Origin of the sequence: Pseudomonas sp. V88_4 (genome assembly GCF_029967985.1) — a bacterium.
GTDB classification, from domain to species: Bacteria; Pseudomonadota; Gammaproteobacteria; order Pseudomonadales; family Pseudomonadaceae; genus Aquipseudomonas; species Aquipseudomonas glycinae.
Genome location: NZ_JASCAF010000033.1, coordinates 52,095 through 103,320, shown reverse-complemented (window position 1 = coordinate 103,320; position 51,226 = coordinate 52,095). Strand labels below are relative to the sequence as shown.

The following is a 51,226-nucleotide window of genomic DNA, read 5'->3' as shown; positions in this document are numbered from 1 at the left end:
ACGACCCGGACATTGGGCGGTACCTGACGCCGGATCCGGTGAAGCTGGCGGGTGGACTGAATCAGTACCGGTATGTGCCGAATCCGACGGGGTGGGTGGATCCGTTGGGGTTGACGTCCAATTGTCCGCCGCCGAACAAGCCGGGATGTCCGGTTCCGGATGGGGTGAGCGGTTCGGTTGTTGATGAGGGCGAGCCAGCGCTACCGAAGATGACGGCGCAAGAGCGGAGGGCGAGAATTGATGAGTTGGCAGAAAATATTGCATTAAAAGAGTTGAGATATATGGAAAGCGCTAACAAAAAATCTCATTTTTTACAAAAACATGGCGCTCAAACTACTCTTGCTTCGCAGCAAGAACGTCTGCTATATGCTAAAAATCCTACTACGGGTAAAGTTGAGATGAAGCTAAATAAAAAAACTAAACTTTTGGAACCAAGCATTCCGCGAGCTGCAACTAAATTTATGAGTCATAGGGATCAATTGAATGCAATTAATCGTGCTAAATTAATTTTCCGACGGACTGGGAGTCTATCGCTTTCATCGCTCCCAGTAGAAATGGGAAGAAAGGTTGGAGAGGGGTATAGAGGGAAGCAAGTGGAATATATAGAGCCAACAAGAACTGTCGTTATACTCGATAGTCATGGTGAGGCTATAACGGCTTATGTGGATTGATATAAAATGAAACGTAATCCAAATCTTTCAATTTTGCCTGGCTTTCTATTTATCTTCGATATTGATTATCCTCACGAAGGGGCCGTTGAAGAACTAATATGTCTGGTTGATGTAAATGACTCTTCTGATTTGATTAGAGTTTTTGATGCTGTTCTGAAACCGGAATTTGTTGGGTACTCTGAATCGGATAGGTGTTGGATAATTGATACGATTTCCTATTATTTGGAAAGAGGAGAAACATTTGTTGAGGTTTTGGAAAAGAGGAGTTTTTTATTTTCTGACGAGATAGTCGATGGGCGTGGCTTTATGCGCGTGTTGCTAGAATGTCTTTCCTTATATCAGGCTGAGATAGGTAAAGATTAAAAATCTATAGAAATACATTCTACCTTTGAGGTTTTTGTATTTAGGGTTTTTGGTAGGTTGGTTGTTTATTTGGTCATTTATAATGATGGTGAAAATTGTGGGAGCTAATGTATTTAACCAAAGCCAGTTTGTCACGTTTTCGATCGCGGTGAAGTGATGTTAAAAGATCCATATTTAAATGAATAGTTTGAACCGGATTTGATGTGGTTTATAGGCGTTTTCGACGTTTATGATCGGGAGGAAACTCGAGGTGCGGAACTCGAGGTTTACAATCCTAATGATTCCGCTGATAGAGAGCTTCTTATCAGGAAGTATTGTCTTAATCTGCCATACCTTTTCTATAGGCATAAGCTAGTGCTAGTTGAAAGTTTGGAGTTGCTGCTCTTGGAGCAAAATTATGACTTTCAAGAGTAATTCGAGGTCGATGAATACGAAGCAGCAAGTTGGCCGCGGGGAGAATGGTACTCTCTAGAAGATCCACGCGGCTTCTTCCAGGATATCTATAAGTTTGCGAAGGAAGCTTGGAGGGAGGATCTTGCGAAAGCCGCTGGAGAGGATCGGTCAACATGGTAGTTATCGAGCCTTTAAATCAGCGATGACCTGAAACGAGCGCCTCGTTAAAAGGTAGCGCACGTATGCTATCGATAACATGCACGCTATACCCCGGAACATTCTTCGCATGATGCTTCGCCTGCGAAGCCATCTCCGCCAACTGGCTCGCATCCAGTTGCGCACACGCTTCAGGATGCAAATGCACCACGCCAATGGACAATGACAGCAACGGAAACTCCTGACGAATGCCTTGGCGATTCGGCGCAACAAAACACCCAGCCTCCAGATGTTCCGGGCGGTAGAAACGCCGGCATTGGCTCTGGAAATCATCAAGCAATTGGTTCAGCCGTTTGCGCCAATCCTCCGGGCCGAGCACCAACAGGAAATCGTCACCACCGATGTGCCCGACGAAATCGCGGGACGGGTCGACGCGTTCGTTGAGGCATTGCGCCAGACACAGCAATACCTCATCCCCACGCCCATACCCATAGATATCGTTAAAGGGTTTGAAGCTGTCGATGTCGACATAACAAATGACCGACTCCCGTCCCTGTTGCAGCAACCGCGTCAGGCATTGCTGAATCGGCACATTCCCCGGCAGCAAGGTCAGCGGATTGGCATAGCGGGCCTGCTGGATTTTCAGTTCAGTAATCAGTTTGAGCACATCAATCACCCGCCCCAGGCCCAGGTAGCTGCCGTTGAGGGTGATGATGAAATCCTCTTCGATGCGTTGCCGGGCGCGGCTGGTGATCAGGCGGCTGACCTGTTGCAGCGACTGGCTCATTTCCACGGCGAGGAAGTCGTCGTTCATCAGGCGGCTGATCGGTTTGCGGGCGAACAGGTCGGTGGCGAACGGTTTGAGCAGCGCATCGGATAACGAGTGACGATGAACGATGCCGCACGGCTGACCCTGTTCGTCGAGCACCGCCAGCGAGTTCAGGTTGGCCTGGCGGCGGAAGGCTTCCAGTACGGTGGCAGTCGGTGTGTCGCGATTCACGGCCGGTTGATCGTTGAGCAGAGCGCTGAGATCGCTGCCCTCATCGTTCAGTGCAACGGCGCTGCTATCGTGTTTGGGCATCGAGGCGCGGGCATCGTGCGGCGGGTGTTCCTGAGGGCGACCCAGCAGGTATCCCTGCACCAGATCGACACCCATCTCGGTCAGCACCGCCAACTCTTCCGGCAACTCGATGCCTTCGGCAATCACTTGAGCTCGCGAGGCCTTGGCGATTTGCAGGATCGATCCGACGAACTCGCGCTTCAATGCGTCCTGATGAATGCCATCGATAAAGTGCCGGTCGATCTTCACGTAGTCCGGCCGCAGCTCCGACCACAGGCGTAGGCTCGAATAACCGGCCCCAAGATCATCGAGGGCGATCGAAAACCCCATCGCCCGATAGTGATGCAGTGCGGTTTGCAGCAACTGGAAATCATCGATTGGCGTCTGTTCGGTGAGTTCGATCACCACCTGACTCGGTGGAATGCCGAAATCCTGAAGCAGCTGCAGCGTGCGCCCCGGCTGGTGCGCGGCTTCAAGCAAGGATTCGGGAGAGACGTTGAGAAACAGCTTGCCGGGCAATTGCTGTTCGTTGAAACGACGACACGCGCTTTGGCGGCAGGCGATTTCCAGTTCGCTCAAGCGCCCGGCCTGGCGGGCTACGGCGAACAGGGCAATGGGGGAGTGCAGTGGGCTGTTGGACGGGCCGCGCGTCAGGGCTTCGTAGCCGAGAATGCGCCGTTCGGAGAGGCAAATGATCGGCTGGAACAGGCTGTGTAATCCGCTTTGAGTCAGGATCGAGCTCAAAGCACTCAGCTGTTCGGTCGTGGTCATGGCAATCTCTGGCGATAAAAAAGGACCGGGAGCGTTCTCGATGAAGAGAACCGCTCCCAGTCCTTTATTGCACGACAGAATGATGACTGTTTGATGACGATCCGGGGATCATCAGAATTAAATTGCCATCACCTTACTTCTTTGCGACCTGGTTGCTCAGCTTCAGGTAATCCAGCAGCACGCGCCCGGTTTCGCTCAGGTAGGCGTCGTCTTCCGGTTTGACCTTGTCCGGCTCGGCGGCTGCCAGGGCGTCGTCGTCTTCTTTTTTCAGCTCTTTGAGCGGTTCTTCGCCTTTGGCCTTGCGACGGATGTTTTCCATCGCCAGTTGCTTGGCGTCGATGTCGGCGTGCTGGGCACGGCGTTCGGCTTCATTGAGGCTGACGGTTTTTTCTTCCAGCAGCTTCTGCGCCAAGGCCAGCTTGTCGCGGATGAACACGAACTCCGCGTCCTTGGCGGAACGGGTGTCATGCTCGGATTTCAGCTGGGCCAGGTACGGCTTGAACGGATCGCTCGCCGGTTTGATCGCCGCACGGATGGTGTCCCACGGCATGGCTTCCGGCAGGGCGCTTTCGCCGATTTCCTTGGTGTCGATGATCGACGGGTAATCGATGTCCGGCAGTACGCCCTGATGCTGGGTGCTCTGACCGGAAACCCGGTAGAACTTGGCCAGGGTCAGTTTCAGTTCGCCATGGTTCAGCGGCTGAATGGTCTGCACGGTGCCTTTGCCGAAGGTCTGGCCACCGATGATCAGCGCACGATGGTAGTCCTGCATGGCGCCGGCGAAGATCTCCGAAGCCGAGGCGGACAGGCGGTTGACCAGCAGCGCCATCGGGCCCTTGTAGAACGCGCCCGGGTTTTCATCCTCAAGTACATCGACCCGGCCATCCGCGTTACGCACGAGCACGGTCGGGCCCTTGTCGATGAACAGGCTGGTCAGCTCGGTCGCTTCCTGCAGGGAACCGCCGCCGTTGTTGCGCAGGTCGATGACCACGCCGTCGACTTTCTCTTTCTGCAGTTCGGTCAGCAGTTTCTTGACGTCGCGAGTGGTGCTCTTGTAGTCCGGATCGCCAGCACGGAAGGCCTTGAAGTCGAGGTAAAACGCCGGAATCTCGATCACGCCGAGCTTGTAGTCCTTGCCGTCCTGTTTCAGGTTCAGCACGGATTTCTTCACGGCCTGGTCTTCGAGCTTCACCGCTTCGCGGGTGATCTGCACGATCTTGCTGGTCTGGTCGTTCGGCGCATTGCTGGCCGGGATGACTTCCAGACGCACCACGGTGCCTTTCGGCCCGCGGATCAGCTTGACCACTTCGTCCAGGCGCCAGCCGACCACGTCGACCATCTCTTTGTTGCCTTGGGCAACGCCGATGATCTTGTCGGCCGGTGCAACCTGCTTGGTCTTGTCGGCCGGACCTGCCGGCACCAGACGCACGACTTTCACCTGATCGTTGTCGCTCTGCAACACGGCGCCGATGCCCTCGAGGGACAGGCTCATGTTGATGTCGAAGTTCTCCGCGTTATCCGGCGACAGATAGTTGGTGTGCGGATCGTAAGACATGGCGAAGGTGTTGATGTACGCCTGGAAGATGTCTTCGGCGCGGGTCTGGTCCAGACGCGCCAGTTGATTCTTGTAGCGCTTGGTCAGGGTTTCCTGGATCTGCTTCGGCTCTTTGCCGGCGATCTTCTGCCGCAGCACTTCGTCCTTGACGCGTTTGCGCCACAGGTCATCGAGTTCGGCGGTGGACTTGAGCCACGGAGCGTCCTTGCGATCGATCAGCAAGGTTTCCTTGGTGGTGAAGTCCATCTTGTCGACGCCTTTGTTCAGCTCGGCAAGGGCGAAGTCCAGACGCGCCTTCACGCGATCCAGATAGCGCTTGTAGATGGTGAACCCGGCGTTGAGGTCGCCGCTCTTGAGGAAGTCGTCGAACTGGGTCTTCCACTTGTCGAATTCGGCGATGTCGCTGGCCATGAAATAGCTGCGCGACGGATCGAGCAGCTTGATGTAGCTGTCGTAGATGATCACCGAGCGCGCATCGTCGAGCGGCGGCTTGCTGTAGTGGTGACGCTTGAGCAACTCGACGACGTTCAGACTGGCGATCACTTCGTCGCGATCAGGCTGTAACTTGTCCCAGCTGTTGGCTGCGAATGTGGTGCCCGACACCGGCAACAGACCGATACCGATGAAAAGAGCGAGGGCGGTGCTGGGGAGCAGATGCTTCATGCTGATTCGACGCGGGGACAATTGATAACGCATATTAGGCCGTCTTTGAAGTCGCCGGTACCTCTACGCTCTGTACGATAACTGCTGTTCAGCGTTCGTTCAGACCCCAGGGCCGGTCGCATAATGCAAAAAGCCCGGCGCTACAGCTTCGGGCTCAGTCCAGACTCACTATGGAGGCACTGTGAAGGCATTGCAAGGCGTTGAAGGTCAAGTGGCATGGGTTGATGAACCAAGTCCTACATGTGATGTAGGACAAGTTCGCATCCGGGTGGCGGCAGCGGGCCTCAATCGCGCGGATTTATTACAGAAAGCCGGACTTTATCCACCCCCTCCAGGTGCCAGCCAAGTGCTGGGTCTTGAATGCTCCGGGGTGATCAGCGAGGTCGGTGCGGGCTCGTCCTGGCAGGTCGGTGACCGGGTCTGCGCCTTGCTGGCCGGGGGCGGGATGGCGCAAGAGGTGGTCGTCGACGGACGGCATGTGCTGCCAGTTCCGGAAGGCGTGTCGCTGATTGAAGCGGCGGCGTTGCCCGAGGTGTACGCGACCGTCTGGCTGAATGTGTTTCAACTCGCTGCGCTCAAACCGGGTGAGAAAGTTCTTCTGCACGCCGGGGCCAGTGGCATCGGCTCGGCCGCCATTCAACTGTGCAAGGCTTTCGGCAACCCGTGCTGGGTCAGCGTCGGCTCGGCTGAGCGGCTAGCGTACTGCGAATCGCTGGGTGCCCAGGGCGGGGTGGTGCGCACCGACGATCTGGAAAGCCTGCGGGATTTCGGGCCGTTCGATGTGATTCTGGATCCGGTGGGCGGCAATTACTCGGCGTTGAATCTGAAGTTGCTGGCCCAGGACGGACGCTGGGTGCTGATCGGCCTGATGGGCGGCCGCGAGGCAAAACTGGATCTGGCCCAGGTGCTGGCCAAGCGCGTGCAACTGCTGGGCTCGACCCTGCGCAGCCGTGACGACCAGTTCAAGGCCGATCTGTTCAGCGATCTGAGCCAGCACGTGTGGCCGCTGTTTTCCGAAGGGCGCCTGAAACCGCAACTGGCCAAGGCGTTCCCGATCAAGGATGCCGAGGCTGCGTTTGCAGAGCTTGCGAGCAACACGGTGGCAGGGAAGCTGGTGCTGGTGATCGACGAAAGCCTGAGCTGATCATCAATGCTTGTGGGAGCAAGTCTGCTCCCACAAGACCATCGCTTACTTCCAGAGGTGGATCGGCCAGCCGGACTTCTCGGCCTCTGCCAGCAACACCGGATCCGGATTGACCACATGCGGGTAATCCACCTTCAGCAGCAGCGGCAGATCATTGCGTGAGTCGGAATAGAAACTCGCGCCCTCAAGATTTTCCTCTTCGGCATCCAGCCATTCCAGCAAGCGGGTGATCTTGCCTTCGCGGTAGGTCAGCGTGCCCACGGTGTGGCCGCTGTACACGCCATGCGCCACTTCCAGTTCGATTCCCAGCACCTCGTCGATGCCCAGTCGATCGGCAATCGGTTTGACCAGGTGCGTGCCCGAGGCCGATATCACCAGAATCCGGTCACCGGCCTTGCGGTGGGCGGCGATGGTCTTGGTGGCGTCGCTGAAGATGATCGGCTCGATAAAATCTTCAACCCATGGGCCAACCAAGTGCTCGACTTCTTCCGGGGTGCGACCGATCAGCGGTTCGAGGCTGAAGTCCATGTAGTCTTCCATGCGCAACTTGCCATGGCTGTAGGCGTCCATCAGCTCGTTGTTCCGGCGCATGAACGGCTCGGGATCGACCCAACCCAGGCGCCCCATCTGCTCGCTCCAGAGAGTGGCGCAGTCGCCGTGGATGAGGGTTTCGTCCAGATCAAAAATTGCCAGGGCCATCGGTTCTCTCCGAGAACAGCTGCAAGCTACAAGCTTCGAGCAGCAAGAATTGGAATCAGGTATGCCGCAGTCTACCGCTTGAAGCTTGTAGCTCGCAGCTTGCAGCTGTTTTCAAGCTACCTCGCACAGGGCGGTGGGATCGATGGAAAGCGACAGGCGCTGACCATCGGGATGCAGATCCGCCGCCGAACGGTTGAGCACATCCACCACCAGTTCCACGCCCCGGGCTTCGACGCGGTAGCGAATCACGTTGCCCAGCAGGCTGTGGCTGCGAATCTGCGCATCGGGCTCGCCGCTGAGGCTCAATTCGATGGCCTCAGGGCGAATCGCGATGCGGTGGTTGATCGGCCGCTGCAACAGCTTTGACGCACTCTCGGCATCCAGCAGGTTGTAGTTGCCGATGAAGCCGGCGGCGAATACGTCGACCGGGGCGGTGTAGAGGGTTTCGGCGTCGCCGCTTTGTACGATCTTTCCCTGATTCATCAGGAAAATCCGGTCAGACATGGTCAGGGCTTCTTCCTGATCGTGTGTGACGAAAATCGTGGTCAGGCCCAGTTCGCGCTGGATCTGACGGATCTGTTCGCGCAAGTGTTTGCGAATCCGTGCATCGAGGGCCGACAGCGGTTCATCCAGCAGCAACAGGCGCGGACGGGTCACCAGCGAACGGGCGAGGGCGACACGCTGACACTGTCCACCGGACAGCTGATGCGGATAGCGACTGGCGAAATCGTTGAGTTCAACCAGTTTCAACACTTCGGCAACCCGCTTGTGGCTGTCGTCGGCGTTGACCTTTTGCATGCGCAAACCGAAGGCGACGTTCTGTTCGACGGTCATGTTGGGGAACAGCGCATAGCTTTGGAACACCATGCCGATCCCGCGCTTCTGCGGGGTGAGCGGCACGATGTCGATGCCATCGAGCAGAATTTTGCCGCCATCCACCGGCGTCAGCCCGGCTATGCAGCGCAGCAGGGTGGACTTGCCGCAACCGGACGGGCCGAGCAGGGTGACGAATTCACCTTTCTGGATTTCGCAGTTGATGTCGCTGAACACGGTGGTGCCGGCGTAGTTTTTCTGAAGGTGTTGGACGCTGACATAGCTCATTCGCTTTTGTCCTTGTTCAAGATGTTGGCGACCCAGGTCAGGACCAGCACGAAAAAGAAGTAGGAGATCACCAGCGCACTGGTGAAGTGGCCGCTGCTGTTGCGCATGTTGTTGAGGTAGACCTGCAGGGTTTCGTAGCGGGTGCCGACCAGAATGTTGGCGAACACGAACTCACCGAACAGGAACGAGAACGACAACAGCAATGCGATCATCAGGCCCTTGCGCAGGTTCGGCAGCACCACCAGGAAAGCTGCCTGAAAGGTGCTGGCGCCGAGCAGTTGGGCAGCGTCCATCAGGTCACGCAGGTTGATCGCTTGCAGGTTGTTGGTGATGGCCCGGTACATGAACGGCAGCGCCACGGTGAAGTAGCACCCGATCAGGATCCACGGCGTGCCGACCATCGCAAATGGCCCGGAACCGTAGAGCTGCAACAGCCCCACCGACGACACCACCGGTGGCACTGCGAAGGGCAGCAGGATCAGGATGTTCATCAGCGCATCGAGTTTCGGGAAGTGGTAATGCACCACGAACAGCAGCGGCAGGATCAGCACCACCGACAGGATCAGCGCCCCGACGCACACCAGCAGCGACTGGCCGAAGGCGTGCAGAAAGCGCGGATCGCTCCACAACTGGATGTACCACTTGAGGGTGAAACCGCTGGGCAGGATGGTGGCCGACCAACTGCTGGCAATCGAGTAGATCAGCGTGCCCACCAGCGGCAGCAGCAGGATGGCGAACAACAGATAGACCACGACGCGGTGGTAGACGCCGGCCGGGCCGGATTCAGCGCGAGACATGGTAGCTCCTCTTCAACAGCAGTTGATGCACGACGGTCACCAGGGTCATCAGCGCCACCAGCACCACGGCCAGGGCGCTGGCCAGGTTCGGGTCGAGGGAAATGTCGCCGGATACCATCGCCGCAATCCGGATCGGCAATACGTTGAAGTTGCCGGTGGTCAGAGCGTAGACCGTGGCGTAGGCGCCGAGGGCGTTGGCCAGCAGGATCACGAAGGTGCCAAGCAGGGCCGGGGTCAGTACCGGCAGGCCGATGTGGCGCCAGAACTGCCAGCTGTCGGCGCCGAGCAGTGCGGCGGATTCGCGCCAGTCTTCACGCAGGGCGTCGAATGCCGGATAAAGCAGCAACACGCCGAGGGGAATCTGGAAGTAGGTGTAGAGGATGATCAACCCGGTTTTCGAATACAGGTTGAAGTCCTCGATGATCCCGGCCTGCTTCAGCATGATGGTGATGCTGCCGTTGAAGCCGAGCAGGATGATGAACGCAAACGCCAGGGGCACGCCGGCGAAGTTGCTGGTCATGTTGGCGAAGGCGTTGACGAAGTTGCGCAGTTTCGAATCGACCCGGCGCAGGGAGTAGGCGCCCAGCACCGCGATGATGATCCCGAATACACTCGACCAGAAACTGATTTCGAGGCTGTACTGGATCGCCTGCAGATAGAACTTCGAATTGAAGATCTTGCTGAAGTTGGCAAAGCCCCAACCGAATTCTTCCGATTGCAGGCTGTTGATCATCACCCAGATCAGCGGGGCGATTTCGAATACGATAAAGAACAGTGCGAAAGGCACCAGGCACAGGGCGGCCAGCCATTTGCCGCGAGTCATTGAGTTCACTTGAGCAACTCCCGGCACACAGGTTTGTCGTGGGGCACGCCGAGCAGCTCGCAGACGGTGCCGCAGATGTCGGTCTGCTTCGGTGCGGCATCGGCTTTCAGGCTGAAGGCGTCGCCGAGTACGAACAGCGGAACCTGGCGTTCTTCCGGCAGCAGGCCGTTGTGCGAGCGGTCGTTGTTCATGCCATGGTCGGCGGTCACCAGCACCTGGCAGCCGGCATCGAGCCAGCCTTGCAGGTAGTCGGCGAGGATGATGTCGGCGCTGCGCGCACTGTTGCGGTATTGCGGAGTGTCGACGCCGTGTTTGTGGCCGGCGTCGTCGATGTTCATCGGGTGGATCAGCAGAAAGTCCGGGGCATGGCGCAGGCGCAGGTTTTCGGCGTCGGCGAGCAGGTGCGAGTCCGGATAGTGATCGTTCCAGTAGAAGTGGCCATGCTGGATCGGTAGCGTCGGGTCATCTGTATGACGATCTCTGGCGGCTACGAACGGCGAGCGGTTGTACAGCTCGCTGACCCAGTGGTACGCCGCGGCGGCGGTTTTCAGACCGGCATCGCGGGCGTAGTGATAGATGCTGCGCTGATTGGACAGGCGCGAGACGTTGTTGTGGACGATGCCGCTGTCGATCGGCGGTACGCCCGTGAGGATGCATTCGTAAAGCGGTCGGGACAGGGCCGGCAGCTCGCACTCCAGTTGGTAGAGCGCGGCGCGTCCTGCGCCAACGTAAGCCTGCAGATGCCCCATGGCGTGACGCGCGACCTCGTAATTGAGGCCGTCGAGCACGACAAGGATGACGGTGTGCTTCATAGGGGCAAAAACTCCGCGAAACAATAAATCGGAAAACTCGAAATCAACACGGATCCTGTGGGAGCGGGCTTGCCCGCAAAGGCGTCATGCAATTCAACACATTTGTTGAATGTGAAATTGCCATCGCGGGCAAGCCCGCTCCCACAGAGTTTTGCGTCAAACCCTGTTGGGTTTACGGGCTTACTTCATTTCTACGATGACTTCTTCGTTCCACTTCTGCGGCAGGGCCTTGGAGGTTTTCTCCCAAGCATCGGCGTCCTTGATCGGTGTGACCTTCTTGTACTGCTCGTTCGGCAGCAGCTTGGCTTTCACGTCTTCCGGCAGTTGCAGGTGCTCGGCGCGGATCGGGCGAGCGTTGCCGCGGGCGAGGTTGGTCTGGCCGGCGTCGCTGAAGATGTATTCGCGGGTCAGCTTGGCGGCGTTCGGGTTCTTCGCGTATTTGTTGATGATGGTGGTGTAGCCGGAAATCACCGAACCGTCGGACGGGATCAGCACCACGTAGTCATCCGGGTTGGCCATCTTGGCCTTGTAGCTCAGGCCGTTGAAGTCCCAGACCACGCCGACTTCGATCTCGCCTTTTTCCATGGTGGCGATGGTCGGGTTGGCCATCGACAGGCGACCCTGCTTGGCGATGTCTGCGAACAGCAGCAGGGCAGGCTGAAGGTTTTTCTCGTCACCGCCGTTGGCCAGTGCTGCGGCGAGCACGCCATTGGCAGCTTGTGCGGCAGTGCTCACGTCACCGATGGAAACCTTGTATTTGCCGCCCTTGAGGTCAGCCCATTTGGTCGGTACTTCGGAACCGTGCAGCAGCTTCTTGTTGACGATGAAGGCGATGGTGCCGGTGTAGGCCAGCGCCCAGTTGCCGTCCTTGTCCTTGGCCCAGTCCGGCACTTGATCCCAGGTGCTCGGCTTGTACGGTTGCACCACGCCTTGCTTGACCGCGATCGGGCCGAAGGCCGCGCCGACATCGCCGATGTCGGCGGTGGCGTTGTCTTTTTCGGCGGCGAACTTGGCGATTTCCTGGGCCGAACTCATGTCGGTGTCGATGTGCTTGAGGCCATATTTGTTGGCCAGGTCTTCCCAGGTACCTTTCCAGTTGGCCCAGTCATCGGGCATGCCGACGCTGTTGACGGCACCTTCCGCTTTCGCAGCGGCTTCGAGGGTTTTCAGATCATCAGCCGCCATGGCGGCGGTGCACATGGCAATGGTCGAGCCTAACAGTGTTGCCAGGAAAAGCTGTTTCATTCCGAAGCTCCTTGGTCGTGTTCAACGCTGCGATTGCGGTTTGTGTTGGTCTAGGTCAGCAATACCTGAGCCAATTTAAGGTGGCCGGATGACACTTTGATGTCGGCGATGGGTCGCACAGCCTTTTCTTTCTCCGGTATCGACGAGTGCCCGGTAAGCGTAGACCACCCGCAAAGTCCCGGTGGACAAGGGACTTGGCCGATGTATTGCAAGTTGTCAGGGCGACCGTTCGGTAGTTTTGTCATCTCTCGGTCATCTGCACTGCCTAGGCTTGCAACACGACCAAGCGGCGCTATCGCTGTGCGGTTTTTGCCCCGAAACAGTGCTGGTCTAGTCCAGATAGGTAACGTTGATGCGCGATGAGGCAACAAAAGCGGTGACAGCCATTGGCCAGATCCTTCAGGAACAACTCGACCATGGGTTGCTCGCAGCGGGGAGCAAACTGCCAGCGGAGCGCAAGCTCAGCGAGTTGTTCGGCACGACCCGGATTACGGTGCGTGAAGCCTTGTTGCAGTTGGAGGCGCAGGGCCAGATTTATCGCGAGGAGCGTCGGGGCTGGTTCGTGTCGCCGCCGCGTCTGGCTTACAACCTGATGCAGCGCAGTCACTTTCACGCGATGGTCAGTGCGCAGGGGCGGGTGCCGTCGACCGAGGTGATTTCGGCGCGGTTGCAGCCGGCGTCAGCGGCGGTGTGTGCGTGGTTGCAGTTGCCGGCGTTGTCGAGCGTGATTCAGATTTGCCGGTCGCGGCGGATCGATGGGCGGCTGGTGTTGTATGTGGAGCATTATCTGAATCCGCAGTTTTTTCCGGGGATTCTCGAGTTTGATCTGAATCAGTCGATTACCGAGCTGTATGCGCGGCATTACGATTTGCACTATGGGCGGGTGCGGTTCGAGATTGTGCCTACGTCTTTATCGGTCGATGCGGCGGCGGCGTTGCGGGTTTCGGTGGGGAGTCCGGGGTTGAGGATTGCTCGGGTTAATTATGATCAGGCTGGGCGGTTGATTGACTGTGATCTGGAGTTTTGGCGGCATGATGCGATTCACGTGGGGGTTGATGTGGTTTGACCTTGGCGGCCTCTGGGCCGACCAGGTTTTGGGTTGTTTTGGGTGAATATCCGTTGCTTCGGGTGCTGCCGCTGACGGTTTCGCCCTTACGGCGAGTCACTTTGGCAAACGCCCCAAAGTAACCAAAACGCTGGGCCCCTGCGTTCGGCACCTCGCTGAGGCTCGGTGTTCCTTCGTTCCGGGATTCATCCGGGGGCATCGCCTACGGTTTGCTTCGCTGCACCTCCTCTCGATGCATGCGGCTGCGCCGCACGGTCGCTGCGCTCCCACCCCCGGATAAATCCCTCCACTCAGCCGGCCGATGGGGCCGGCACGTCAAGAGCGGAACTCGATCTAACGCTCATTGTTTTGAGTGGTGGGAGGGCATATGTGTTGCTTTTGCTCTCTGTGGGAGCTGGCTTGCCAGCGATGAGGGCCTTGAGGTCGGCCCGATTCTCCGGCCTATTCTTGAGTTTGGCCACCGCCGCCTGCTGTGATGACTTGCACGTTCATTCTTGGGGTTGCGAGGTCCAGGCCGGCTTCATCCAGATGTCGTTTGAGCGACAGATTGAACGCCCGTGAAACTTCCCATTGTTTGATCGGTGCGGTCTTGAACCGGGCGCGCAATATCGCGTTGCCGGATTCAAAGCTTTCCACGCCCTGAAATTCCAGTGGCGACCAGATGTTGCGCCGCTGCAACGGATCTGTGCGCATTTTCTGGCCGACGTCGCGCATCAGTTTGATGGCTTCGTCGATGCTCATGTTGAACGGCACAGCCACGCGGAAGATCGCGTAGCCGAATTCCCGTGAGTAGTTTTTGATGCTTTTGATTTCGCTGAACGGGATGGTGTGGACGATGCCGTCGATGTCTCGCAGGCGTACGGTGCGGATGGTCAGGCCTTCGACGGTGCCCAGGTGGCCGCCGACGTCGACGTAGTCGTCGATGGCCAGGGAGTCTTCGATGATGATGAACAGGCCGGTGATCAGGTCGGCCACCAGTGACTGGGCGCCGAAGCCGATCGCCAGACCGATCACGCCGGCACCGGCCAGCAGGGGCGTGACGTTCATGCCCATGTTTGCCAGGGCGACGATCAGGGCGATGATGAAGATCGCCACGAACAGTACGTTGCGGATCAGCGGCATCATGGTTTGCGCGCGGGCGTTGGCCAGGCCTTTGCGGGAGCGGGTGAGGGCGTGGTGCACGGCGGTGTCGCTGAGGATCCAGATCAGCCAGGCGAAGATCAATGTACCGATCAGGCTGAACAGTTTGACGCTGACGTCGTGGCCTTCGCCTTCGGTGAAGCCGATCAGCGACATGCCCCACACCCGCAGGCCGAGTTCGATGAAGGCCAGCCACACCAGCAAATGGGCGAGGGTATAAAAGAAGCTTTTCAGGCGCTCGGAATACAGCGCGTGGCGTTTCGGCCCGCGTTGGGGTTTGAGGGCGTGGCGACGGACGAGGCCGTTGATGACCATGCACAACACCAGCAGCACGGTGCAAATCAGCGACTGGCGCAGGGCGGTGCTGGTGTCGCCGGCGGAGACGAAGGTGGCGAACAGCGAAATACCCACCAGCACCAGCGCCGGGACGTACCAGAAGGTGCCGAGGATTTCGATGGTGTCGCTCAGGGCGCGGCGGGTCAGGCGGCGGGACAGCGGTTGGTTGCGGATCAGGTGGGCGATCGGCCGGCGGAAACGCAGGATGAACAGACCGGTCGACAGCGCCGCGAGGACGTTGGCGACTGTAGCGGCGGTGTGGGCCAGGTGCACGCCGAGACCGGCCACCAGTCGCGGATCGCTCAGGGCTTCACCGAACGCGGCGAAGCTGCCGATCAGCCACAGCGGCCGAAAGGCCTGGTGACGCAGGATGTACAGCGCGCGATGACGGTGCGGGCCGTCGAGTACGGAAAAGGCAATCACGCAGATGGCCGAGAAGCAGGTGCCGACCACTAGCGCATAAGCCAGCACCATCGCCAGGCTTTTGCCCAGCGACGATGGCAGCGCGTAACTCATGTACACGGTGATGACCAGGGCGATCATCCACGGCCCGAGCTTGCGCAGGGCGAAGCGCAGCATGTCGAGGGCTCGGGGATGTTGCGGCAGTTCTTCAGTCAGACCGAAGCGCATGCGTACCCGATGACCAAGCCAGATCAGCGCGGCGGCGAGCAGGCTCCAGACGGCGAGGATCACGGCGAAGGCGAAGATGATCGGCAGCCATTCGCTGGCCGGCAGCATCAGGCCTTTGAGTTCGTCCTGGGCCATGTCGAATTCGGCAGACCAGCGATTGAGCGGACTGTCGGCGCCAGAGAATTGTTTTTCGAAAGTGGCGAGGGTGCCGCCGATCAGTCCCAGCACCCCTTCTTCCGGGGTGGCCTGGGCTTTTTTCGTGGCATCGCGCAGTTTCTTCAGGTCGGTCAGCAACTGGGCACGTTGCTTGTCGTTTTCCAGCGACTTGATGACTTCGTCCAACGACTGGCCGAGCGGTTCCTGAGCTTCGGGCTGAGTCTTGCCGGAACCCGTGAGCAGTCCCGGCAGACCGGCGGCGTCGGCAGGTGCCGGCGACATCAGGGTCATCAGACAGACAAGAAAGAGGCAGGGCAGGGCAAAAAGACGAGCGAACACTAGGCGGTCAACCTCGCAAGGGGCGGATCGGGCGAGTGTACGAGCCCGCCAGATTCAATGCGAGCCGGGCGCGGATTTATTCGTTGAGTTTGGCCAGGATCTTGTAGACCACGGTGGCCAGGATCATCAGCATGCCGATCCACATGGCGAACACACCGACGTTCTTGTCACGGAAATTGAAGCCGATGGCCAGCAGAATCATTCCGCCGAGGATGGGAATGAGCATGGAGTGAAACGCAGACATCGAGATCATGGCGACAGCCTTGTCGAAAGGGATTATTCAAGTCTAGGTGGGTTTTCGATGGACGGTGCTGATGTGTATCAGAAATGAGCCGGTTCTACAGGTCGAGGGATCGCAGCCAGGCGCTGCGATCCCTGCTGTGTTTTACGGCAATTCGCGACTGGCGTAGAACGCGCTCAGCACTTTGACCAGATGTGCCAGGTCATGGCTGCCACACAATTCGCGGATCGAGTGCATGGCGAAGGTCGGCAGGCCGATGTCGACCGTGCGCACGCCCAGATGGCTGGCGGTGATCGGGCCGATGGTCGAGCCGCAACCCATGTCGCTGCGCACCACGAAGCTTTGCACCGGCACTTCTTCGGCCATGCACAGATGGCGGAAGAAACCGGCGGTTTCGCTGTTGGTGGCGTAGCGCTGGTTGCTGTTGACTTTGATCACCGGGCCGGCGTTGAGTTTCGGGCCGTGGTTGGCGTCGTGCTTCTCGGCGTAGTTCGGGTGCACGCCGTGGGCGTTGTCGGCAGAAACCAGCAGGGATTTCTGAATGGTGCGTACGAATTCGTCACCTTCCGGCAACAGACGACGCAGCGTCTGTTCGAGCATCGGGCCGTCGGCGCCGCAGGCCGAGCAGGAGCCGACTTCTTCGTGGTCGTTGCACACCAGCACGCAGGTTTCTTCGGTGTCAGCGGTCAGCAGGGCTTGCAGGCCGGCATAGCACGACAGCAGGTTGTCCAGGCGCGCACCGGCGATGAAGTCGCCATGCAGGCCGATGACCGCAGCGCTCTGGGTGTCGTAGAAACTCAGCTCGTAATCCAGCACCACGTCGGCGTTGAGGCCGTGTTCGCGGGCCAGTTGATCGGTGAGCACCGCGCGGAAGTCCACGCGCTCGTCACCGGCGAACTGCGCGAGAATCGGCGGCAGTTCGGTCTGGGCATTGATCGCCCAGCCCTGGTTGGCTTCACGGTTGAGGTGGATCGCGAGGTTGGGAATGATCGCGATCGGGGCCTTGAAGTCGATCAGCTGGCTTTCAACCTTGCCGTCGCGGCGGAAGGTGACGCGGCCGGCCAGCGACAGGTCGCGGTCGAACCATGGCGCCAGCAGCGCACCGCCGTAGACTTCGACACCGAGCTGCCAGAAACCCTGGCGTTGCAATTCAGGTTGTGGCTTGACCCGCAGGCACGGGCTGTCGGTGTGGGCGCCGACCAGGCGGATGCCGTCGTGCAGCGGCGAGTTGCGGCCCATCTTGATCGCGACAATCGAGGAGTCGTTACGGGTGACGTAGTAACGACCATTGGCTTCGGTGTGCCAGGTTTCGCGCTCGTCGAGGCGCACATAACCGGCGGCCTCCAGGCGTTGAACAAGGCTGGCGGTGGCGTGGAACGGGGTAGGGGAGGCCTTTAGGAAGTCGATCAGGCCTTGGTTCAACTCTTCGCGCATAAGAAGCTCCAGACAGCAATGGGCGGGAGTTTAACGCATCGGCCTGATGCTTGGGACATTGTGGCGCGTCAGAAAGGCGCCGGACATTCGAAGCGCAAACGCTCACCGGACTGTGGATGGGTGAAGCTGAGCATGCTTGCGTGCAGGCACAGACGAGGCCAGGCGGCGAGGGCTTGTTCATGAGCGTAGAGACCGTCACCGAGCAACGGGTGACCGATGGACAGCATGTGCACGCGCAACTGGTGCGAACGCCCGGTGATCGGCGTGAGCTCGACGCGACACCAGTCGCCGCAGCGTTCCAGCACACGCCAGAAGGTCAGGGCGTGCTTGCCGTGTTCGTGATCGACCACGTGGCGCGGTTTGGTCGGCGGGTCGTAGCGCAACGGCAGATCGATACTGCCGCTGTCCAGTTCCGGCTGACCCCAGCAGAGCGCAGTGTAGGCTTTCTCTGTTTCACGATCGTGAAACTGGCGCGACAATTCGCGGTGAGTATCGGCGTCACGGGCCAGCAGAATGATCCCCGATGTTTCCCAGTCCAGACGATGGACGATACGCGCTTCGGGGTAGCCGTTTTCCTGCAGGCGGGTGATCAGGCAATCCTTGTTGTCGTCGGCCCGGCCAGGGACGGAGAGCAACAGGGTCGGTTTGTTCACCACCAGAACGGCGGCGTCCTGATGAATGATTTGGACGTTGGACAACGGCATTAAAACAGCCTCGTAACAAATGCCAACGGCGGCTCAGAGCCCCTCCGGTGTCGGAAGGGCCCTGAGCCGCCGTCGTTCCTGCCGGATCGACTCAGCGGTCTGGCAGGGTGATGTTGAGTTCCAGAATCGAGCAGCTGCCCTGGCTCTCCAGTGCCACGTGCACGTCGTCGTTGCCGATGTTGACGTACTTGCGGATCACTTCCACCAGTTCCTTCTGCAAGGATGGCAGGTAGTCCGGGGTGCTGCGCTGGCCGCGTTCATGCGCCACGATGATCTGTAGACGCTCTTTCGCGACCGAGGCGGTACTTGGCTTTTTGTTGGCACGAAAGAAGTCAAAAAGGTTCATTACCTACCTCCAAACAGACGCTCGAAGAATCCCTTCTTCTCGACATTCAGGAACCGGTGTTCTTTTTCCTTGCCCAGCAGGCGATCAACGGTATCGCTGTAGGCCTGGCCGGCGTCGCTCTGATCATCGAGGATCACAGGTACGCCCTGGTTGGAGGCCTTGAGCACGGCCTGGGATTCCGGAATGACGCCCAGCAGGCGAACGGCGAGGATTTCCTTGACGTCTTCGACGCCGAGCATTTCGCCTTTTTCGACGCGCTCCGGGTGGTAGCGGGTGATCAGCAGGTGTTCCTGGATCGGCTCTTCGCCGCGTTCGGCGCGACGGGACTTGCTGGCCAGCAGGCCGAGCATGCGGTCGGAGTCACGTACCGAGGACACTTCCGGGTTGGTCACGACGATCGCTTCGTCAGCGAAGTACATGGCCAGGTGGGCGCCTTTTTCGATACCCGCCGGGGAGTCGCAGACGACGAACTCGAATTGTTCCTTGAGCTCCATCAGGACTTTTTCCACGCCTTCCTGGGTCAGCGCGTCTTTGTCGCGGGTCTGGCTGGCGGCCAGCACGTAGAGGTTTTCCAGGCGCTTGTCTTTGATCAGGGCCTGTTGCAGGTTGGCTTCGCCGTTCACGACGTTGACGAAGTCATACACCACGCGGCGCTCGCAACCCATGATCAGGTCAAGGTTACGCAAGCCCACGTCGAAGTCGACGATCACTGTTTTGTGGCCGCGCAGAGCGAGGCCGGTACCGATAGCGGCGCTGGTGGTGGTCTTACCCACACCACCCTTGCCGGATGTAACCACGAGAATCTTGGCCAAGGTGTTTCACCCCTAAGGAAGAAGGACTGTTCAGCCCCTGAAAAACATCTCTAGAAAACTACTGCAGTCGGACAGCCTTGGCTGGAATCCGGCTTTTGGCCTTTTTCCTACTTCGTTTGAGCCGTTTTCGCTACGTTTTAGAGATGCTTGGAAAATGCGGCAGTATCCGTTAAAGCCGAATGATGTTCAACACGTCGCCCGACAGGCTGACCTGTACGCCCGAACCCCACATCGGATCGCGACGCAGGTCCTCGGAAACCTTGTAATGGCCTGCGATGGAGATCAGTTCAGCGCTCAGTTGCTGACAGAAAATCCGCGCCTTGGTGTCGCCCTTGACCCCGGCCAGCGCACGACCGCGCATCGGGCCGTATACATGGATGTTGCCATCGGCGAGAAGTTCCGCCCCCGGACTGACCGAGGACACCACCACCAGATCGCCACCTTGGGCATATATCTGTTGGCCACCACGTACTGGCGTGGTGATGACGCGGGTCGGTTTGACGGCCGGCTCCGGCGGCTTTTCCGGCTTCTTCGGTGCAACGGGTTCAGCGCTTTCCAGCGGTCGTTCGCGGGCGCCGGACGGCGGCAGTACCGGGATGTCGATGGCGATGGCGGCGGCGATGTCTTCGATGCGGCTGGCGCGGATCGCCAGGGTGCGCAGGCCGTGCTGGCGGCACACGCGCATCAGGCCCGGCAGGTCGACGGCGCCTTCACTGGGCGGCAGTTTGTCCAGCGCCAGAACCAGCGGCGCGTTGCTGAAGAAATTCGGTGCCTGGGCGACTTTGGCGGCCAATTGCCGATCGAGGCTGTCCAGGTCGTTGCGGGACAGCTCCAGCACCGTAATGGCGAGCATGCTGCCCTTCAGCTGGAACACGGGATCTTGGTCTTTCGGTTCGGTTTGGCTCATGTCGGCATACAACGGCTTGTCACTAAAAGTGCCGAGACTTATAACGAGAACGCCCGCAGGCCGCAAGCCGGGTCGAACGATGTAGAATGCGCGGCCACTGTATTTACGGAAGCTTTAATGGATCGCCCGCGTTTTCGAAAAGCATTTCTTGCTCCACGCTTCTGGCCGCTCTGGTGCGGCCTCGGGCTGTTGTGGCTGATCGTGCAACTGCCGTATCCGGCATTGCTCGCCATCGGCCGTTTTCTCGGTGCCCTGATGTATCGCTTCGCCGGCGACCGACGGCGCATCGCCAAGCGCAATCTGGAACTGTGTTTCCCGGAAAAGTCCGCCGCCGAGCGCAAGCGCCTGCTCAAGGAAAACTTTGCCTCCACCGGCATCGCCTTCTTTGAGATGGCCATGAGCTGGTGGTGGTCGCGTCAGCGGCTGGCGAAACTGGCTCACGTCGAAGGTCTTGAGCATTTGCAGAAGGCCCAGCGCGAAGGCAAGGGCGTGATTCTGATGGCGGTGCATTTCACCACTCTGGAAATCGGCGCGGCGCTGCTCGGCCAGCAGCACACCATCGACGGCATGTACCGCGAACACAAGAACCCGCTGTTCGACTTCGTCCAGCGTCAGGGCCGTGAGCGGCACAATCTCGACTCGCTGGCGGTGGAACGTGACGACGTGCGCGGCATGCTCAAGTTGCTGCGCGCAGGCCGGGCCATCTGGTATGCACCAGATCAGGACTACGGCGCCAAGCAAAGTATCTTTGTGCCGCTGTTCGGTATTCAGGCCGCAACGGTCACCGCCACCAGCAAGTTCGCCCGGCTGGGCAAGGCGCTGGTGGTGCCGTTCACCCAGGAACGTCTGGCTGACGGCAGCGGTTATCGTCTGGTGATTCATCCGCCGCTGGAAGGTTTCCCGGGCGAGACCGAAGAAGAAGATTGCATCCGCATCAATCAGTGGGTCGAAGGCGTGTTGCGTGAGTGCCCCGAGCAATACCTGTGGGCACATCGGCGCTTCAAGAGCCGGCCGCCGGGCGAGCCGAAGCTGTACGCCAAACGCGGTTGATTGACCCATTCCCATAAGCACCACGGAGCGTTGCGATGAGCCCAGCTGAACCGGTCACAGGTTTGATTCTTTCCGGCGGCGGGGCTCGGGCGGCGTATCAGGTGGGGGTGCTGGCGGCAATTGCCGAATTGCTGCCGCTGGGGGCGGACAATCCGTTTCCGGTGATCGTCGGCACATCGGCCGGGGCGATCAATGCGGTCAGCCTGGCCAGCGGTGCGACCGATTTTCGCGCGGCCATCGAGCGCCTGACGCTGTTCTGGCAAGGCTTTCGCAGCCATTGCGTGTTGCGCAGCGACTGGCCGGGAGTGATCCACCAGGCCAGTCGTTTTGTCACCCATAGCCTGTTGGGCATGGGCCGGCAAATGCCGGTGGCGCTGCTCAACAGTTCGCCGCTACGCCATCTGCTCAATGAAAAACTGCACATGCCCGGCATCGCCGAGTCCATCGCGCGCAAGCAATTGCACGCAGTGGCGGTCACGGCGTTCGGCTACGAGTCGGGGCAAGCCGTGACCTTCTATCAGGGCGGCGGGACCATCGACTCCTGGCTGCGTCATCGGCGCATCGGGGTACCGACACAGTTGTCGGTGGAGCACTTGCTGGCCAGCTCGGCGATCCCGCTGTTGTTCGCGCCGGTGAAGATCGGCGATGAATATTTCGGTGATGGCGCGGTGCGACAGTCGGCGCCGATCAGCCCGGCGCTGCATCTGGGTGCGAGCCGGGTGCTGGTGGTGGGTGTCAGCGGCAACCCGCGCGGTTTTGATCCGGCGCAACCGCTGGAGCGCACCTATACCGGGCAGCAACCGACGCTGGCACAGATCGGCGGGCATATGCTCAACAGCACCTTCATTGATAGCCTGGAAAGCGATATCGAGCTGCTTCAGCGTCTGAACCAGTTCAGCCGTCTGATGCCTGAAGGTACGCCGACCCGCGCGTTGGGTGTGGCGCCGGTGGACGTGCTGGTGATTTCACCCAGCCAGCCGATCGATGAAATTGCGGCGCGGCATCGCCAGGAATTGCCGGCGGCGTTACGTCTGTTTCTGCGTGGGCCGGGGGCGACCAAGACGAGCGGCGCAGGGGTGTTGAGTTACTTGCTGTTCGAGGCGGGGTATTGCAGCGAATTGATCGATCTGGGCAGGCGCGATGCCTTGGCCAAGCGCGATGAACTGTGCCGGTTTCTCGGAATCGGCGAGGCGGTGGTTCCGGCCTGAGATGTGTGGTGCAGCCATCGCTGGCAAGCCAGCTCCCACAGGTTTTCGGGTGTCCACAACCGCCGTGAACGACACAAAACCAGTGTGGGAGCGGGCTTGCTCGCGAAGGCGTCCTTTCAGACGCCACTGACACCAGGGTCAGAAGTGGAACTTCACCAGGAAGCTCGTGGTGCTCTGATCGGTCTTGAAATACTGGCTGTCCTTGATCCCGTACTTGTCCGACCAATAGTCGTACTCGACACCCACATACAACTGTTTCTCGCCAATGCTCAGCGCTTTGCCCAGGTCGTATTTGATTTGTGGGTTGAAGTGCAGGTTGGCGTGGTAATCGCCTTTGGAGTTGGAGTCGTTGTCGACCACCCAGTCCATGAAGCCGTCGATCAGGATGTTCGAGTCACCGACCGGAATCGTGTAGGACCAGACCGGGGTGATCTGCCAGACGTTGTCACCGGCGCGGGAACCTTCGGTGTGGCGCTGGTAGAAGTTCAGCTGGAAGTAGTCGAAGCCCGGGATTGCCAGGTCGAAGCCCGGACCGATCAGGTACGACTCGGTATCGCCTTCACCGAACTCGTAAGTCATGGCCAGCAGCACGTCGGTGACCGGACCGAAAGCCAGTTTCTGATCGAAGATCTTGCCGAACGACAGACGCGGGCTGATTTCGCCGTAGTAGGTGTTCGAACCCACACCGCCGTCATCCTTGCCGTTGTAGAAGATCTTGTCGACGAACAGGAAGTTGTCGCCGTACTTCCAGGCATCGGCGTGCTCGAAGGTGACGGTCTGCTGAATGCGCGGGTTGACCTGGAAGTCCTTGCCATAGAGGTAGGTCAGGCTGTTGTTCTGCCATTGCAGCAGGCCGTCGGCCATGGCCTGACCCCCTGCCAGCAGCGATCCCGCAAGCATCAGGCTGGTGCACATACGTTTCATTCGGTTGCTCCCAAAGTAGGTGTTCCACGTTTGTTTTTTTGAGTCGGCGCTCTGGTGTGGCGCCTTTTTTCGTTGCTGCAAAAGTCATCCATACGGTCAGCTTTAGTGCTGTTAGCAAGAGCTGAGCCAAGGCTTTTCGAAAAGCAAAAAAACGCCCGTCGGCTGCTGAAAAACAGTCGATTGAGCGTGTTTTCGGGATGCCTCGGTACCGACCGCGTCCGGGATAAGTTGGCTTTTCGGTCAGAAATTAAATTCGGGCTTTTTTTTAGACCGAATTCAGGAGGCCGCGGAGAATACTGACTCAACGGCCAGGCCTCAAGTGCCCCGCAACAGAGCACCGACGACAGGTAGGGGGCACGGTTGCGGGCCATCTTAGAAGTGCACCTTCACCAGCAGGCTGGCGGTGTTCTGATTGGTGTCGAAACTGTGGGTGCTTTCGACCCCGTATTTGTTTTTCCAGTAGCTGTATTCGGTGCCGACGTACACCTGCTTTTCACCCCAGCCGAGGGCTTTGCCCAGGTCGTATTTGATCTGCGGGTTGATGTGCAGGTTGGCGTGATAGGTACCGCGTGAGTTCTGATCGTTGTCGACCACCCAGTCCAGATAGCCGTCGATCAGCAGGTCGGAATTGCCCACGGGAATGCTGTAGGACCAGCCGGGGGTGATCTGCCAGACGCCGTCGCCGGGGCGCGGGCCTTCGGTCTGGCGGCGATAGAAGTTCAGGGTGAAATAGTTGAAGCCCGGCACCTTGAGGTCGAAGCCGGGGCCGATCAGATAGGCCTCGCTGTCGCCTTCGCCGTACTCGTAGGTCATGGCCAGGAGCACGTCCTTGATCGGGCCGAACTCCAGCTTCCTGTCGAAGATCTTGCCGAACGACAGGCGCGGGCTGAATTCGCCGTAGAACGCGTGGGGCCCTTTGTTGCGGTCTTCCTGGCCGTTGTAGAAGATCTTGTCGACGAACAGGAAGTTGTCGCCGTACTTCCACTTGTCGGCGTGCTCGAACGTTACCGTCTGCTGGATCGACGGGTTGATCGCGAAGTTCTTGCCGTACAGGTAGCTCAGGCTGTTGGTCTGCCACAGCAATAAATCGCCGGCCATGGCTTGCGATGCGGCCAGCAGGCCGCCGCTCAACAACACATTGGTTTGAGTCCGGATCATCTGTTGCTCCCTCTTGTTTTTATTGTTTGAGGCAAAGCTGTCGCGAGGGGGCAGGCTTGGGCGAGCCCCCTTTTTTACTCTTCGGATCAGTGCGGGTGTGCGTGGCAGTCGTTGATCGCGGCGCGTTCGGCGCCGCCGAGGATGTTGAACAACAGGTTCAGCGTCAGCGCGCTGAGGGTGGCCATGGCGATCCCGCTGTGGGTGATCGGGCTCATCCACAACGGCAGGTGGGCGAAAAATTCCGGACGCACCACCGGGATCAGGCCCATGCCGATGCTGACGGCTACCAGCAATTGGTTGCGACGGTCGCCGATGTCGGCCTCTTGCAGAATCTTGATGCCGGTGGCCGCGACCATGCCGAACATCGCAATCGCTGCGCCGCCGAGCACCGCCGGTGGAATCGATGCCACCAGGAACGCCGCTTTCGGCAGAAGGCTCAGGACAATCAGCAAACCGCCGGCGACGATGGTCACCGACCGGCAGCGCACACCGGTCATCTGCACCAGGCCGATGTTCTGCGCGAAAGAAGAGTGGGTGAAGGTGTTGAAGAATCCGGCGAAGAACGACGCGCCGGCATCACACAGCAGGCCGCGACGCAGCATGCGCGGGCAGACTTCCTGGCCGGTGATCTTGCCCAGTGCGAGGAACATCCCGGTGGACTCGACGAAGATGATCACCACCACCAGGCACATCGACAGGATCGGTGCCAGTTCGAACTTCGGCAGGCCGAAATGCAGCGGGGTGACGAACTGAAGCCACGGCGCATTGGCCATGCCGCTCAGGTCGACCATGCCGATGGCGCCGCAGAGCACGTAGCCCAGGCACATGCCGATCAGCACGGAAATGTTGACCCAGAAACCACGCATGAAGCGGTGGATCAACAGAATGGTGGCCAGCACCAGTGCGGCGATGGCCAGGTAAATCGGTGAACCGAATTGAGCGGCGCCAGCACCGCCACCGGCCCAGTTCACGGCCACGGGGAACAACGACAAACCGATCGAGGTGATGACCGTGCCGGTCACCAGAGGCGGGAAGAAGCGTACGACCTTGGACATGAACGGCGCGATGATCATGCCGAAGAACCCGGCGGCGATGGTGGCGCCGAAGATTCCCTGCAGACCGATGCCGGGCATGCCGGCCATGGCGACCATGCTGCCGACGGCGGCGAAACTGGCGCCCATCATCACCGGCATGCGAATGCCCATCGGGCCGATCCCCAAGGACTGCACGATGGTGGCGATGCCGGCGACCAGTAGGTCGGCGTTGATCAGGAAAGCGATTTCTTCACGACTCAGGCCAGCGGCCTGTCCGATGATCAGCGGTACCGCGATGGCGCCGCCGTACATCAGCAGAACATGTTGCAGACCGACCAGGATCAGTTGCAAAAGGGGCAAACGCTGAATGGCGGGTGCGTCGGGGATGCGCGCTTTGGACAGCTCGGACATGCAACACCTCGGATCTTTTTTATTCTTGTGATGAACAGCGGCCGGGTTGCTCACCGCTGTTCTTTTGCATCGGGTAAACCGCGTTGCGGCTAATCGCTGGCAAGCCAGCTCCCACACAGGCAGTGCAAAACCCTGTGGGAGCTGGCTTGCCAGCGATGCTTTTACTGCTTAATTGGTCTGGGCTCCCTGGGCGATCCATGCACCGATCAGGTCACGTTCCTGCTGGGTCATCTGCGTGATGTTGCCCAGTGGCATGATCTGCGTGGTGATGGCTTGCGCCTGGATCCGTGCCGCGTTCTGGCGGATCTGCTCGGGGGTGTCGAACATCACACCGGCCGGGGCAGCGCTGAACAGCGGGCTGGTCGGTTTGGCCGAGTGGCAGACCGCGCAGCGTTCCTGGATCACGTTGTGCACCTTGTCGAACGCAGGGCCGGCGTTGGACGCCTGGGCCGGAGCGGCTGGTGCGGCAGGGGCGGCTGGTTGTGCTGCTTCAGCCGGTTTCGCTCCACCACCCAAAGCCGTTTCCGGCAGCGGCTGGTACTCGATTTTCGCAGGGGCCTTGGCCACGTCCGGAGCGGTCGACATCGGCGCCGGGCCGGTGACGTACGCCAGACTGATCATGCCCACCGCTGCCACCGGCAGGGTCCAGGCAAACTTGTGGCTGTCGTGACGGGTGTTGAAGTAGTGACGCACCAACACCGCCAACACTGCAATCCCGGCCAGGATCAGCCAGTTGTACTGGCTGCCGTACGTGCTCGGGAAGTGGTTGCTGATCATGATGAACAGCACCGGCAGGGTGAAGTAGTTGTTGTGACGCGAACGCAGCAGGCCTTTGGCCGGCAGCGCCGGATCCGGCGTGCGGTTCTCGGCGATCGCGGCCACCAGTGCGCGCTGCGCCGGCATGATGATGCGGAACACGTTGCCGACCATGATGGTGCCGATGATCGCGCCGACGTGCAGGTAGGCACCGCGACCGCTGAACACCTTGCTGAAGCCATACGCCGCGCCGATGATCAGCACGAACAGGATGAAGCCGAGCAGGGCAGGTTTTTTGCCGAGGGGCGAATCGCAGAGGAAGTCGTAGATGAACCAGCCGGCGATCAGCGAACCGATGCCGATGGCCACGCCTTCAGGGCCGGTCAGGCCGCTGCCGGGTGCCACGAGGTAGAGCACGGGGTTGGAGTAGAACACCACGCACAGCAGCGCGATCCCCGACATCCAGGTGAAGTAGGCTTCCCATTTGAACCAGTGCAGGTTCTCCGGCATCGACGGAGGGGCCAGTTTGTATTTTTCCAGGTGATAGATACCGCCGCCGTGGATCGCCCACAGATCACCGGCAAGACCGGTTTTCGGATTGACGCGGTTGAGGTTGTTCTCCAGCCAGACGAAGTAGAACGACGCGCCGATCCAGGCCACGCCAGTGATCATGTGAACCCAGCGCACGCTCAGGTTCAGCCATTCCAACAGATGTGCTTCCACAGTCTTTACCTCTCGCCTGTCACTCTTGTTGTCGAGTGATCAGACCTTCTCTTATTGGTGGGGGGCGAGGATCAAACGCTCATCCTCTTTGAAAAAATGCTCATCGCAGTTATTGCCTGTGCCACTGCGATCAACCACCAGGAAGTCATCCCGCTTTTCGATCGTCAGCACCGGGTGGTGCCAGACGCCGCGATGGTAATTAATGCCCTGCCTGCCGTTGGTGACGAAGGCGCGGACCAAGCCTGATACAGGTACATCGCCAAGTGGCGCGACCACGATCAGAAAGGGGTTGCCGAGCAGCGGAATAAAAGCCTGGCTGCCCAGCGGATGGCGTTCCAGCATGCTGACGGTCAGCGGCATGTCCTGCGCGTCGGCGCGGAAGATGCTGATGATCGCGTTGTCCTCAGGCGTCGCGGTTTCGACCGTCGCCAGTTTGTGGAAGCGCATGGTCGAACCGTTGTTGATCATGAAGTGATCGCTGCCGTCGGTTTCGATCACGTCACCGAAAGGGGCGAAGGCTTCTTTGGTCAGCGGTTCAATCGTCAGTGTGCGCATGCTGTTCTTTTCCGAATTCTGTGTTGTTGGTTCTATCGTCATCGCTGGCAAGCCAGCTCCCACAGGTTTTGTGTACACCACAGTCCCCTGTGGGAGCGGGCTTGCCCGCGATCGGGTTCAGCGCTTATTTAGCGACCTTGCCGAGAACGCGCAGGCGGCTGACACCACCATCCGGGAACACGTTCAGACGGATGTGGGTGATCGGGCCCAGTGCCTTGATTTGCTCGACGAAGGTGTGTTCGGCGTGCATTTCCAGCTTCTGGCTTGGCAGCAGTTCGCGCCAGAACAGCGACTGGGTTTCGATCTGGCTGTCGGTGCCGCCCTTGACGAACGCGCCCTGGATCGAGCAGGTGTCCGGGTAGTTGCCCTTGAAGTGCAGGGTGTCGACGATGATTTTTTCGATCTCGCCCGGGTGGCCCAGCGCGACGATCACCCAGTCATTGCCCGGCGTGCGACGACGTGCGGTTTCCCAGCCATCGCCCATGTTGATGCCACGGCCCGGGTTGAGGATGTTGCTCATGCGGCCGAAATGTTCGTCGGAGCAGGCGAGGGCGCGGCCACCGTTGAGGGCTGCGGCCAGGTCGACTTGCTCGTTGTCGCCAACTGCCGACCAGTCGCGGAACGGAATGCCGTACACGCGCAGACGGGCCACGCCGCCATCCGGGTAGATGTTGAAGCGCAGGTGGCTGAAGGCCTTGTCGTTGCTGATTTCGTGGTAGTGGTGGCTGTTGCCCTGCAGCTCGACGGCCGACAGCACTTCAGTCCACTGAGTGTTTTCGTCCGGCTCGCCCGACGCCAGGAAGCAGGCTTCCAGCGAGGCCGATGGCGGGAAGTTGCCGGTGAAGAATGAAGTGTCGATGTCCACGCCTTTGATCGAACCCGGTACGCCCAGGCGAATTACCGCGCTGTCGTAGCCTTCGAAGCGCTTGCGGCGGGACTCCCAGCCGTCCATCCACTTGCCGTTGTCATCGAACACGCCCTCCTTCCACACGGCCGGGGTCGGCTGAAACAGACGATTGGCGTCTGCGAACCAGTCATCGGTGACCGAGATGATTTTGGTGCCCAGACGGGCATCGGCCAGGTTGACGAACTTCTCGAAAGGTACGGCGTAAGCTTTCATTCTTCTTGTCTGCCTTTAAATAAGTGGCTTGGGATGCTTGCAGGGCCCTGGGTGCTCTCCGCGTTTGATGCACTCGGGCCAGGCTTCGCTAGAGAGTCAGTAAACGGAACAGGGCAATCTTGTTGATCTCCGCCAGCGCGCATTTGAACTCGGTGTCGACCGGGTTGTGAATGCGCGTTTCGAACGCCGCGAGGATCTGATGCCGGTTGCTGCCTTTTACCGCCATGATGAAGGGAAACTTGAACTTGGCCTTGTAGGCGTCGTTCAGCTCGGTGAAGCGCTGGAACTCTTCGGCCGTGCATTGGTGAATACCGGCGCCAGCCTGTTCATGGGTGCTGGCTTCGGTCAACTCGCCCTGGACGGCAGCTTTGCCGGCCAGGTCCGGGTGAGCGTTGATCAGTGCCAGTTGGCTTTCGTGATCGGCGCTCAACAGGATGTCGCTCATGCGCTGGTGCAGGGTTTCGATCTGGTCGATCGATGCGTCCTGGCCCAGGTCGAAGGCCTTCTCGGCCACCCATGGCGAATGTTCGTAGATGTCGGCGAAAGCTTTGACGAAGGCGTCGCGGCTCAGAGTCGACGGTTGCAGGGTTTGAAAGGTGCTCATTTGGCAGCCCCTTGGTACGGGTGGGTTTCGTGCCAGTGACGCGCGATGTCGACGCGGCGGCTGAACCACACCTGTTCATGACTTTTAGCGTATTCGATAAAGCGCTTGAGCGACGCCAGGCGCGCCGGACGGCCGATCAGGCGGCAGTGCAGACCGATCGACAGCATCTTCGGTGCTTCGGCGCCTTCGGCATACAGCACGTCGAACGCATCCTTGAGGTATTCGAAGAAATCGTCACCCTTGTTGAAACCCTGGACCTGGGTGAAGCGCATGTCGTTGGTGTCCAGGGTGTACGGGATCACCAGGTGCGGCTTGCCGGTCGGGTTGTTCGGTTCCCAGTAGGGCAGGTCGTCGTCGTAGGTGTCGCAGTCGTAGAGGAAACCGCCTTCTTCCATCACCAGGCGACGGGTGTTCGGGCCGGTGCGACCGGTGTACCAGCCCAGCGGGCGCTCGCCGGTGAGTTCGGTGAGGATGCGGATCGCTTCGAGCATGTGCTCGCGTTCCTGCGCCTCGTCCATGTACTGGTAGTCGATCCAGCGGTAACCGTGGCTGCAGATCTCGTGACCGGCCTCGACCATCGCGCGGATCACGTCCGGGTGACGCTGGGCGGCCATGGCCACGGCGAAGATGGTCAGCGGGATGTCGAATTCCTTGAACAGTTTCAGGATCCGCCAGACGCCGGCACGGCTGCCATACTCGTAAAGCGATTCCATGCTCATGTTACGCGCGCCTTGCAGAGGCTGGGCCGCGACCATTTCCGAGAGGAAGGCTTCCGATTCTTTGTCGCCGTGCAGGATGTTGCGCTCGCCGCCTTCTTCGTAATTGAGTACGAACGACAGGGCGATCCGGGCATTGCCCGGCCAGTGTGGGTGAGGAGGGTTACTGCCGTAACCGATCAGGTCGCGTGGGTAGTCAGCGCTCACTGCAGTCTTCCTTCTTATTCGTTGACAGATTGTGTGGCGCCCTGAGGTTTGGATGGCAGGCTGGCGTCACAGCGATGGGCTGATTGTATACAACTTTATTCTCAATTTGTAAGCCTGAATTTTCGCATTTTTCACCGGCCGTCATCTTTTGCTGTTAATGGCGTGAACCTGCAAGAAACCTGCCTGACCAGTCAGCTAATGGATTGGGGGTTCAATGAATGCGAGGTTATGGGGAGAATCACCGGGAAATCGAAGGATGGCGGGGGTGAGAGGAAAAATGTCGTTTTTATTGTGTACAATTTTTTTGAAAAGTGTCTTAATCAATCGCTCGCCGCAGCTTTTCGTGCTCCGAAACGGTGCGGTCTCCTTTTCAACTGACTTCGGGAGGCGCGAAGTCTGACTGCTCCATGCAGGCAGGCGCGCAGAATCAATGGGACGTTTGACAACACACGTTTTGGACGCTGCACACGGTTGCCCGGGCAGCTCGATCAAGGTCGAGCTGTACCGCGTTGAAGGTTCGCACCTGGAATTGGTCGCCAGTGCGCTTACCAACAGCGATGGCCGGGTCGATGCGCCACTGCTGCAAGGCGATGACTACCGTACCGGTGTCTATCAGGTTCAGTTCCACGCCGGCGATTACTACCGCGCCCGTGGCGTCCAGTTGCCGGAGCCGGCATTCCTGGACGTGGTGGTGCTGCGGTTCGGCATTTCTGCCGAACAGGATCACTACCACGTACCGTTGCTGATCTCGCCCTACAGCTATTCCACCTACCGGGGCAGCTGACCCCCCAAGCAGCTACCCCCACCGGGAAGCGACTGCGCATATAGCTTCTTTGGTCTTTCGCCCGCTCACACTGCGGGCTTTTTTTTATCCTCGGGTCTGTGAGGCATCAAAGCCTTGCGTAATCATCCCTGATGATGAAAAACGTATCCGGATAAGGGGCGAGCGTCTGCACGCCCCCTCTGAGCCAGACGACCTTGTTCGCCGGGTGAGCCGCTTCCACGGCTTGCGCGGCGTCCGGACCGACCTGATCGATCAGCCTGATATTCGCGGCATTCGGATCCTGATTAGCAGGCTGCTGAATCTGGCGTCCCCTGACGCGATGCAGGCTGAGGAAAAAGACGAAGTCATGCCCTGTCCGTGTGAACACAACGGCCGCAAAGCTTTGTGCAGGGCTCGGTTCGAAAACGCTGTAGCCGTTGCGGGTCAGAAGCCCCGCCGCAAAGCGTTTTATATCGACCGCCGACTGGCTCGGCATGAAGTATCTCCATTCCTCTGGAAACCGGGCCGGATCGAAGTCCAGGCGACGCAGACCGGCTTTCACGTTGGCAACGGGCAGCTCGACCTTCTGGTTGCCTTCCGTTATGGATCGCGGCAGTGAATCAAGCATCAGCAACGGATCGATCAACTCCGGACGCGGGTTGACGGTGCCGGTTTTCCAGTCATTGAACGCTTGACGCAACAGCGTCAGACCGCTGCCCGTTGCCAGCTCGGAGCCATTGGCGAGTGTGAATTGCCGTTTGGCGACATTGTGCAGGGTGACGTCCGACAAATCGGGGAAATAGGTGGCGACGGTTTCTTTCATCGGCCGCTGAAATGGCAGGCTCGGATCGACTTCCCAATGCAGGGCAGGCGGAACACGAATGGCGCCGCGAGGTTGCTGCAGGAAGTCGGTGCGCAGTGTCCGATCCAGCGTGGCGTAGTCGTACATCAGGTGATACGGATGCTTGATGTAAACAATTGGATCGTTGTGTGCGGGGCCGCGGGGCAGGGTCCGGTATCGGGATCCGTTGATATTGATGTCGTCAGGTGAGCCCGGTTGGCCGATGATGCCCCAGGTCTTCCAGGGATCGATCAGCGCATCCAGCTCTGTGTCGGCAATCGCGCGGTTCGCGCTGGAGGGTTCAGTCGGTTGCTGTTCATCACCCGCAATACGAGGACGTTTGGGCGGTGTAGCGTGCGCTTCGTCAGCGGGTGCGGGAACGCGGGTGATAAAAAGTTGCGAAGCGTCGATGGTTGATGAACCGTTTGAGGCCACCGTGCGCCATTGCAGGGTGCCTGCCACCTGCTCGAGTCGGGGGCCGGAAGCCCAGAGTTCGTTCGACATTCGGGCTCTGATATTGCTTTGTAAATCCGCGCCGAGCAAAACCGTTCCGCCGTCGACCAGGTCGACGTAGGTATACGGCCCGGCCTTGCGAAATCCTGTCAGCGAGTCGGGCTGGGGTAATCTGTCCACCAGGCGTGGTGGAAGAAAGTAACCGGCAATCGGGCGATCGTTTGTGACGCGAGCGATAGGGGTGCCGAGGGGCAGATCGGCGATCTGAAAGTGCGCAGGCGAGGAGCCGGACGGCAGATTGCCGGGTCCGGTGAGATCGGTCGTCTGATCGAGGTGCGGCTGTTCGATGTGAGCCGCTTGCCTGACGGTTATTTCAGGCGACGTATCGCGGGCTATCGGGATGCCTTGATCTGAAGTGGGCGGGGTTCTGGGGCGGGTCGGTTTCTTCGGGCTCATGGATTGTTGTGCTCACGGGGTCCAGATGACGGGAGCGTTCAATGATCCTCAGGCCTGCACGTTGCCGTGCGGTACATATGTCTATCGGGTGAAACAGTTGATGCCGGACGTTTCCAGGTGGACAACTACCGCCACTTCACCCGGAAATGGCGGTCAGTCTGATCGGATCAGTGGCTGCTCAGCAGTGAAGCTGCTCCAGCCCCCCCGAAGAGTCCTGCGCTGATGCGGTTGAACCAGCTCTGCCCCTTGCCGCTACGCAGATAACGCGCCGCGCCATGGGCTCCGAGGCCGTAGGTCAACTTGCACAACAGGTCGAGTAGCGTCCAGGTGGCGATCATCACCAGCAGCTGCGGCAGGAATGGTTGCTCGGCGCTGAGGAACTGCGGCAGAAACGCGGCGAAAAACAAAATGTCTTTCGGATTGCTCGCGCCCAGCACGAAGGCCCGGCTGAACAATGCGCGAAACTTCGGAACCGGTGCAGCCTGAGGCACTTCGGCACCCACCGACGGCTGGCGCGATTGCTGCCAGCTCTGCCAGGCAAGGTAGAACAGGTAGATCGCACCGATGATTTTCAGGGCACTGAACAGTTTCTCGGACGCCAGCAGCAGGGCGCCCAAACCCAGCGCCGAGGCGCTGAGCAGGCAGATCGAGGCGAACACGCCGCCAAGAAACGCCGGGTACGAACGACGCAGACCGTAGTTCAGACTGTTGCTGATCATCAGCAACGACAGTGGCCCCGGAATCAGGATCACTACCAGCGCAGCGCCGCTGAACAGCAGCCAGGTTTCCAGACTCATCACTTGCTCCTTTTTATCGTTATCAAGAATGTGCAAAAGCCCCACCCGGTGGGGTGAGGCTGTTTTGAAGCGTGAACCGCGCAGCGCTTACAGGAAGATGAACTTGGCGATGAAGATCGCGCAGAGCACCCACAGGCTGACGGAAATCTCTTTGTATTTACCGGTGCCGGCCTTCAGCGCGACATAGGTAATGAAGCCCAGCGCGATACCGTCGGCGACCGAGAAGGTCAGCGGCATCATGATCGCGGTGACGATCGCCGGAATGCTGTCGGTCGCTTCGTCCCATTCGATGTGTGCCATGCCGCCCATCATCAGCATCGCTACGTAAATCAGCGCGCCAGCGGTTGCGTAAGCGGGAATCATGCCGGCCAGCGGTGCAAAGAACATCGCGGCTATAAATAGCACACCCACGGTGACTGCGGTAAGACCAGTCCGACCACCAGCCGCTACACCGGCGGCACTTTCCACGTAGCTGGTGACCGGCGGAACGCCGACGACCGCGCCGAATACGCTGGAGGCGCTGTCGGCTTTCATGGCGCGGGACAGATTTTCGATACGGCCGTCAGGGTTCACCAGATTGGCGCGCTGGGCGACGCCCATCAGGGTGCCGGCAGTGTCGAACATGTGCACGAAAAGGAAGGCCAGTACCACGCTGATCATGCTGACGTTGAATACACCGGCGACATTCATGGCCATGAAGGTCGGCGCCAGGCTCGGCGGGGTGGACATTATCCCTTCATAGTGCACGATGCCCAGGCCCCAGCCGGCCAGGGTCACGGTAATAATGCTGATGAGGATTGCGCCGAACACTTTGTGATAACTGAGGATCGCGATCATCAGGAAGCAGATGGCGGCAAGCAGCGGGCCGGGTTCACGCAACGATCCGAGCTTGATCAGGGTGGCCGGGCTATCGACAACGATACCGGCGGTTTTCAGGCCGATCAGCCCGAGGAACAGACCCACGCCGGCGCCCATCGCATAGCGCAGGCTGACCGGAATGCTGTTGAGCAGCCATTCGCGAATCCGCGAAAAGGTCAGGATCATGAACAGAACGCCCGAGACGAACACCGCACCGAGGGCGGTTTCCCAGTTGTAGCCCATGGTGCCGACCACGGTGTAGGTGAAGAACGCGTTGAGCCCCATGCCCGGCGCCAGGCCCACCGGCCAGTTGGCGTAGAGGCCCATCAGCAGGCAGCCCAGCGCGGCGGCGATACAGGTGGCGACGAAGGCTGCACCGTGATCGATCCCGGCATCGGCCATGATGTTCGGGTTGACGAAAATGATGTAGGCCATGGTGATGAAGGTTGTCAGACCGGCAATCAGCTCGGTCTTCACCGTGGTGCCATGCAAGCTGAGTTTGAAGATGCGCTCAAGCAGGCCCGTGCGTAAGGGCGGCGAGAGTTCCAGCGTCGATGCTTCGGATTTGCGGCTTTCCACAGCGAGTACTCCTCAAGAGTTTTATTGTTATTTCCAGGACCGGACCCATGAGGGGGTGGCAGCGGTCCTTTGAGGCATACGCGAATTTGTTGACCATGCGGTCAGGAACTCGCACGCTGTGGATTATGCTTTTGTGTACAAATAAAGCAAATATTGTTTTTGGTTTTGTGGACGAAAAGTCTGGTGATCGAGCTATATCACTCGGTTGGGCGATTGGTGCCCAGCGCCAGATTGACCGCCAGCCAGCCGTTGACCGCCGTTTCGCCGGCTTCGGCAAAGACCCGCTCGAGCAATTTCACCTGTTCGCGGCGCAGCGCCTGTTCAAATTTTGCGCCTTCAACGGTCAGCTCCAGCAGGCGTTTACGCTTGTCGGTCTCGGACGCCACGCTGTCCACCAAGTGCATTTCCTGCAATTGTCGCAACGGCATGTTCAGCGCCTGCTTGCTGACGCCGAGCAGCGCGAGCAATTCCTTGACGCTCAGATTCGGGTAGCGGGCAATGAAAAAAACGATGCGTTGATGCACGCGGGACAGGCCACGACGCTCGAGCATTTCGTCGGCCTTGGCGGTGAACGCCTGATAACCGAAGAAGAAGGCTTCCATGGCCTGTTGTTGGCTGGCGCAGTTTTTAAGGTCAAGCATGTTGACGTTTCCGGCTGAGGTGTCGTAATTTCAGTCAACAAGTTTGACTCATTTTTCCCATGCCTCGCTAGCGGTGACCTCCATGGCTTTTTCCGAACGTGTCTCGCGCCTCAAAAGTTCTCTGATCCGTGAAATCCTTGCCGCGGCCCAGCGCCCGGAAGTGATGTCGTTTGCTGGCGGTTTGCCGGCTGAAGCCATGCTGCCAAAGGTTGAATGGGCCGACATGCCATTGTCTCTCGGCCAGTACGGCATGAGCGAAGGCGAGCCGGCATTGCGCGAAGCGCTGGCGGCAGAGGCGAGGGCGCTAGGTTTGCCGTGTGAGGCGAGCCAGGTGCTGGTGGTCAGTGGTTCCCAGCAAACCCTGGATCTGGCGGCCAAGCTGTACATCGACAAGGGCACCGAAATCCTGCTTGAAGCGCCGACTTATCTGGCGGCCCTACAGATCTTCCAGCTGTTCGGCGCCGATTGCCTGACCGTGCCGCTGGAGGCTGACGGTCCGAACCTCGCGCAATTACGTCAGCGTCTCGAACAACACCGCCCAGCGTTCATCTATCTGATCCCGACCTTCCAGAATCCATCCGCCGTGCGCTACAGCGAAGCCAAGCGCGAGGCCGTCGCTGCAATGCTCGACGAATTCGGCGTGACCCTGATCGAAGACGAGCCTTATCGCGAACTGACCTTCGACGGCGGCAGCGCCCGACCGATTGCCGGACGCCTGAAGAAGTCCAGCTGGATCTACACCGGCACCGTGTCGAAAACCCTGTTGCCAGGCCTGCGCGTCGGCTACCTGATTGCCAGCCCGGACCTTTTCCCGCATCTGCTCAAGCTCAAGCAGTCGGCGGATCTGCACACCAACCGCATCGGTCAGTGGCAGGCATTGCAGTGGATTGGCAGTGAGAAATATCAACAGCACTTGAGTGAATTGCGCGGCTTCTACCGTCAGCGCCGCGACGCCTTTCAAGCGGCGCTGGAAACCCATTTCGCCGATCTGGCGGACTGGAACACGCCGCAGGGCGGGCTGTTTTTCTGGCTGACCCTGAAGCAACCGCTGGACACCCGCACCTTGCTGAACACCGCGCTGGCCAACGATGTGGCGTTCATGCCGGGCGAACCATTCTTCCCCGAGCCGGATCGCAATTCCGGTCACTTGCGCCTGAACTTCAGTCACATCGATCCGGCACGACTCGATGAAGGGCTCAAGCGTCTGGCGGTGGTGGTGCGCCAGGCACAGGCCGCGCAGGCGGCCTGAAAAAACCGGCCATCAGGCCGGTTTTTTTGGATCAGACTGCGGCGAACCGCTTGTTCAGATACTCGATGATGGTGTTGGACTCATACATCCAGGTGGTCTGGCCGTTCTCTTCGATGCGCAGGCACGGCACTTTGATCTTGCCGCCCTGTTCCAGCAGGGTCTGACGATCCTGCTCGTTGTTTTTCGCATCCTTCAAGGCCACCGGAACGTTCAGGCGACGCAGGCTGCGGCGGGTCTTCACGCAGAACGGGCAGGCGTGGAACTGATACAGGGTCAGGTCCTTGGCGGCGGCGTCAACCTGGGCCTGGGCAGCGGCGGGGCGCTGTTTCTTGCCCGGGCGGGTGAGGAAATCAACGAAGATGATCAGTTGGCCGAGGCCGACACGAAGCGCTTTGACGAACACGTTACAAGCCTCACAGGGACATTGAAGAAGGCGCGCAGCTTACCCGATTTTTCACGGACGAAAAAAAACCGGCGATCAACGCCGGTTTTTTTCTGTCACGCATTACTTGATCAGGCTGAGAAACTCGCTGCGGGTCGCCGCGTTTTCACGGAACTCACCGAGCATCACCGAAGTGATCATCGACGAGTTCTGCTTCTCCACACCGCGCATCATCATGCACATGTGCTTGGCCTCGATCACCACGGCCACGCCCAGCGCGCCGGTGACCTGCTGGACCGCATCGGCGATCTGGCGGCTGAGGTTTTCCTGGATCTGCAGGCGGCGGGCGTACATGTCGACGATCCGCGCGACCTTCGACAGGCCCAGCACTTTGCCGCTCGGGATGTAAGCGACATGGGCCTTGCCGATGAACGGCAGCAGGTGGTGTTCGCACAACGAGTAGAGCTCGATGTCCTTGACCAGCACCATTTCGCTGTTGTCGGAGCTGAACAGGGCACCGTTGGTGACCTCTTCGAGCGTCTGTTGATAACCGCGGCAGAGGTACTGCATGGCTTTGGCGGCACGCTTTGGCGTGTCGAGCAGGCCCTCGCGGGAGACGTCCTCGCCCAGTTGGCCGAGAATCGCGGTGTAATTCTGTTCCAGGGACATGAAACTACCTGTGGGGATTTTCGCAAAGGGCAAGGGTACGGTGGCGGACACGACCCTGCAAGTTCGGTGTGACGGGTTTATTCGTCGCGGCCTTCCATCATGGTGCGTTTGAGCATCACGTAAACCGCGCCGGCGCCGCCATGTTTCGCTTGGCACGAGCAGAAACCGAGCACTTGCGCATGCTGGCGCAGCCAGGTGTTGACGTGGCTTTTGATCATCGGCCGCTTGCCGTCCAGCCGCACAGCCTTGCCGTGGGTGACGCGCACGCAGCGGATTTCGAATCTGGTGGCTTCGGCGAGAAACGCCCAAAGGGTTTCCCGGGCCTTTTCGACGTTCATGCCGTGCAGGTCGAGGCTGCCTTCAAACGGGATCTGCCCGATCTTGAGTTTGCGCATCTGGCTTTCCTGCACGCCGTCGCGGGCCCACATCAGTTCGTCTTCGGGGCCGACGTCGATCACGAACTGATCGGACAGGCCGTCAACGGTGGTGGTGTCGGTGCGCACGGTGGCGGACTGGCGCAGCTTGGCGATCCGGTCACGGTCAGTCTTGGGTTTGCCGGTGTCGGCGCGGTCGTGCTTGATCGGCTTGACGCCTTGGATCGCACTTTTGAACAGGGAAAAATCGTCGTCTTGCATGTCAGCCTCCGCGAAGGGCGGCCAGTTTACCCAAACGGACACAAAACGGCCCGGCAAAAAGCCAGGCCCTCAATTCAATCGTGTTTTTTCATCAGGTGCGGGGACATGTTCAATTCTCGCGATTGCCGTGCGCGACGCCGGCAACGACGCCACAGGGCCACGCCGAAATACAGGAACAGCAGGCCGACCGCGAGAATGATCGCCGAGCCGAGCGGTGTTGCATTCAGATCGCCGAGCGCCGGCGGGCGCCCCAGCAGGCTGGCGGCCCCGGCCATCGCCAGCAGCACGCCGAACGTGGCCAGAATGGCCGCGATCGCCGCGCCGAATCGAAATCGCCAGTTGCTTTGGCCTTTGGGCCGCAAGCGGCGTGCGTCAAATCCATCGGATAACTTCATTCCGACCTTCCTCAATGGGTATCGGCCCTTCGACCGGGAGTTGACCGGGTTGTTCCTGAGGCTAGGGTAATTGAAGCAAATGCGAGGTTTTTGCAGATGAGCGGCGGGCCGGGCCGCTCATTTACGATCGATCAGATCAGATCCTGGGTCAGGGCGAGGGTGGCGAAGTTGTCGGCCATGATTGCCATTTCCGCCTCCTGCACCTGTGCGGCACTGAGTACGCGGCCCTTGAACGGTAGATCGCGGGTGGCGCAGGCGTCTTCGACGAGGGTGCAGCGGAAACCCAGGTTCTTCGCGGCGCGCACGGTGGTGCTGACGCTGGAGTGACTCATGAAGCCGCAGACGATCAGATCCAGCGAGCCGATGGTTTGCAGACGATCGTAGAGTTCTGTGCCGTGAAAGGCGCTCGGCAGCAGTTTGCCGATGATGGTTTCATCGCCCTGGGGTTCCAGACCGGGGATGAACTCGCCGCGTTCGCCCTGCGGGTCGAACAGACCGCCGACGGTGCCGAGGTGACGCACGTGCACGATCGGCCGACCGGCTGCGCGGGCGGCGGCAACCAGTTGTTTGATGTTCGCGACAGCCGCGTCCATGCCGCTCAGGGCCAGCGGGCCGCTGAGGTACTCTTTCTGGGCATCGATGATGACCACGGTGGCATGGCTCAACGTGGCCGCTGCGTAACCGCGACCGCTGAGTTGAAACATCGTTTTTGGAACGGACATTCTGGGGCTCCTTCGGGTGGGGCTTTTGCGACATTGTCCTCTGGCTGAGCGGTTCTGTGAATCGCTACCATCGTAGGCACCGTCGTTGCTGGCCTGCAGCCTTGTCAAGTTACACGATCTGTTCAATAGCTGAGGGGAAAATCGGAAGAGTCCTACCGTCGCACAGGAATCTTTCCTGCGTCGTCGCGGCGCGTTTTGGCTGCTAGAATCGCCAGTCGTTTTTTCTGGAGTTCTGCCCCGTGATCACTTCCCGACTTCGTACCCTGCGCGACCACATCCGTTGGGCCGTCAGCCGCTTCCATGGGGAGGATCTGTTTTTCGGCCATGGCACCGACAATGCCTGGGACGAAGCCCGGCAGCTAGTGCTCGGTGCCTTGCACCTGCCATGGGAAATCGCCGACAGCTATCTGGATTGCGCGCTGGAAGACGATGAACTGGTCAACCTTCAGCGCCTGCTCAAGCGCCGCATCGAAGAACGTATTCCAACCGCTTACCTGCTGGGCGAAGCCTGGTTCTGCGGCATGTCGTTCATCGTCGATGAGCGTGTGCTGATCCCGCGTTCGCCGATTGGCGAGTTGATCGAAAACCGTTTTGCTCCATGGATCGGTGACGAACCGGCGCGGATTCTCGACCTGTGCACCGGCTCCGGCTGCATCGGCATCGCGTGTGCCTACGAGTTCCAGAACGCCGAAGTGGTGCTGGCGGATCTGTCGTTCGAAGCGCTGGAAGTGGCAAACCAGAATATCGAGCGTCATGGCGTCGATGAGCGGGTGTTCACGGTGCAGGGCGATGGTTTCGATGGTTTGCCGGGTCAACGTTTCGACCTGATCGTGTCGAACCCGCCCTACGTCGATGCGGAAGATTTCGCCGACATGCCGGACGAATACCAGCACGAGCCGGAACTGGGCCTGGCCTGTGGCGACGATGGTTTGAACCTGGTACGCCGGATGCTCGCCGAAGCGGCGGATCATCTGACCAAGAAGGGTTTGCTGATTGTCGAGGTGGGCAACAGCCAGGTCCACGTCGAAGCGCTGTACCCGGAGGTCGACTTCGCGTGGCTGGAGTTCGAGCGCGGCGGGCACGGCGTGTTCATGCTGACCGCCGAACAGTGCCGCGATCATCAGGCGCTGTTCGCTTCTCGCGTCTGACCCTTAAAAGCTTCGTCGGAACGCCGCCCGGGGCAAGCCCGCTCCCACAGTTTCCGTGTGTGCCGTAACGCCCGGATACGACACAAACCTGTGGGAGCGTGGCTTGCCCGCGATGGGTGCGCCTCGGTCTGTAGTCTTTACCGGTGGGTTGCAATCCAGATCAGCAACCCGGCCTGAAACACCGCAAACGCCACCAGACAAGTAATGGTGAATCGCAACCCGGCGTCTTCGCGCTTGAACTTGCTGACCTTGTCTTCCTGCTTCTTCAGCTTCACTTCCTGCTCGGCCAGGTTCTGCTCGGCCTGTTGCAACATCTGCGCAGCTTCGAGAATTTCGACAATCTGCAGCTTTTCGCTGTTCCAGTCACCCAGCAGGTCGCCGACCTTCACTTCCTTGACGCTGCCCTTCAAATGCTGGGCGTCGGCGTAAACCACATCAAAGCCATGCACCCGTAGAAAGTGATCGCGGCGCAGGCGAGTGTCTTCGTTCAGCGCGTCCTTGTTGTTCAAGTCCATGCCGTCGACGGTGTAGGTGGGCCAGCGCTTTTTTGCCCAGTTGATGCCTTGGGCAGCCATGAAACGGCCGATGCCACGGTTCAGCGGTTCGATCTGCAAACCGCTGTCCGGGCCGAAATGCACACGCTTGGTGGTGTGGTCGACCCAAATATCCAGTTGATTCTGTTCTTTACGCACGCGCTGAGCAGGCAACTTGATCGCCATGCGCATCAGGCTGTGTTCTTTGCCGTTGCGCTCGGCGTAACCGAATTCAACAAAGCGCAGCGGTCGCCCGCCGGTGTTGCGGTCGGTCTGCAACGGCGCCAGGCGGAGCATCTTGTGGTGCTCGACGTGGACATCCGCCCAGGGCAGCTCGACCGCTGGCGGTGCGTCTTTTTCAGCGGTGGTGTCGGGTGAAGTCTGGGTATCGTTCATAACGGCGAGATCCTGTCCAAGCTGCTTGCCGCCAGCCAGTACGCTGGCGACAAAGGCTTATCGGCCGTTTTCCAAAGTCCTAGAGGGTCTGGGGGCGTTCTCAGCTAGTTTTTACGCCGCGTTGTCGCCTTAAAGCGGGCCAGGCAAGGCGTAGGCCGCTGGAAATGGTTGTTCCCTTTCCAAGGCCTGCAACGCAGGCTGGCCCGCTTTAAGGCACAACCCGAAGGGCCGGGCCTGCTGTTGTGCAGGGCTGCGTTGCTCGAAGCTTATTTGGAATGACCAAACCACGCTTCTCGCGCCTTGCCCTGCACAACAGCAGACCCGGCGCGGCGTGAAAACTAGCTGAGAACGCCCCCTAGCGCTCAACGGGTGCGAAGTCCGTCAATAAATTCAAGAACGCGTGTCCCCAGTTCAGCCGCCAGGGGCAAATTCGGGTCCTTGTAGGAGGCCAGTTGTCGCTTCACGTCGTTGGGCACGATGCGCAACACGTGGTTCATGCCTTCGATCAGCGCCAGTTGCGCATCCGGCTTGGCGGCCTTGAGCAATTTCGCATCATCGACCTGGACCTGAATGTCGTTGCTGCCTTGCACGATCAGCGCCGGCATTTTCAGCTGGGCGAAGGTCGCTGCCGGATCCTGACGGAACAGCGAAATCAGGTATGGCTGCACACTCGGACGGAAAATCACCTGCAACGGGGCTGGCACATTGTCGTCGGTATGCCCGGCCTTGAGGCTGTCGAGCAGTTCGTTGCTGCGCAGCATCAACGGGGGAGCGAGGCTGCGGGCCAGTTGCCGGCGCAGCACCTGATCGATCGGTCGGGCTGTGCCGGAGAGCGAAATGACCGCCGCCGCGTCGACCTTTGGAGCGGCCAGGCTGGCAATCAGCGCGCCTTCGCTGTGACCGAGCAGGATCAACGGGCCGAAGCGCGGATCGGCTTTCAGCTTCTGACCCCAGGCCACCGCGTCCGCCACGTAGGCTTGCACCGACAGGTTTCGCTCGTCCGGGGTGGCGGGCCGGCGGGGCCCCCCCCCCCCCCCCCCCGCGCTTGTCGAAACGCACACTGGCGACGTTGTGTTTGGCCAGCACCCAGGCCAGGCGCTTGAGGCTGTCATTGCGCCCGCCGTCGGGATTGTTTCCGTCACGATCGGTAGGACCCGAGCCGGAAAGGATCAGGACAACCGGCACGGGGTTGTCGGATTTGGGCAGCAGCAGCGAGCCGAAAAGTTCGCCGTTGGCAGTCGTCAACGTGACCGGTCGTTGCAGGACAGTCGCCTGGACGAAGCCGGTAAACAGGGAAAGGCTCAAGATCAAAACTCGCAGCATCATCACGCCATCATTTGCCAAGGTGCCGGTTGGACTCACCCGCACCGCTAAGGTTCGAGGATGAACTACTCGGTTAGCCTGCGTATACTGGCGCGCATCACGAATTTGGGTTCGATTTCACGGAGCGTCCTGCATGTCCGGCAATACCTACGGCAAGCTGTTCACTGTCACCACCGCTGGCGAAAGCCATGGTCCGGCGTTGGTCGCCATTGTCGACGGCTGCCCGCCGGGCCTGGAGATTTCCCTTGAGGACCTGCAACGCGATCTCGACCGTCGCAAACCGGGCACCAGCCGCCACACCACCCAGCGCCAGGAAGCCGACGAAGTCGAAATCCTCTCCGGCGTGTTCGAGGGCCGCACCACTGGCTGCTCCATCGGTCTGCTGATCCGCAACACCGACCAGAAGTCCAAGGACTACTCGGCGATCAAGGACCTGTTCCGCCCGGCCCACGCCGACTACACCTACCACCACAAATACGGCGAGCGCGATTATCGCGGCGGCGGTCGCAGCTCGGCGCGGGAAACCGCCATGCGCGTCGCGGCCGGCGCCATCGCCAAGAAGTACCTGGCCAGCCAGGGCATCGTCATTCGCGGCTACATGAGCCAGCTCGGCCCGATCGAAATCCCGTTCAAGACCTGGGAGTCGGTCGAGCAGAATGCCTTCTTCAGCCCGGACCCGGACAAAGTGCCGGAGCTGGAAGCCTACATGGATCAACTGCGCCGCGATCAGGATTCCGTCGGGGCCAAGATCACCGTGGTGGCCGAAGGCGTGATGCCGGGCCTGGGCGAGCCGATCTTCGACCGTCTCGATGCCGAACTGGCCCATGCGCTGATGAGCATCAACGCGGTCAAAGGTGTGGAAATCGGCGCCGGTTTTGCCTGCGTTGCCCAGCGCGGGACCGAACACCGCGACGAGCTGACCCCGGAAGGTTTCCTCAGCAACAACGCGGGCGGCATCCTTGGCGGGATCTCTTCGGGGCAGCCGATCGTCGCGCACCTGGCCTTGAAGCCGACCTCAAGCATCACCACCCCGGGGCGTTCGATCGACATCGACGGCAACCCGGTCGATGTCATTACCAAGGGCCGTCACGACCCATGTGTCGGTATCCGCGCCACGCCGATTGCCGAAGCGATGATGGCCATCGTGTTGATGGATCACCTGCTGCGTCACCGTGGCCAGAACGCCGATGTGCGCGTGAGCACGCCAGTGCTGGGTCAGCTTTGATGAGTGATCTCGAAGCCGTCGCGGTCTGACCGTGGCGGTGCTTCCGTACTGGCGGCTGTCCAGTTTCTATCTGTTCTATTTCGCCTTGCTCGGTTCGACGGCGCCGTTTCTGGCGCTGTACTTCGATCACCTTGGTTTCAGTGCCGCGCGGATCGGCGAGCTGGTAGCAATCCCGATGCTGATGCGCTGCGTGGCACCCAACATCTGGGGCTGGCTTGGCGATTACACCGGCAGGCGCCTGGCCATCGTGCGCTTTGGCGCGGTGTGCACGCTGCTGACTTTCTCGCTGATTTTCGTCAGCAAGACCTACGCCTGGCTGGCGATGGTCATGGCTTTGCATGCGTTTTTCTGGCACGCGGTGCTGCCGCAGTTCGAAGTCATCACCCTCGCGCATTTGCAGGGCCAGACCTCCCGCTACAGTCAGATTCGCCTGTGGGGCTCGATCGGTTTCATCATCACCGTGGTCGCCCTCGGTCGCCTGTTCGAATGGCTCAGCCTCGACATCTACCCGGCGGCGCTGGTGTTGATCATGGCTGGCATCGTGCTCAGCAGTCTTTGGGTGCCGAACGCGCAACCGCCTCAGGGTAATCGACCGACCGGGGAGGGCTTTCTCAAACAGTTGCGCAGTCCCGGGGTGCTGGCGTTCTACGGTTGCGTGGCGCTGATGCAGATGAGCCACGGGCCGTATTACACGTTTTTGACCCTGCACCTCGAACGACTGGGTTACAGCCGTGGCGTGATCGGCATGCTCTGGGCGGTCGGCGTGGTGGCAGAAGTGCTGATGTTCATGGCCATGAGCCGGATCCTCGCGCGTTTTTCCCTGCGGCGGGTGCTGATGGCGAGTTTTCTGCTGGCGGCGTTGCGCTGGTTGCTGCTAGGTTCGTTCGCCGAATTCCTTTGGATCCTGTTGTTTGCCCAGGTGTTGCACGCGGCGACGTTCGGCAGCTTTCATGCGGCTGCCATCGCGTTCGTGCAACGTAGCTTCGGCGCCCGTCAGCAAGGGCAGGGTCAGGCGTTGTATGCCGCGCTGGCTGGCACCGGTGGCGCGCTCGGCGCGTTGTATTCCGGTTACAGCTGGAATGCCCTCGGCGCGACATTGACCTTTAGTATTGCCAGTCTCGCAGCGCTCGCCGCTGCCGTTATCATTGCCATTCGAATGCAAGAGGACAGGCCATGAGCCTTACCCGTGAACAGCTTGCCCGGCAAATTGTCGACGCCGGGCGTTTTCTTTATGGTCGCGGCTGGTCGCCGGCCACCAGCAGCAATTACTCGACGCGCCTGTCGCCGAGCGAAGCGCTGCTGACCGTGTCCGGCAAGCACAAGGGCCAGTTGGGCCTGGACGACGTGCTCGCCACCGACCTGTCCGGCAACAGCCTGGAACCCGGCAAAAAGCCGTCCGCCGAAACTCTGCTGCACACCCAGCTCTACAGCTGGCGCCCGGAGATCGGCGCGGTGCTGCACACCCACTCGGTGAACGCCACGGTGCTGTCGCGCCTGACGCCGCAAGACTTCATCGAGTTCGAAGACTACGAACTGCAAAAAGCCTTCAGCGGCATCTCGACCCACGAATCCCGGGTGCGGGTGCCGATCTTCGACAACGATCAGGACATTGCGCGCCTCGCCGCCAAGGTGCAGCCTTGGCTCGACGCCCATCCCGATTGCGTCGGTTATCTGATTCGCGGCCACGGCCTCTACACCTGGGGCGCGCAGATGAGCGACGCGTTGCGCCAGATCGAGGCCTTTGAATTCCTGTTTGAATGCGAGTTGAAGACCCGCAGCGTCATGAACCGCCAAGGCTGACTTCACCAGAACCAGCCCATTTGCCTGATGAATGCAGTGCCCGACCGGTCTGAAAGAACCGGACGGCAAGGCCGATACCGAGGAATGCCCCATGAGCAGCCTGTCCGTCTATCACGTTTCCAGCCCCGAGATTCCGAACAAGGTGCTGACCCATTTCGAAGACATCGCCTCGACCCTGGCCGAGCAGGGCGTGCGCTTCGACCGCTGGCAAGCCGCCGCGAAGATCCAGCCCGGCGCCAGCCAGGAAGAAGTGATCGGTGCCTATAAAGAGCAGATCGACAAACTGATGACCGAGCGTGGCTACATCACGGTCGACGTGATCAGCCTCAACAGCGATCACCCGCAAAAAGCCGAATTGCGCGCCAAGTTCCTCGAAGAACATCGTCACGGTGAAGACGAAGTGCGCTTCTTCGTCGCCGGTCGCGGCCTGTTTACCTTGCACATCGACGATTACGTCTACGCCGTGCTGTGCGAGAAGAACGACCTGATTTCGGTGCCGGCCGGCACCAAACACTGGTTTGACATGGGCGAGAACCCGCACTTCGTGGCGATCCGCCTGTTCAACAACCCCGAAGGCTGGGTCGCCAACTTCACCGGCGAAGACATCGCCGGCCGCTTCCCGCGTCTGGAGGACTGAGCCGATGTCGATCAAGGTCATTCTCACCGACATCGAAGGCACCACCAGCGCGGTGAGTTTTGTGTTCGACGTCCTGTTTCCCTATGCGGCGAAACATCTGCCGGACTTCGTTCGCCAGAACGCCGCCCGTGCCGATGTTGCCGAGCAACTGGACGCGGTGCGCCGCGACAGCAACGAGCCGCAGGCTGACGTCGAACGGGTGGTGGAAATTCTGCTGGCGTGGATCGCCGAAGACCGCAAAGCCACGCCGCTCAAAGCGTTGCAGGGCATGGTCTGGGAGCAGGGCTATCAGGCCGGCCAGTTGAAAGGCCATGTTTACCCGGACGCCGTTGAAGCGCTCCAGCGCTGGCATCAGGCCGGGTATCAACTGTTCGTGTATTCGTCCGGTTCGATCCAGGCGCAGAAGCTGATTTTCGGCTGCTCGGAAGCGGGGGATTTGACGCCGCTGTTCAGCGGCTATTTCGACACGACCTCTGGGCCGAAGCGCGAAGCGCAGTCGTACAGCAATATCCAGCAGGCCATCGGAGTGGAGCCGCAGGAAATCCTGTTCCTCTCCGACATCGTCCAGGAACTCGACGCCGCCCAGGTCGCCGGCCTGCAAACCTGCGGCCTGGCTCGTGAGGGCGGGGAGCTTGAAGGTCATGTGACCGTCGACAGCTTCACCGGGATCGAACCCGAAGCGTTCTGAGTTCACACAATCGCCGCGCAAAAAAAACAGGCCGTGAAGCGAAAGCTCCACGGCCTGTCTGTTTATACGGTGTTCGAATTACATCGAGTGATAAGTCGGCAGGGCAAAACGTTGCTGACTTTGCAGCATGCCGATCTGCGGCAGCTCGCTGGCTTGTTCTGCCAGATCACGACGGATGGCGCTGATCGCCCACGACAGTTGGTCGCCGGTGTGCAATTGCTGATAGGTGAGCGCACGCTTGAATACTTTGCCGTCGGCACTCTTCAGCGTCAGCAGAATTCCGCCATCGGGACGTGGCTGAGTGGTGACGGCGAAGTTGGAGAACAGGGAAGCAAATTTCTCTTGGATCAGGTTCATGTCTTTCAGCTCCGTATGCACTTGAATGGCAAGCATGCGGAGAGAGTTGCAGCGATTGTGCCAGTATTTTTGTTTTTAAAAATCTATATAAATCAACAAGTTATAAATTTTCACTGTTTCGGGCGTCGTGCAATCTGCATGAATGGCCATCGTGCATCCTGCATTTTGCGGGATCATGGTCGATCCGATGGAACCAATACCCCCAGCGGTAATCACGCTGCCCGTTGCAGCGCCGGGCGGATACAAAACATTGCAAAAACCGCGTGTACAGCCCGCGAAGCCCTGACGTATTTTCGGCCTCGACCCTCGCTTGAGAAGCGCCGGTTGCCTCACCCGATTGCCCGACAATAAAAATCCGGCCTGCGCGTCAAGGTCGAACGGGAGCTGCCATGCGCCACGCGCCGAGCGACACGATTACCTGGGGCATGATGCTCCGCAAACTACCAATGATTGCCAAAACCATCCCGCGGGTGGTGAGAGGCATGAAGGTGGCCAACGTCACGGATCCGACCCAAACCTGCGGCCTTGGCTGGACATTCGAGCAAGCAACCCTGCGCAATCCCGAAGGCCCCGCGCTGCTGTCGGGGGAGGTGGTGCTGAGTTATTCACAGGTCAACCAGTGGGCCAACCGCATCGCCTACTATCTGATCGGGCAGGGCATCGGCAAGGGCGATGTGGTGGCGGTGTTCATCGAAAACCGCCCGGAACTGCTGGTGACGATTCTGGCGCTGGCCAAAATCGGCGCCGTCAGCGCGCTGCTCAATACCTCGCAGACCCGCGATACGCTGATCCACAGCATCAATCTGGTGACGCCGGCGGCGATTGTCGTCGGTGAGGAATTGCTGCCGGCGTTTGCGGCGGTACGCGAGCAAGTGTCGATCCCGGCAGAGCGAGCCTGGTTCGTTGCCGATCAGGACACCTTCAGCCATCCGGGGATCGCGCCTGACGGCTACATCAACCTGATCAGCGCCAGTTCCGATGCGCCGGGCGACAACCCGGCCAGCAGCCGGCAGATTTTCTTCGACGACCCCTGTTTCTATATCTACACCTCCGGCACCACCGGTTTGCCCAAGGCCGGCGTGTTCAAGCACGGCCGCTGGATGCGCAGTTCGGCGAGCTTCGGCATGATCGCCCTCGACATGCGCCCCGAGGACATCGTCTATTGCACCTTGCCGCTGTACCACGCCACCGGGCTTTGCGTGTGTTGGGGTTCGGCGGTCAATGGCGCTTCGGGTTTCGCGATTCGCCGCAAGTTCAGCGCCCGCCAGTTCTGGAGCGACGTGCGCCGCTACCGCGCAACCACCATCGGTTACGTCGGCGAGTTGTGCCGTTATCTGGTGGATCAGCCGCTCAGCGCCGACGACAGCCGTCACGACGTGCGCAAGATGATCGGCAACGGCTTGCGGCCCGGTGCGTGGGCCCAGTTCAAGACCCGCTTCGGCGTGGATCACATCTGCGAGCTGTACGCTGCCAGCGACGGCAATATCGGCTTCACCAACATCCTCAATTTCGACAACACCATCGGTTTCTCGCTGATGGCCTGGGAGTTGGTGGCCTACGACCAGGACAGCGGCGAGCCGATTCGCGGTGACGACGGGTTCATGCGCAAGGTCGACCGGGGCGAGCGGGGGCTGTTGCTGGCGCGGATCGACGACAAGGCGCCGCTGGACGGCTACACCGATCCGCAGAAAACCGCCAAGGTCGTGCTGCAGGACGTGTTCATCAAAGGGGATCGCTTTTTCAATACCGGCGATCTGCTGCGCAACATCGGTTTTGGTCATGCGCAGTTTGTCGACCGCCTCGGCGACACCTACCGCTGGAAGGGCGAAAACGTCTCGACCACCGAGGTCGAGAACCTGCTGCTCCAGCATCCGCATATTTCCGAAGCGGTGGCCTATGGCGTGGAAATCCACAACACCAATGGCCGCGCCGGGATGGCGGCGATCACCCCGGCCGAGTCGCTGGCGACCCTGGATTTTGCCGAGCTGCTGGCCTTCACCCGCGAACGCCTGCCGGCCTACGCGGTGCCGTTGTTCCTGCGGGTCAAGGTGAAAATGGAAACCACCGGCACCTTCAAATACCAGAAGACCCGCCTGAAAAACGAAGGCTTCGACCCCGGCCAGACGGGGGATGACCCGATTTATGCCTGGCTGCCGGGAGCCGAAACCTACGTGCAGGTGACGAATGAAATCCTTGCCGACATCCGGGCAGGCAAGTATCGCTATTGATATTGGCTATCGGTCATCCTGGAAAAAAGGGGATGACAGCTATCGCCGCGCTCGGGAAACTGTCGGCTTTCCGATTGACCGAAAGTGGAGTAGCCCCATGTCCGACCAAAGCCGCCAGATGACCCCCGAAGAAGCCGCCGAATTCACCGAGCAGGTATTCAACAAGGCGCGCGAGGGCGACGCGGTGATGCTGGATCGCCTGATCACTGCCGGTCTGCCGGTGAACCTGACCAACAGCAAGGGCGACACCCTGCTGATGCTCGCCAGTTACTACGGGCACGTGGACGCGGTGCAAGTGCTGCTCAAGCACAAGGCCGACCCGGAACAGCGCAACGGCAACGGCCAGAGTCCGATTGCCGGCGCGGCGTTCAAAGGTGATCTGGCCGTAGTCAAGGCTTTGGTCGAGGGCGGGGCGCAGATTGAAGGTGCATCCTTCGATGGCCGCACGGCGCTGATGATGGCGGCAATGTTCAACCGGGTTGAAATCGTCGATTACCTGATCGACCAGGGCGCCGATCCGAAAGCCAAGGATGCCAATGGCATCACCGCGCTGGACGCGGCCCGCACCATGGGCGCCGTGGACACCACCGCGCAGCTGGAAAAACTGCTGGGTTGAGGCCC

The 51,226-nt window shown here is 59.9% G+C and carries 50 protein-coding genes and 1 pseudogene; 16 read left to right on the top strand and 35 right to left on the bottom strand.

Annotated features, from left to right (window positions below; genetic code table 11):
- Both QLG12_RS11395 and QLG12_RS11390 read left to right on the top strand, forming a co-directional pair.
- Positions 1-671, top strand: a 671-nt coding sequence (locus tag QLG12_RS11395; protein WP_282474518.1) for an RHS repeat-associated core domain-containing protein, incomplete at its 5' end; no start/stop codon positions are given.
- Between the two features lie 6 nt (positions 672-677).
- Positions 678-1,034 (top strand): hypothetical protein, encoded by a 357-nt coding sequence (locus tag QLG12_RS11390; protein ID WP_282474517.1) that lies wholly within the window; start codon positions 678-680, stop codon positions 1,032-1,034.
- Positions 1,035-1,623: 589 nt separating this feature from the next.
- On the opposite strand, the gene QLG12_RS11380 is transcribed toward QLG12_RS11390, so the two are convergent.
- Together QLG12_RS11380 and QLG12_RS11375 are read right to left on the bottom strand one after the other, a co-directional pair.
- Positions 1,624-3,414 (bottom strand): bifunctional diguanylate cyclase/phosphodiesterase, encoded by a 1,791-nt coding sequence (locus QLG12_RS11380; RefSeq protein WP_282474516.1) that lies wholly within the window; start codon positions 3,412-3,414, stop codon positions 1,624-1,626.
- 133 nt (positions 3,415-3,547) lie between these two features.
- Positions 3,548-5,632, bottom strand: a complete 2,085-nt coding sequence (locus QLG12_RS11375; RefSeq protein ID WP_282474515.1) for a carboxy terminal-processing peptidase — start codon at positions 5,630-5,632, stop codon at positions 3,548-3,550.
- A 181-nt stretch (positions 5,633-5,813) separates the two neighbouring features.
- Between QLG12_RS11375 and QLG12_RS11370 the strand changes: the two genes are divergently transcribed.
- Positions 5,814-6,776, top strand: coding sequence for a zinc-binding dehydrogenase (locus tag QLG12_RS11370; RefSeq protein WP_236197461.1), 963 nt, complete (start codon positions 5,814-5,816; stop codon positions 6,774-6,776).
- Between the two features lie 45 nt (positions 6,777-6,821).
- Here QLG12_RS11370 and QLG12_RS11365 read toward each other — a convergent pair whose 3' ends face one another.
- The 6 genes from QLG12_RS11365 to QLG12_RS11340 all read right to left on the bottom strand — a co-directional run bounded on the left by QLG12_RS11365 (position 6,822) and on the right by QLG12_RS11340 (position 12,253).
- Entirely contained in the window at positions 6,822-7,475 is a 654-nt protein-coding gene (locus QLG12_RS11365; RefSeq protein ID WP_282474514.1) for an HAD family hydrolase, read from the bottom strand.
- 111 nt (positions 7,476-7,586) lie between these two features.
- The gene (locus QLG12_RS11360) at positions 7,587-8,576 is read right to left on the bottom strand and encodes an ABC transporter ATP-binding protein (RefSeq protein WP_197869565.1); all 990 of its coding nucleotides are present in this window, start codon (positions 8,574-8,576) and stop codon (positions 7,587-7,589) included.
- Complete coding sequence (locus QLG12_RS11355) at positions 8,573-9,373, bottom strand: ABC transporter permease (RefSeq protein ID WP_197869564.1); 801 nt, start codon at positions 9,371-9,373, stop codon at positions 8,573-8,575. The genes QLG12_RS11360 and QLG12_RS11355 overlap by 4 nt, the downstream gene beginning before the upstream one ends.
- Positions 9,360-10,196: an ABC transporter permease subunit gene (locus QLG12_RS11350; RefSeq protein WP_011333175.1), complete on the bottom strand. Its 837-nt coding sequence runs from the start codon at positions 10,194-10,196 to the stop codon at positions 9,360-9,362. Before QLG12_RS11350 ends, QLG12_RS11355 begins: the two co-directional genes overlap by 14 nt.
- A gap of 5 nt (positions 10,197-10,201) precedes the next feature.
- A complete protein-coding gene (locus QLG12_RS11345) occupies positions 10,202-11,008 on the bottom strand; it encodes an alkaline phosphatase family protein (RefSeq protein ID WP_282474513.1) in 807 nt (268 codons plus the stop codon).
- A gap of 180 nt (positions 11,009-11,188) precedes the next feature.
- A complete protein-coding gene (locus QLG12_RS11340) occupies positions 11,189-12,253 on the bottom strand; it encodes an ABC transporter substrate-binding protein (protein WP_197869562.1) in 1,065 nt (354 codons plus the stop codon).
- Between the two features lie 352 nt (positions 12,254-12,605).
- Here QLG12_RS11340 and QLG12_RS11335 point away from each other — a divergent pair, with 352 nt between their 5' ends.
- On the top strand, positions 12,606-13,319 hold the full coding sequence (locus QLG12_RS11335) for a UTRA domain-containing protein (RefSeq protein ID WP_085701120.1): 714 nt from the start codon (positions 12,606-12,608) through the stop codon (positions 13,317-13,319).
- Positions 13,320-13,760: 441 nt separating this feature from the next.
- Here QLG12_RS11335 and QLG12_RS11330 read toward each other — a convergent pair whose 3' ends face one another.
- The 7 genes from QLG12_RS11330 to minC form a co-directional block, all read right to left on the bottom strand.
- A complete protein-coding gene (locus QLG12_RS11330; protein WP_064378703.1) occupies positions 13,761-15,920 on the bottom strand; it encodes a mechanosensitive ion channel family protein in 2,160 nt (719 codons plus the stop codon).
- 76 nt (positions 15,921-15,996) lie between these two features.
- Positions 15,997-16,173, bottom strand: a complete 177-nt coding sequence (locus QLG12_RS11325; protein ID WP_282474512.1) for a hypothetical protein — start codon at positions 16,171-16,173, stop codon at positions 15,997-15,999.
- Between the two features lie 132 nt (positions 16,174-16,305).
- A complete protein-coding gene (locus QLG12_RS11320; RefSeq protein WP_007960074.1) occupies positions 16,306-17,595 on the bottom strand; it encodes a M18 family aminopeptidase in 1,290 nt (429 codons plus the stop codon).
- 68 nt (positions 17,596-17,663) lie between these two features.
- Positions 17,664-18,299: an RluA family pseudouridine synthase gene (locus QLG12_RS11315; protein WP_039769876.1), complete on the bottom strand. Its 636-nt coding sequence runs from the start codon at positions 18,297-18,299 to the stop codon at positions 17,664-17,666.
- A 91-nt stretch (positions 18,300-18,390) separates the two neighbouring features.
- Positions 18,391-18,645, bottom strand: coding sequence for a cell division topological specificity factor MinE (minE, locus tag QLG12_RS11310; protein WP_007960071.1), 255 nt, complete (start codon positions 18,643-18,645; stop codon positions 18,391-18,393).
- Positions 18,645-19,457, bottom strand: coding sequence for a septum site-determining protein MinD (gene minD, locus QLG12_RS11305; RefSeq protein WP_064378705.1), 813 nt, complete (start codon positions 19,455-19,457; stop codon positions 18,645-18,647). Before minD ends, minE begins: the two co-directional genes overlap by 1 nt.
- Positions 19,458-19,626: 169 nt before the next feature.
- On the bottom strand, positions 19,627-20,364 hold the full coding sequence (gene minC / locus QLG12_RS11300) for a septum site-determining protein MinC (protein ID WP_007960063.1): 738 nt from the start codon (positions 20,362-20,364) through the stop codon (positions 19,627-19,629).
- 117 nt (positions 20,365-20,481) lie between these two features.
- Between minC and QLG12_RS11295 the strand changes: the two genes are divergently transcribed.
- Positions 20,482-21,414, top strand: coding sequence for a lipid A biosynthesis lauroyl acyltransferase (locus QLG12_RS11295; RefSeq protein WP_007960061.1), 933 nt, complete (start codon positions 20,482-20,484; stop codon positions 21,412-21,414).
- A gap of 35 nt (positions 21,415-21,449) precedes the next feature.
- Positions 21,450-22,622 (top strand): patatin-like phospholipase family protein, encoded by a 1,173-nt coding sequence (locus QLG12_RS11290; protein ID WP_197869560.1) that lies wholly within the window; start codon positions 21,450-21,452, stop codon positions 22,620-22,622.
- A 138-nt stretch (positions 22,623-22,760) separates the two neighbouring features.
- On the opposite strand, the gene QLG12_RS11285 is transcribed toward QLG12_RS11290, so the two are convergent.
- From QLG12_RS11285 to puuE, 8 genes are all read right to left on the bottom strand, one after another.
- Positions 22,761-23,546, bottom strand: coding sequence for an outer membrane protein OmpK (locus QLG12_RS11285; protein WP_011333185.1), 786 nt, complete (start codon positions 23,544-23,546; stop codon positions 22,761-22,763).
- A gap of 372 nt (positions 23,547-23,918) precedes the next feature.
- Entirely contained in the window at positions 23,919-24,704 is a 786-nt protein-coding gene (locus QLG12_RS11280) for an outer membrane protein OmpK (RefSeq protein WP_011333187.1), read from the bottom strand.
- 86 nt (positions 24,705-24,790) lie between these two features.
- A complete protein-coding gene (locus QLG12_RS11275) occupies positions 24,791-26,149 on the bottom strand; it encodes a nucleobase:cation symporter-2 family protein (RefSeq protein ID WP_197869558.1) in 1,359 nt (452 codons plus the stop codon).
- Positions 26,150-26,317: 168 nt separating this feature from the next.
- Complete coding sequence (locus tag QLG12_RS11270; RefSeq protein ID WP_197869557.1) at positions 26,318-27,628, bottom strand: urate hydroxylase PuuD; 1,311 nt, start codon at positions 27,626-27,628, stop codon at positions 26,318-26,320.
- Positions 27,629-27,679: 51 nt separating this feature from the next.
- On the bottom strand, positions 27,680-28,183 hold the full coding sequence (locus QLG12_RS11265; RefSeq protein WP_027613342.1) for an ureidoglycolate lyase: 504 nt from the start codon (positions 28,181-28,183) through the stop codon (positions 27,680-27,682).
- Between the two features lie 124 nt (positions 28,184-28,307).
- Entirely contained in the window at positions 28,308-29,303 is a 996-nt protein-coding gene (gene alc, locus QLG12_RS11260; RefSeq protein WP_007960036.1) for an allantoicase, read from the bottom strand.
- 88 nt (positions 29,304-29,391) lie between these two features.
- Positions 29,392-29,907 carry a 2-oxo-4-hydroxy-4-carboxy-5-ureidoimidazoline decarboxylase gene (gene uraD / locus QLG12_RS11255; RefSeq protein ID WP_282474511.1) on the bottom strand — a complete coding sequence of 172 codons (516 nt, stop codon included), beginning with the start codon at positions 29,905-29,907 and terminating at the stop codon, positions 29,392-29,394.
- Positions 29,904-30,830, bottom strand: coding sequence for an allantoinase PuuE (puuE, locus tag QLG12_RS11250; protein WP_039769896.1), 927 nt, complete (start codon positions 30,828-30,830; stop codon positions 29,904-29,906). Before puuE ends, uraD begins: the two co-directional genes overlap by 4 nt.
- Positions 30,831-31,260: 430 nt before the next feature.
- Here puuE and uraH point away from each other — a divergent pair, with 430 nt between their 5' ends.
- Entirely contained in the window at positions 31,261-31,614 is a 354-nt protein-coding gene (gene uraH / locus QLG12_RS11245) for a hydroxyisourate hydrolase (RefSeq protein ID WP_011333195.1), read from the top strand.
- 106 nt (positions 31,615-31,720) lie between these two features.
- On the opposite strand, the gene QLG12_RS11240 is transcribed toward uraH, so the two are convergent.
- From QLG12_RS11240 to QLG12_RS11225, 4 genes are all read right to left on the bottom strand, one after another.
- The gene (locus tag QLG12_RS11240) at positions 31,721-33,343 is read right to left on the bottom strand and encodes a hypothetical protein (RefSeq protein ID WP_282474510.1); all 1,623 of its coding nucleotides are present in this window, start codon (positions 33,341-33,343) and stop codon (positions 31,721-31,723) included.
- A gap of 167 nt (positions 33,344-33,510) precedes the next feature.
- Positions 33,511-34,140, bottom strand: coding sequence for a LysE family translocator (locus tag QLG12_RS11235; protein ID WP_064378713.1), 630 nt, complete (start codon positions 34,138-34,140; stop codon positions 33,511-33,513).
- An 87-nt stretch (positions 34,141-34,227) separates the two neighbouring features.
- Positions 34,228-35,577, bottom strand: a complete 1,350-nt coding sequence (locus QLG12_RS11230; protein ID WP_011333198.1) for an NCS2 family permease — start codon at positions 35,575-35,577, stop codon at positions 34,228-34,230.
- Between the two features lie 197 nt (positions 35,578-35,774).
- Positions 35,775-36,218, bottom strand: coding sequence for a MarR family transcriptional regulator (locus QLG12_RS11225; RefSeq protein ID WP_134023248.1), 444 nt, complete (start codon positions 36,216-36,218; stop codon positions 35,775-35,777).
- 82 nt (positions 36,219-36,300) lie between these two features.
- Here QLG12_RS11225 and QLG12_RS11220 point away from each other — a divergent pair, with 82 nt between their 5' ends.
- Positions 36,301-37,467 carry a PLP-dependent aminotransferase family protein gene (locus QLG12_RS11220; RefSeq protein WP_236195169.1) on the top strand — a complete coding sequence of 389 codons (1,167 nt, stop codon included), beginning with the start codon at positions 36,301-36,303 and terminating at the stop codon, positions 37,465-37,467.
- Positions 37,468-37,498: 31 nt separating this feature from the next.
- Here QLG12_RS11220 and QLG12_RS11215 read toward each other — a convergent pair whose 3' ends face one another.
- The 5 genes from QLG12_RS11215 to QLG12_RS11195 all read right to left on the bottom strand — a co-directional run bounded on the left by QLG12_RS11215 (position 37,499) and on the right by QLG12_RS11195 (position 40,270).
- Positions 37,499-37,870 (bottom strand): glutathione S-transferase N-terminal domain-containing protein, encoded by a 372-nt coding sequence (locus QLG12_RS11215; protein ID WP_007960011.1) that lies wholly within the window; start codon positions 37,868-37,870, stop codon positions 37,499-37,501.
- A gap of 102 nt (positions 37,871-37,972) precedes the next feature.
- The gene (folE, locus tag QLG12_RS11210; protein WP_011333202.1) at positions 37,973-38,518 is read right to left on the bottom strand and encodes a GTP cyclohydrolase I FolE; all 546 of its coding nucleotides are present in this window, start codon (positions 38,516-38,518) and stop codon (positions 37,973-37,975) included.
- Positions 38,519-38,595: 77 nt separating this feature from the next.
- On the bottom strand, positions 38,596-39,153 hold the full coding sequence (locus QLG12_RS11205) for a Smr/MutS family protein (protein WP_197869553.1): 558 nt from the start codon (positions 39,151-39,153) through the stop codon (positions 38,596-38,598).
- A gap of 74 nt (positions 39,154-39,227) precedes the next feature.
- Complete coding sequence (locus tag QLG12_RS11200) at positions 39,228-39,548, bottom strand: hypothetical protein (RefSeq protein WP_007960009.1); 321 nt, start codon at positions 39,546-39,548, stop codon at positions 39,228-39,230.
- A 131-nt stretch (positions 39,549-39,679) separates the two neighbouring features.
- A complete protein-coding gene (locus QLG12_RS11195; RefSeq protein WP_197869552.1) occupies positions 39,680-40,270 on the bottom strand; it encodes a cysteine hydrolase family protein in 591 nt (196 codons plus the stop codon).
- A 239-nt stretch (positions 40,271-40,509) separates the two neighbouring features.
- Here QLG12_RS11195 and prmB point away from each other — a divergent pair, with 239 nt between their 5' ends.
- On the top strand, positions 40,510-41,418 hold the full coding sequence (gene prmB, locus QLG12_RS11190; RefSeq protein WP_197869551.1) for a 50S ribosomal protein L3 N(5)-glutamine methyltransferase: 909 nt from the start codon (positions 40,510-40,512) through the stop codon (positions 41,416-41,418).
- 137 nt (positions 41,419-41,555) lie between these two features.
- Here prmB and QLG12_RS11185 read toward each other — a convergent pair whose 3' ends face one another.
- Together QLG12_RS11185 and QLG12_RS11180 are read right to left on the bottom strand one after the other, a co-directional pair.
- Entirely contained in the window at positions 41,556-42,347 is a 792-nt protein-coding gene (locus QLG12_RS11185; protein ID WP_197869550.1) for a hypothetical protein, read from the bottom strand.
- A gap of 362 nt (positions 42,348-42,709) precedes the next feature.
- Positions 42,710-43,673, bottom strand: a pseudogene (locus tag QLG12_RS11180) (alpha/beta fold hydrolase).
- A 130-nt stretch (positions 43,674-43,803) separates the two neighbouring features.
- Between QLG12_RS11180 and aroC the strand changes: the two are divergent.
- From aroC to mtnC, 5 genes are all read left to right on the top strand, one after another.
- Positions 43,804-44,895, top strand: coding sequence for a chorismate synthase (aroC, locus tag QLG12_RS11175; protein WP_011333207.1), 1,092 nt, complete (start codon positions 43,804-43,806; stop codon positions 44,893-44,895).
- Positions 44,896-44,920: 25 nt separating this feature from the next.
- Positions 44,921-46,072, top strand: a complete 1,152-nt coding sequence (locus QLG12_RS11170; protein WP_197869549.1) for an MFS transporter — start codon at positions 44,921-44,923, stop codon at positions 46,070-46,072.
- On the top strand, positions 46,069-46,695 hold the full coding sequence (locus QLG12_RS11165) for a methylthioribulose 1-phosphate dehydratase (protein ID WP_197869542.1): 627 nt from the start codon (positions 46,069-46,071) through the stop codon (positions 46,693-46,695). The genes QLG12_RS11170 and QLG12_RS11165 overlap by 4 nt, the downstream gene beginning before the upstream one ends.
- Positions 46,696-46,786: 91 nt before the next feature.
- Positions 46,787-47,332, top strand: coding sequence for an acireductone dioxygenase (locus tag QLG12_RS11160; protein ID WP_039770173.1), 546 nt, complete (start codon positions 46,787-46,789; stop codon positions 47,330-47,332).
- Between the two features lie 4 nt (positions 47,333-47,336).
- Positions 47,337-48,020 carry an acireductone synthase gene (mtnC, locus tag QLG12_RS11155; RefSeq protein ID WP_197869540.1) on the top strand — a complete coding sequence of 228 codons (684 nt, stop codon included), beginning with the start codon at positions 47,337-47,339 and terminating at the stop codon, positions 48,018-48,020.
- Between the two features lie 78 nt (positions 48,021-48,098).
- Here mtnC and QLG12_RS11150 read toward each other — a convergent pair whose 3' ends face one another.
- Positions 48,099-48,377 (bottom strand): DUF3509 domain-containing protein, encoded by a 279-nt coding sequence (locus QLG12_RS11150; protein WP_064378723.1) that lies wholly within the window; start codon positions 48,375-48,377, stop codon positions 48,099-48,101.
- 389 nt (positions 48,378-48,766) lie between these two features.
- Between QLG12_RS11150 and QLG12_RS11145 the strand changes: the two genes are divergently transcribed.
- Together QLG12_RS11145 and QLG12_RS11140 are read left to right on the top strand one after the other, a co-directional pair.
- Positions 48,767-50,605, top strand: coding sequence for a long-chain-acyl-CoA synthetase (locus QLG12_RS11145; protein ID WP_282474509.1), 1,839 nt, complete (start codon positions 48,767-48,769; stop codon positions 50,603-50,605).
- A gap of 97 nt (positions 50,606-50,702) precedes the next feature.
- Positions 50,703-51,221 carry an ankyrin repeat domain-containing protein gene (locus QLG12_RS11140; RefSeq protein ID WP_011333214.1) on the top strand — a complete coding sequence of 173 codons (519 nt, stop codon included), beginning with the start codon at positions 50,703-50,705 and terminating at the stop codon, positions 51,219-51,221.
- Positions 51,222-51,226 lie beyond the last annotated feature (5 nt).

Coding starts and splice junctions, on each gene's coding strand:
- QLG12_RS11390 (WP_282474517.1), top strand. CDS start 678: ATGAAACGTAATCCAAATCTTTCAATTTTGCCTGGCTTTCTATTTATC.
- QLG12_RS11380 (WP_282474516.1), bottom strand. CDS start 3,414: ATGACCACGACCGAACAGCTGAGTGCTTTGAGCTCGATCCTGACTCAA.
- QLG12_RS11375 (WP_282474515.1), bottom strand. CDS start 5,632: ATGAAGCATCTGCTCCCCAGCACCGCCCTCGCTCTTTTCATCGGTATC.
- QLG12_RS11365 (WP_282474514.1), bottom strand. CDS start 7,475: ATGGCCCTGGCAATTTTTGATCTGGACGAAACCCTCATCCACGGCGAC.
- QLG12_RS11360 (WP_197869565.1), bottom strand. CDS start 8,576: ATGAGCTATGTCAGCGTCCAACACCTTCAGAAAAACTACGCCGGCACC.
- QLG12_RS11355 (WP_197869564.1), bottom strand. CDS start 9,373: ATGTCTCGCGCTGAATCCGGCCCGGCCGGCGTCTACCACCGCGTCGTG.
- QLG12_RS11350 (WP_011333175.1), bottom strand. CDS start 10,196: ATGACTCGCGGCAAATGGCTGGCCGCCCTGTGCCTGGTGCCTTTCGCA.
- QLG12_RS11345 (WP_282474513.1), bottom strand. CDS start 11,008: ATGAAGCACACCGTCATCCTTGTCGTGCTCGACGGCCTCAATTACGAG.
- QLG12_RS11340 (WP_197869562.1), bottom strand. CDS start 12,253: ATGAAACAGCTTTTCCTGGCAACACTGTTAGGCTCGACCATTGCCATG.
- QLG12_RS11335 (WP_085701120.1), top strand. CDS start 12,606: ATGCGCGATGAGGCAACAAAAGCGGTGACAGCCATTGGCCAGATCCTT.
- QLG12_RS11325 (WP_282474512.1), bottom strand. CDS start 16,173: ATGATCTCGATGTCTGCGTTTCACTCCATGCTCATTCCCATCCTCGGC.
- QLG12_RS11320 (WP_007960074.1), bottom strand. CDS start 17,595: ATGCGCGAAGAGTTGAACCAAGGCCTGATCGACTTCCTAAAGGCCTCC.
- QLG12_RS11315 (WP_039769876.1), bottom strand. CDS start 18,299: ATGCCGTTGTCCAACGTCCAAATCATTCATCAGGACGCCGCCGTTCTG.
- minE (WP_007960071.1), bottom strand. CDS start 18,645: ATGAACCTTTTTGACTTCTTTCGTGCCAACAAAAAGCCAAGTACCGCC.
- minC (WP_007960063.1), bottom strand. CDS start 20,364: ATGAGCCAAACCGAACCGAAAGACCAAGATCCCGTGTTCCAGCTGAAG.
- QLG12_RS11295 (WP_007960061.1), top strand. CDS start 20,482: ATGGATCGCCCGCGTTTTCGAAAAGCATTTCTTGCTCCACGCTTCTGG.
- QLG12_RS11290 (WP_197869560.1), top strand. CDS start 21,450: ATGAGCCCAGCTGAACCGGTCACAGGTTTGATTCTTTCCGGCGGCGGG.
- QLG12_RS11285 (WP_011333185.1), bottom strand. CDS start 23,546: ATGAAACGTATGTGCACCAGCCTGATGCTTGCGGGATCGCTGCTGGCA.
- QLG12_RS11280 (WP_011333187.1), bottom strand. CDS start 24,704: ATGATCCGGACTCAAACCAATGTGTTGTTGAGCGGCGGCCTGCTGGCC.
- QLG12_RS11275 (WP_197869558.1), bottom strand. CDS start 26,149: ATGTCCGAGCTGTCCAAAGCGCGCATCCCCGACGCACCCGCCATTCAG.
- QLG12_RS11265 (WP_027613342.1), bottom strand. CDS start 28,183: ATGCGCACACTGACGATTGAACCGCTGACCAAAGAAGCCTTCGCCCCT.
- alc (WP_007960036.1), bottom strand. CDS start 29,303: ATGAAAGCTTACGCCGTACCTTTCGAGAAGTTCGTCAACCTGGCCGAT.
- uraD (WP_282474511.1), bottom strand. CDS start 29,907: ATGAGCACCTTTCAAACCCTGCAACCGTCGACTCTGAGCCGCGACGCC.
- uraH (WP_011333195.1), top strand. CDS start 31,261: ATGGGACGTTTGACAACACACGTTTTGGACGCTGCACACGGTTGCCCG.
- QLG12_RS11240 (WP_282474510.1), bottom strand. CDS start 33,343: ATGAGCCCGAAGAAACCGACCCGCCCCAGAACCCCGCCCACTTCAGAT.
- QLG12_RS11235 (WP_064378713.1), bottom strand. CDS start 34,140: ATGAGTCTGGAAACCTGGCTGCTGTTCAGCGGCGCTGCGCTGGTAGTG.
- QLG12_RS11225 (WP_134023248.1), bottom strand. CDS start 36,218: ATGCTTGACCTTAAAAACTGCGCCAGCCAACAACAGGCCATGGAAGCC.
- QLG12_RS11220 (WP_236195169.1), top strand. CDS start 36,301: ATGGCTTTTTCCGAACGTGTCTCGCGCCTCAAAAGTTCTCTGATCCGT.
- folE (WP_011333202.1), bottom strand. CDS start 38,518: ATGTCCCTGGAACAGAATTACACCGCGATTCTCGGCCAACTGGGCGAG.
- QLG12_RS11205 (WP_197869553.1), bottom strand. CDS start 39,153: ATGCAAGACGACGATTTTTCCCTGTTCAAAAGTGCGATCCAAGGCGTC.
- QLG12_RS11200 (WP_007960009.1), bottom strand. CDS start 39,548: ATGAAGTTATCCGATGGATTTGACGCACGCCGCTTGCGGCCCAAAGGC.
- QLG12_RS11195 (WP_197869552.1), bottom strand. CDS start 40,270: ATGTCCGTTCCAAAAACGATGTTTCAACTCAGCGGTCGCGGTTACGCA.
- QLG12_RS11185 (WP_197869550.1), bottom strand. CDS start 42,347: ATGAACGATACCCAGACTTCACCCGACACCACCGCTGAAAAAGACGCA.
- aroC (WP_011333207.1), top strand. CDS start 43,804: ATGTCCGGCAATACCTACGGCAAGCTGTTCACTGTCACCACCGCTGGC.
- QLG12_RS11165 (WP_197869542.1), top strand. CDS start 46,069: ATGAGCCTTACCCGTGAACAGCTTGCCCGGCAAATTGTCGACGCCGGG.
- QLG12_RS11160 (WP_039770173.1), top strand. CDS start 46,787: ATGAGCAGCCTGTCCGTCTATCACGTTTCCAGCCCCGAGATTCCGAAC.
- mtnC (WP_197869540.1), top strand. CDS start 47,337: ATGTCGATCAAGGTCATTCTCACCGACATCGAAGGCACCACCAGCGCG.
- QLG12_RS11150 (WP_064378723.1), bottom strand. CDS start 48,377: ATGAACCTGATCCAAGAGAAATTTGCTTCCCTGTTCTCCAACTTCGCC.
- QLG12_RS11145 (WP_282474509.1), top strand. CDS start 48,767: ATGCGCCACGCGCCGAGCGACACGATTACCTGGGGCATGATGCTCCGC.
- QLG12_RS11140 (WP_011333214.1), top strand. CDS start 50,703: ATGTCCGACCAAAGCCGCCAGATGACCCCCGAAGAAGCCGCCGAATTC.